Source organism: Paenibacillus oryzisoli (assembly GCF_050467285.1).
Taxonomy (GTDB): Bacteria; Bacillota; Bacilli; order Paenibacillales; family NBRC-103111; genus Paenibacillus_E; species Paenibacillus_E oryzisoli_A.
The window spans coordinates 1-57,671 of record NZ_JBCMUN010000017.1; the positions used below are offsets into that span (position 1 = coordinate 1).

General features: G+C 55.8%; 43 protein-coding genes and 1 pseudogene (1 of these 44 running past the window's edge). 13 read left to right on the forward strand and 31 right to left on the reverse strand.

From position 1 onward, the window contains the following. The first annotated feature begins 340 nt into the window (after positions 1-340). Positions 341-1,753 (forward strand): sigma-54 interaction domain-containing protein, encoded by a 1,413-nt coding sequence (locus ABE504_RS25615; protein WP_430094334.1) that lies wholly within the window; start codon positions 341-343, stop codon positions 1,751-1,753. Positions 1,754-1,828: 75 nt separating this feature from the next. After that, complete coding sequence (ablA, locus tag ABE504_RS25620; RefSeq protein ID WP_430094337.1) at positions 1,829-3,199, forward strand: lysine 2,3-aminomutase; 1,371 nt, start codon at positions 1,829-1,831, stop codon at positions 3,197-3,199. Positions 3,200-3,269: 70 nt separating this feature from the next. Here the strand turns inward: ablA and ABE504_RS25625 are convergent, their stop codons facing one another. From ABE504_RS25625 to ABE504_RS25665, 9 genes are all read right to left on the reverse strand, one after another. Further along, positions 3,270-4,808 (reverse strand): sulfatase family protein, encoded by a 1,539-nt coding sequence (locus tag ABE504_RS25625; protein WP_430094340.1) that lies wholly within the window; start codon positions 4,806-4,808, stop codon positions 3,270-3,272. Positions 4,809-5,006: 198 nt separating this feature from the next. After that, complete coding sequence (locus ABE504_RS25630; RefSeq protein ID WP_430094343.1) at positions 5,007-5,669, reverse strand: MgtC/SapB family protein; 663 nt, start codon at positions 5,667-5,669, stop codon at positions 5,007-5,009. 119 nt (positions 5,670-5,788) lie between these two features. After that, positions 5,789-7,207 carry an aldehyde dehydrogenase family protein gene (locus ABE504_RS25635; protein WP_430094346.1) on the reverse strand — a complete coding sequence of 473 codons (1,419 nt, stop codon included), beginning with the start codon at positions 7,205-7,207 and terminating at the stop codon, positions 5,789-5,791. Between the two features lie 341 nt (positions 7,208-7,548). Continuing rightward, complete coding sequence (gabT, locus tag ABE504_RS25640) at positions 7,549-8,889, reverse strand: 4-aminobutyrate--2-oxoglutarate transaminase (protein WP_430094349.1); 1,341 nt, start codon at positions 8,887-8,889, stop codon at positions 7,549-7,551. Then, on the reverse strand, positions 8,886-10,181 hold the full coding sequence (locus ABE504_RS25645; protein WP_430094351.1) for a peptidase: 1,296 nt from the start codon (positions 10,179-10,181) through the stop codon (positions 8,886-8,888). Before ABE504_RS25645 ends, gabT begins: the two co-directional genes overlap by 4 nt. Before the next feature lie 33 nt (positions 10,182-10,214). Further along, positions 10,215-10,877: a 3-oxoacid CoA-transferase subunit B gene (locus tag ABE504_RS25650; protein ID WP_430094353.1), complete on the reverse strand. Its 663-nt coding sequence runs from the start codon at positions 10,875-10,877 to the stop codon at positions 10,215-10,217. Further along, positions 10,844-11,554: a CoA transferase subunit A gene (locus ABE504_RS25655; RefSeq protein WP_430094356.1), complete on the reverse strand. Its 711-nt coding sequence runs from the start codon at positions 11,552-11,554 to the stop codon at positions 10,844-10,846. Before ABE504_RS25655 ends, ABE504_RS25650 begins: the two co-directional genes overlap by 34 nt. A 4-nt stretch (positions 11,555-11,558) precedes the next feature. Further along, positions 11,559-12,923, reverse strand: coding sequence for an aspartate aminotransferase family protein (locus ABE504_RS25660; RefSeq protein ID WP_430094358.1), 1,365 nt, complete (start codon positions 12,921-12,923; stop codon positions 11,559-11,561). Between the two features lie 46 nt (positions 12,924-12,969). Next, complete coding sequence (locus ABE504_RS25665) at positions 12,970-13,233, reverse strand: YokU family protein (protein ID WP_430094361.1); 264 nt, start codon at positions 13,231-13,233, stop codon at positions 12,970-12,972. 103 nt (positions 13,234-13,336) lie between these two features. Here ABE504_RS25665 and ablB point away from each other — a divergent pair, with 103 nt between their 5' ends. Next, positions 13,337-14,200 carry a putative beta-lysine N-acetyltransferase gene (ablB, locus tag ABE504_RS25670; RefSeq protein ID WP_430094363.1) on the forward strand — a complete coding sequence of 288 codons (864 nt, stop codon included), beginning with the start codon at positions 13,337-13,339 and terminating at the stop codon, positions 14,198-14,200. 40 nt (positions 14,201-14,240) lie between these two features. Here the strand turns inward: ablB and rpoN are convergent, their stop codons facing one another. Continuing rightward, positions 14,241-15,590, reverse strand: coding sequence for an RNA polymerase factor sigma-54 (rpoN, locus tag ABE504_RS25675; protein ID WP_430094366.1), 1,350 nt, complete (start codon positions 15,588-15,590; stop codon positions 14,241-14,243). Positions 15,591-15,750: 160 nt separating this feature from the next. Here rpoN and ABE504_RS25680 point away from each other — a divergent pair, with 160 nt between their 5' ends. After that, the gene (locus ABE504_RS25680) at positions 15,751-16,026 is read left to right on the forward strand and encodes a hypothetical protein (protein WP_430094369.1); all 276 of its coding nucleotides are present in this window, start codon (positions 15,751-15,753) and stop codon (positions 16,024-16,026) included. 127 nt (positions 16,027-16,153) lie between these two features. On the opposite strand, the gene ABE504_RS25685 is transcribed toward ABE504_RS25680, so the two are convergent. From ABE504_RS25685 to ABE504_RS25720, 8 genes and pseudogenes are all read right to left on the reverse strand, one after another. After that, positions 16,154-18,682 carry a family 16 glycoside hydrolase gene (locus ABE504_RS25685; protein WP_430094483.1) on the reverse strand — a complete coding sequence of 843 codons (2,529 nt, stop codon included), beginning with the start codon at positions 18,680-18,682 and terminating at the stop codon, positions 16,154-16,156. Positions 18,683-18,757: 75 nt separating this feature from the next. After that, positions 18,758-19,879: pseudogene (locus tag ABE504_RS25690) on the reverse strand (hypothetical protein); the annotation flags it as partial. 30 nt (positions 19,880-19,909) lie between these two features. Continuing rightward, entirely contained in the window at positions 19,910-22,177 is a 2,268-nt protein-coding gene (locus ABE504_RS25695) for a hypothetical protein (RefSeq protein WP_430094372.1), read from the reverse strand. Positions 22,178-22,237: 60 nt separating this feature from the next. Further along, positions 22,238-23,953: an extracellular solute-binding protein gene (locus ABE504_RS25700; protein ID WP_430094374.1), complete on the reverse strand. Its 1,716-nt coding sequence runs from the start codon at positions 23,951-23,953 to the stop codon at positions 22,238-22,240. A gap of 73 nt (positions 23,954-24,026) precedes the next feature. Then, a complete protein-coding gene (locus tag ABE504_RS25705) occupies positions 24,027-24,896 on the reverse strand; it encodes a carbohydrate ABC transporter permease (protein WP_430094377.1) in 870 nt (289 codons plus the stop codon). 14 nt (positions 24,897-24,910) lie between these two features. After that, positions 24,911-25,867 carry an ABC transporter permease gene (locus ABE504_RS25710; RefSeq protein WP_430094380.1) on the reverse strand — a complete coding sequence of 319 codons (957 nt, stop codon included), beginning with the start codon at positions 25,865-25,867 and terminating at the stop codon, positions 24,911-24,913. A 530-nt stretch (positions 25,868-26,397) separates the two neighbouring features. Then, the gene (locus ABE504_RS25715; protein ID WP_430094383.1) at positions 26,398-27,930 is read right to left on the reverse strand and encodes a response regulator transcription factor; all 1,533 of its coding nucleotides are present in this window, start codon (positions 27,928-27,930) and stop codon (positions 26,398-26,400) included. Further along, on the reverse strand, positions 27,927-29,717 hold the full coding sequence (locus tag ABE504_RS25720; RefSeq protein ID WP_430094386.1) for a sensor histidine kinase: 1,791 nt from the start codon (positions 29,715-29,717) through the stop codon (positions 27,927-27,929). Before ABE504_RS25720 ends, ABE504_RS25715 begins: the two co-directional genes overlap by 4 nt. Before the next feature lie 187 nt (positions 29,718-29,904). On the opposite strand from ABE504_RS25720, the gene ABE504_RS25725 reads away from it, so the two are divergent. Both ABE504_RS25725 and ABE504_RS25730 read left to right on the forward strand, forming a co-directional pair. Continuing rightward, a complete protein-coding gene (locus ABE504_RS25725) occupies positions 29,905-30,408 on the forward strand; it encodes a CBO0543 family protein (protein WP_430094389.1) in 504 nt (167 codons plus the stop codon). A 118-nt stretch (positions 30,409-30,526) separates the two neighbouring features. Beyond that, entirely contained in the window at positions 30,527-31,492 is a 966-nt protein-coding gene (locus ABE504_RS25730) for a right-handed parallel beta-helix repeat-containing protein (protein ID WP_430094390.1), read from the forward strand. A 54-nt stretch (positions 31,493-31,546) separates the two neighbouring features. Here the strand turns inward: ABE504_RS25730 and ABE504_RS25735 are convergent, their stop codons facing one another. The 5 genes from ABE504_RS25735 to ABE504_RS25755 all read right to left on the reverse strand — a co-directional run bounded on the left by ABE504_RS25735 (position 31,547) and on the right by ABE504_RS25755 (position 38,661). Next, the gene (locus ABE504_RS25735) at positions 31,547-33,103 is read right to left on the reverse strand and encodes an extracellular solute-binding protein (RefSeq protein WP_430094393.1); all 1,557 of its coding nucleotides are present in this window, start codon (positions 33,101-33,103) and stop codon (positions 31,547-31,549) included. A 77-nt stretch (positions 33,104-33,180) separates the two neighbouring features. After that, entirely contained in the window at positions 33,181-34,056 is an 876-nt protein-coding gene (locus tag ABE504_RS25740; RefSeq protein WP_430094395.1) for a carbohydrate ABC transporter permease, read from the reverse strand. An 11-nt stretch (positions 34,057-34,067) separates the two neighbouring features. Beyond that, on the reverse strand, positions 34,068-35,027 hold the full coding sequence (locus ABE504_RS25745; protein WP_430094396.1) for an ABC transporter permease: 960 nt from the start codon (positions 35,025-35,027) through the stop codon (positions 34,068-34,070). 127 nt (positions 35,028-35,154) lie between these two features. Next, on the reverse strand, positions 35,155-37,035 hold the full coding sequence (locus ABE504_RS25750; RefSeq protein ID WP_430094399.1) for a sensor histidine kinase: 1,881 nt from the start codon (positions 37,033-37,035) through the stop codon (positions 35,155-35,157). Between the two features lie 15 nt (positions 37,036-37,050). Then, complete coding sequence (locus tag ABE504_RS25755) at positions 37,051-38,661, reverse strand: response regulator (RefSeq protein ID WP_430094401.1); 1,611 nt, start codon at positions 38,659-38,661, stop codon at positions 37,051-37,053. A gap of 316 nt (positions 38,662-38,977) precedes the next feature. Here ABE504_RS25755 and ABE504_RS25760 point away from each other — a divergent pair, with 316 nt between their 5' ends. Further along, entirely contained in the window at positions 38,978-39,808 is an 831-nt protein-coding gene (locus ABE504_RS25760; RefSeq protein ID WP_430094403.1) for a helix-turn-helix domain-containing protein, read from the forward strand. A 5-nt stretch (positions 39,809-39,813) separates the two neighbouring features. On the opposite strand, the gene ABE504_RS25765 is transcribed toward ABE504_RS25760, so the two are convergent. After that, positions 39,814-41,322 (reverse strand): FAD-dependent oxidoreductase, encoded by a 1,509-nt coding sequence (locus tag ABE504_RS25765; RefSeq protein ID WP_430094405.1) that lies wholly within the window; start codon positions 41,320-41,322, stop codon positions 39,814-39,816. A 125-nt stretch (positions 41,323-41,447) separates the two neighbouring features. After that, positions 41,448-42,500 (reverse strand): LacI family DNA-binding transcriptional regulator, encoded by a 1,053-nt coding sequence (locus tag ABE504_RS25770; protein WP_430094409.1) that lies wholly within the window; start codon positions 42,498-42,500, stop codon positions 41,448-41,450. A 155-nt stretch (positions 42,501-42,655) separates the two neighbouring features. On the opposite strand from ABE504_RS25770, the gene ABE504_RS25775 reads away from it, so the two are divergent. Both ABE504_RS25775 and ABE504_RS25780 read left to right on the forward strand, forming a co-directional pair. Beyond that, positions 42,656-44,053 (forward strand): FAD-dependent oxidoreductase, encoded by a 1,398-nt coding sequence (locus ABE504_RS25775; protein WP_430094486.1) that lies wholly within the window; start codon positions 42,656-42,658, stop codon positions 44,051-44,053. Positions 44,054-44,125: 72 nt separating this feature from the next. Continuing rightward, on the forward strand, positions 44,126-44,737 hold the full coding sequence (locus tag ABE504_RS25780) for an SGNH/GDSL hydrolase family protein (protein WP_430094412.1): 612 nt from the start codon (positions 44,126-44,128) through the stop codon (positions 44,735-44,737). Between the two features lie 106 nt (positions 44,738-44,843). On the opposite strand, the gene ABE504_RS25785 is transcribed toward ABE504_RS25780, so the two are convergent. Then, a complete protein-coding gene (locus ABE504_RS25785) occupies positions 44,844-45,731 on the reverse strand; it encodes a fructose bisphosphate aldolase (protein ID WP_430094415.1) in 888 nt (295 codons plus the stop codon). Positions 45,732-45,920: 189 nt separating this feature from the next. Here ABE504_RS25785 and ABE504_RS25790 point away from each other — a divergent pair, with 189 nt between their 5' ends. Both ABE504_RS25790 and ABE504_RS25795 read left to right on the forward strand, forming a co-directional pair. Further along, the gene (locus tag ABE504_RS25790) at positions 45,921-46,793 is read left to right on the forward strand and encodes a LysR family transcriptional regulator (protein ID WP_430094418.1); all 873 of its coding nucleotides are present in this window, start codon (positions 45,921-45,923) and stop codon (positions 46,791-46,793) included. A 124-nt stretch (positions 46,794-46,917) separates the two neighbouring features. Then, a complete protein-coding gene (locus ABE504_RS25795) occupies positions 46,918-47,355 on the forward strand; it encodes a rhodanese-like domain-containing protein (RefSeq protein ID WP_430094421.1) in 438 nt (145 codons plus the stop codon). 438 nt (positions 47,356-47,793) lie between these two features. On the opposite strand, the gene ABE504_RS25800 is transcribed toward ABE504_RS25795, so the two are convergent. Beyond that, positions 47,794-48,561 carry a phytanoyl-CoA dioxygenase family protein gene (locus ABE504_RS25800; RefSeq protein ID WP_430094424.1) on the reverse strand — a complete coding sequence of 256 codons (768 nt, stop codon included), beginning with the start codon at positions 48,559-48,561 and terminating at the stop codon, positions 47,794-47,796. A 136-nt stretch (positions 48,562-48,697) separates the two neighbouring features. On the opposite strand from ABE504_RS25800, the gene ABE504_RS25805 reads away from it, so the two are divergent. Then, positions 48,698-49,477, forward strand: coding sequence for a helix-turn-helix domain-containing protein (locus ABE504_RS25805; protein ID WP_430094427.1), 780 nt, complete (start codon positions 48,698-48,700; stop codon positions 49,475-49,477). Here ABE504_RS25805 and ABE504_RS25810 read toward each other — a convergent pair. From ABE504_RS25810 to ABE504_RS25825, 4 genes are read right to left on the reverse strand one after another with little or no spacing between them, the layout of a single operon-like run. Then, positions 49,474-51,498 (reverse strand): heparinase II/III domain-containing protein, encoded by a 2,025-nt coding sequence (locus ABE504_RS25810; protein ID WP_430094430.1) that lies wholly within the window; start codon positions 51,496-51,498, stop codon positions 49,474-49,476. The genes ABE504_RS25805 and ABE504_RS25810 overlap by 4 nt on opposite strands. 23 nt (positions 51,499-51,521) lie before the next feature. Then, positions 51,522-52,292 (reverse strand): SDR family NAD(P)-dependent oxidoreductase, encoded by a 771-nt coding sequence (locus ABE504_RS25815; protein ID WP_430094432.1) that lies wholly within the window; start codon positions 52,290-52,292, stop codon positions 51,522-51,524. Then, a complete protein-coding gene (locus ABE504_RS25820; RefSeq protein WP_430094434.1) occupies positions 52,289-53,356 on the reverse strand; it encodes an SGNH/GDSL hydrolase family protein in 1,068 nt (355 codons plus the stop codon). The genes ABE504_RS25815 and ABE504_RS25820 overlap by 4 nt, the downstream gene beginning before the upstream one ends. A gap of 19 nt (positions 53,357-53,375) precedes the next feature. Next, positions 53,376-56,729, reverse strand: coding sequence for a chondroitinase-B domain-containing protein (locus ABE504_RS25825; protein ID WP_430094435.1), 3,354 nt, complete (start codon positions 56,727-56,729; stop codon positions 53,376-53,378). A gap of 467 nt (positions 56,730-57,196) precedes the next feature. Between ABE504_RS25825 and ABE504_RS25830 the strand changes: the two genes are divergently transcribed. Further along, a protein-coding gene (locus ABE504_RS25830; RefSeq protein WP_430094438.1) for a MerR family transcriptional regulator crosses the window boundary here: on the forward strand, positions 57,197-57,671 show its 5' portion. It continues 38 nt past the right edge of the window; 475 of the gene's 513 nt are visible here — the first part of the coding sequence; its start codon is at positions 57,197-57,199; its stop codon lies off the right edge, out of view.

A 57,671-nucleotide genomic window follows, 5' to 3' on the forward strand; every position in this document is an offset into this window, starting at 1 on the left:
GAGATTTTTCAATCTCATTATGGTTGATTGCTCAACCGATTTGCTTACTCACTCGTTGTTCAGTTTTCAAAGATCAATGTCTTTCGTGCACTGCCGCGCTTCCGAAGCAGCGAAATGTAATATATCATATTGCATCGCATCATTGCAAGCACTTTTTTAAAATTCTTTTTCGCGCTTGTCGGCCCGTCTTGCGGCCGAGGTGATAATATAGCACGCGCCCCACGACCGTGGCAATGTTTTATTTTTCCATTTTAAAAATCTGCATGAAACTTGTCTTCTGTTCCGTCCCACGCCGGCATACTAATGAAGCGAAACCTTCCTGGAAGCTGGGGTGAGTATCGTGTCAGGACAGCGTGATCAAGGATCGGCTTTTTTTGAAAAAGTGCTCAATTTGCTCGATGTCGGTGTGCATCTCATTAATGATGAGGGAATAACCGTTTTCTATAACGACAAAATGGCGGAGACAGACGGGCTGCAGCGCGAGCAGGTGCTGGGAAAGAATGTGTTTGAGCTTTTCCCTTCCCTGACGCAAGAAACGAGCACATTAACGAAGGTCCTCAACACGGGTACGGAGATCAGCGAAAAGATTCAAACCTACGTCAGCATGACCGGCAAACGCATCACGACCATTAACAGCACCTATCCACTCACGGAAAACGGCCGCATGATCGGCGCTTTGGAAGTGGCCAAGGACATCACCAGCATCATGCATCTCCATGACCAGATTCTCGATCTCCGGCATCAAATCTATGAGGCTCCGGGCAGGAAAAAGCCAGCCGGCTCCGCTCGCTACCATTTCAGCGATCTGATCGGGAGCGATCCTGCTTTTCTGCGGACGATCGCGTTTGCCAAAAAAGCGTCACGTACAAGCTCCCCCGTCCTCATCTGCGGGCCGACAGGGACGGGCAAGGAACTCGTCGCCCAGAGCATCCATAATGCGGGCAGCCGCAGGAGCCGACCTTTTATCGCGCAGAACTGCGCAGCGATGCCCGGTGAGCTTATGGAGGGCATCATGTTCGGGACGGCGCGAGGTGCTTTTACGGGCGCGATCGATCGAGCCGGCTTGTTTGAGCAGGCGAATGGCGGCACGCTTTTTCTGGATGAGCTCAACAGCCTTGATCTTGTCCTGCAGGCGAAGCTGCTGCGGGTGCTCCAGGACGGCCTCGTTCGCCGCGTCGGCGGGACGAAGGAACAGCAGGTCGATATTCGCATCATCACCGCGATGAATATCGAACCGACCGAGGCGCTGGCGAGGAACGTGCTGCGCAGCGATCTTTTTTATCGGCTGAATGTGGTCAATCTGACGCTCCCCCCGCTCGCCCAGCGCAAAGACGATATTCCGCTGCTGACGCAGCATTTTATAGAAACGTTTAACGCGCTGTTCGATATGAAAGTGACGGGCGTTGCGCCGGACGCGATGGAGCGGATGCTTCAGTATGCTTGGCCCGGGAATGTACGTGAGCTCAGCCACGCCATTGAATCGACGTATAATATGATGGAGCCGGAGTGCGATATTATTGAAGAAAGCCATTTGCCCGCTTCCCTCGTTCCGCCTATGCCCCCGGTTAAGATGCTGGACGCTGCTCCTCCGCGAACCGGTCTCCCCGAAAAGGTGAAACAGCTGGAAAAGGAAGCGATCGAACGGGCGCTGGCCGAGCACAACTACAATGTCACGCTTACCGCGCAGGCACTCGGAATGAAACGGCAGGCGCTGCAGTATAAGCTGAAAAGTTACGGCATCGTGAGAAAATAACCTCAATCCGGGAACGGTTGGCACGCTTCTTGCATCCACTACTAGTGAGCCAACATCACTACTGGAGGTGCAGCGATGGAACGACGTGACTGGAAGCAGATCGAGCTCTGGAAAGACGTGACGGATGAGCAATGGAATGACTGGCTGTGGCAGTTGACGCATACGATTCGTTCCTTGGACGATTTGAAAAAGGTTGTGAACCTGACCCCCGAGGAAGAAGAGGGCGTTCGCATCTCGACGCAGACGATTCCTTTGAATATTACGCCTTACTATGCTTCATTAATGAATCCGGATGACCAGCGGTGCCCGATTCGGATGCAATCCGTGCCGATTTCGGCGGAGCTGCTGAAAACGAAATACGACCTCGAAGACCCGCTTCACGAGGATGAGGATTCGCCGACGCCCGGGCTGACGCACCGTTATCCCGACCGGGTGCTGTTCCTGGTGACGAACCAGTGCTCGATGTACTGCCGGTACTGCACACGGCGGCGCTTCTCCGGCCAGGTCGGCATGGGCGTGCCGAAAAAGCAGCTGGACGACGCGATCGCCTACATCCGGAATACGCCGGAGGTGCGGGACGTTTTGCTCTCGGGCGGGGATGGGCTGCTGATTAACGATAATATTTTGGAGTATATTCTGAAAAATTTGCGGGCGATCCCCCATGTGGAAATTATTCGGATCGGGACGCGGGCGCCGGTCGTTTTTCCGCAGCGGATTACGGAGAACCTCTGTTCCATTATCCGGAAGTATCATCCGGTGTGGCTGAACACGCATTTCAACACGCCGCTCGAAATTACGGAGGAGGCGAAGAAAGCGTGTGCGATGCTGGCCGATGCCGGGGTGCCCCTTGGTAACCAAGCCGTCATTCTGGCGGGCATCAACGACTCCACCTATATTATGAAAAAGCTCATGCATGAGCTGGTCAAAATCCGCGTCCGCCCTTATTACATCTACCAGTGCGACCTCTCGGAGGGCATCGGGCACTTCCGGGCGCCGGTCTCAAAAGGACTGGAGATTATCGAGTCCTTACGGGGGCATACGAGCGGGTATGCGGTGCCAACCTTCGTCGTTGATGCGCCTGGCGGCGGCGGCAAAATCGCGCTGCAGCCGAATTACCTCCTATCGCAAAGCCAGGATAAGGTGATCCTGCGCAACTACGAAGGCGTCATCGTCGGCTATCCGGAGCCGAAGAACTATGTGCCGGACCGCGCCGATGCGTACTTCAATGAAGTGTACGGCGTGATTGCGCAGCCGGAGAGCACGGGAATCATCGCCCTGATGAAAGATGAAAAATTCAACTTGGTGCCAGAAAATTTGCGGCGCATCGGTCGCCGGAAGGCGTACCTGTCATCGCCGGATCATGCTTCGCTGAAGGACCGGCGCGGCAAGCGGGACGAGATGAAGGATAAGCTGATGAAGGCGCAGCAGAAGGAGAGCGGCGTGTAGGTGCAAGCCACAGCGAAAAAAGGAGCCACCCCACCGCGGTTCATGCGGTCGGTGACTCCTTTTTCACTTCCTAAGCGCCCCAAATACGCGGCATTGGAAGCGGCTCTTTGCCAAGCTCGGCCCATGCGTACTTGAGCAGCAGCTCTGTCTTGAGGCTTGCAGAAGCCGGGTCATCCCACAGATTGTTAATCTCGCCAGGGTCTTCCTGCAAGTCGAAAATTTCGCCGTACGTCTGGTTGTAGTAGACGGTGATTTTGTAGCGCTCGTTGACGTACGTTTTCTGATGAATGGTCGTCGGCTGATGATGGAACTCGCAAATGGCGTGATCGCGCGCCTGCTCCTTGTTCCCCAGCCAAACCTGGCTCTGATCCACGCCGGTCATCGTCCGCGGAATCGGAAGATCGCAGAACGACAGGAATGTTGGCGCCAGGTCGACCAGCGATTGAATCGCTGCGCTCTGCTCGCCTTGCGGAATTTGCCCCGGATAGCGGGCGATAAACGGAATTTTGATCAGGTCTTCGTAATGGAAGCCGCCCTTCGCTTGCAGGCCGTGCTGTCCGAAGAAATGACCGTGGTCCGTCGTGAAGACGACGATGGTGTTATCGGCTAAGCCGAGTTCGTCGAGCTTATCAAGGATTTTGCCGATGTATTTGTCCATCATGGAAATCATGCCGTAGTAGACGGCCATTTGCTTCGCTTTGTGCTCGTCCGTAATGCGGTGCTTGTCGCCATAGTGGTAATAGTGATGCGAATGATAACCGTGCACTTCAAAGCTTTGGTCTTCTTTTAAATAAGAGAAGTCTGGGTTCTCTTCCTGCGTCAAGCCGAAATGCGGCGGGTTCTTGTCATGTTCGCCCGGCGTGATGGACGGAACGGTCAGCTTGGACGGGTCGTACATCGTATCCCACGGCTCCGGCACCAAATATTCCGGATGCGGATCGAAGAAAGAGCTCCACAGGAAGAAGCTTTCGTCGCTCTCCTTGTACTGCTCCAGCATGGCATTGGAACGCTCCGCGATCCAGGTATTATAATGATATTCCTCCGGAATCGGCCACTTGTACGTCAGATTAGGGTCCATCGTGCCGGTTGGCGCCAGGAAGTAGTCTCTCCAGTTTTTGCAGCCTTTCTCTTCCATCCAAATCGCATAATGCTGACCCACGTGTGCTTCATTCGTATGGTTACGGGCCAACTCGACATGGTCGAAGCCGTAGAATTTGTCTTTGTAATTTTTCCAGAACGCCAGGTCTTGAAGGACAGGATACGACTCCAGTGAAGGATATTCCTCCGACGAACGGAGCGGTTGAAAATGTGCTTTGCCGATCAGCGCGGACTGATAGCCGCCCTTGCTGAAATCCTCCGTGACGACATGGCGGTCCTCCAGCAGCTTGGTGCCCAGGGTCCATGCCCCATGCTGACTCGGATACATGCCGGTAATGATGGACGCTCTTGTCGGCGTACATGTCGGATTTGGGCAATAAGCGCGATTGAACGTCGTTCCCTCACGAACCAATCGGTCGAGATTCGGAGTGGAGATTTCTTTATTAAAAGCGCCGATCGTATCCCAATGCTGCTGATCGCTCGTAATCAACAAAATGTTAGGTTTTTTCATTGTACTATCGCCTCCTGATTATCCTAATCATAGAGACATTTTGTGAAAATTCCAATGTCACTATGTTGTGATCATTTATCATTATGTTGTATTTTCGAAATATCATGCAAAAGATAGCCTGAATGCCGAATAACCCTGCAGACAAGTCTGGAGGGTTATCTCGCCTTCTTAGGTACAGGTTGCATGCGTCACATCCTTTTATTGCATTTCAACGACATGAACAAAGGGCGCGTCCTGGATCAGCGGCAGCAATTTATTCATTTCATAATTCGCAGGCAGTTTGATGGTAATGTCGAGCACAAGCTCGGCGGATTCCAGCAATTTTTCGCTATGAAAATGTAAAATAATGAGGTCTCTTTCCTTGAGAAATTGCTGAATGAATTGGGCGGCTCCCGGTTCATCGCGCAGGCGAATGGACAACTGTTCGGTCTTGGGTGAAGCCAGCCATGGGATCCTGCTATGTAATAATTTCTGTGCAATTAAAATGAGCACGGTCGTCCCGATACCGACAATGTACAGGTCGGCGCCGATCGCCATGCCGATGCCAGCGGTCAGCCAAATCCCCGCCGCCGTTGTCAGCCCTCTGACGGTTTGCCTCTGCATAAAAATCATGCCGGCTCCCAGAAATCCGACGCCGCTGACGACTTGCGCCGCAACACGCGACGGGTCGAGCGCAACGCCTTCTTTACCGATCATATCTTCAAATCCGTATTTGGAAATGAGCATCATCAGTGCCGCCCCTGCGGCAACGACGAAATGGGTGCGAATGCCTGCTTCTTTCATCCTGCTCTTGCGCTCGTAGCCGATAATCGCGCCGCAAACGCCGGCCAGGATAACACGCAACAAAAATCCAACCTCCATGCCAATTCTCCTTTCCAGTGAACGATAGTCGCTTGGCCTCATTTTCCGGCCGAACGTCGAAGGACGCTCCCCTCGCTTGCGCTTGAGTGCGTCCTCCCGTTCTATCGTACTATCGTACACTATTTTCGAAAACTTACCAACTTCAATTCCGTTAACTCCTCGATTGCATACTTCACTCCCTCGCGCCCCGTGCCGCTTTCCTTGACCCCGCCGTACGGCATGTGATCCACCCGGAACGTCGGAATGTCATTGATCATCACACCGCCGACTTCCAGCGCTTCCGCAGCGGCAAAGGCGGTGCGAAGATCGTTCGTGTAGACCCCTGCCTGCAAACCGTAGCGGGAGTCGTTCACCAACGCGATACCCTCCTCGATGGAGGCGATCCGATTGATGAGGACGATTGGCGCGAACGCCTCCTGGCAGGCGACGCGCGTCGACGCCGGCGCGTGCAGCAGCACTGTCGGCGCCACGACGTTGCCGTCGCGCCAGTTGCCAGCCGCGACAACGGCGCCATGCTGCTCGGCCTCGGCGATCCACGCCATCGCGCGCTCCGCGTCGCGGGCGCTGATCAAGGCCGAGACGTCCGTCGCCGGATCGAACGGATCGCCGAGGCGCAGTTTTGCCGTTTGGGCGACGAATTTCTGCACAAACGCATCGAACAGCGCTTCATGCACATAAATGCGCTGAATGGAAATGCACACCTGGCCCGCGAAGGAGAAGGCCCCGGTGACGGCTCTTGCGATCATGGCGTCCACGTCGACGCCTTGATCCACCAGCAGCGCCGAGTTCGAGCCTAGCTCGAGCGTGACTCGGCGGAGACCGGCTTTGCCGCGAATGGCGATGCCGACCTCGGGCGAGCCCGTGAAGGTGACCGCCTTCACGCGCACGTCCGTCACGAGGAGGTCGCCGATCAGGCTGCCGCTACCGGTCACGACGTTCAGCGCGCCGGCCGGCAGCCCAGCCTGCTCCAGCAGCTCCGCGAGCAGGAGCGCGGTCAGCGGCGTCTGCCCAGCCGGCTTGAGCACGATCGTATTGCCTGCCGCGATCGCCGGCCCGACTTTATGCGCCACGAGGTTCATCGGGAAGTTGAACGGCGTGATCGCCGCTACAACGCCGAGCGGCTGGCGCATCGTGTAGGCGATCCGCCCCTCGCCGCCCGGGGCGGCGTCGAGCGGAATCGTCTCGCCGTGAATCCGCTTCGCCTCTTCGGCGGCGAACTTGTACGTGGCGATCGTGCGCGCCACTTCCTGCTTCGCCGTCGTGATCGGCTTCGCCGCTTCTAGCGCGATCAGCTCCGCGCAGCGCTCGGCGTTCGCGCTGATGAGCGCCGCCAGCCGCTCCAGAATCGCGGCCCGCTCATGCGCCGGCATACGCGCCATCAGTGGGCGCGCCGCCTCGGCAGCCGCGATCGCCTGCTCCACCTCGGCCGCGTCCGCATAAGCGACGTCCGCCAGGTGCGCTCCGCTGTATGGCGCGTTGAGGGGGCGGTGCTCACGCGCCTCCAGCCACTGGCCGCCAATCCATAATTGCTTTTTCATGCTGTAGACCTCTTTTCTTATCCGACTAATCTAAGGGGGATACATGGGGCCGACGTAACTCCTGCAAAAATGCAGGAATTTTTCGAAAAAACGGCGTTTTTTACGCAATTCCTGCGAAAGTGCAGGTTTTAAGATGAGTTTGCTCAAAAAGAAGCCGTCTGGCCCAAAATACCTGCACAATCGCAGGTATTTCTCAGAATTGGGTGGGGGAGGATGAAATTTCCTGCTTTTTTGCAGGCTTTGATCTTCATGAGCGGGTGCTCCATGTAATCCACACCGACGAACATGATTGTCGCGATGTTCCACCATACCAGCATTTTTGGTTATGAAACAGTCATCACTCAAGGCTGCAGCTCCGCAAACACCTGCTCAATGACATCCAGTCCCTCCGCGAGCTGATCATCCGTGATAACAAGCGGGCAGAGCATCCTTATCACATTGCTATAGATACCTGCGCTCATCAAAATCACCCCGCGCTGATGACACGCCTGGAGCACGTGCGCCGTCAGCTCTTTATCCGGCAGCTTCGTACCCCGGTCCTGTACAAGCTCCATCGCGCTCATCGCACCGAGCGAGCGGACATCGCCGATGCAGGCATGCTTATGCTGGAGCCGGAGGAAGCGCTCTTGTACGGCTGCGCCGATCGCCGATGCCCGCCCAACGAGGCCCTCCTTCTCCAGCATCGCGATCACCTGCAAGGCTGCGACACACCCGAGCGGGCTGCCGCCATACGTGCCGCCGATCTCGCCGACGCCCGGGGCGTCCATGATGTCGGCCCGGCCAGTCACAGCGCTGAGCGGGAGTCCGGCGGCAATCGATTTGGACATCGTCATGAGATCGGGCACGACGCCGTGATGCTCCATCGCAAACATGCGGCCCGTACGCCCGAAGCCCGTCTGCACTTCATCGGCAATCAGCAGGATGCCATACTTGTCGCAAATGCGTCGTACGCCCTGGATAAATCGCGTTGATGCGATGACGAAGCCGCCTTCGCCCTGCACAGGCTCAAGAATCACCGCCGCCACATCCTCCCCCGGCACCTCGGACAAAAAGAAATCCTCGAACCGTCGGAGCAGACCATCGTCCACCTCGTCCGGCGTCATGCCGTCCGGCGCCCGGTAGTAGTACGGATAAGGCATTCGGTACGTATCCGGAGCAAAAGGGCCAAAGCCATTCTTATACGGCTTCACCTTGCTCGTCAAGGACATCGCCATGTACGTCCGGCCGTGGAATCCGCGCTCGAACGAAATAACACCTCGGCGTCCGGTAAATTTGCGCGCGATTTTGACCGCATTTTCCACCGCTTCCGCTCCACTGTTCAGGAAAAACGTCTTCTTCGGATGATCGCCGAGCGTAATCGTATTCAGCTTCTCCGCCAGCGCGATGTACGGCTCATACATCACCACGTGGAAGCTCGGGTGCAAATACTGATCGAGCTGTGCCTTCAACGCTTCGACCACGCGGGGCGGCGAATGGCCCACATTCAAGCACCCGATCGCACCTGCAAAATCGATGAACGTGTTGCCGTCCACATCCGTCAGGAGCGCTCCCTCTCCTTTAGCCGCAAAAGTCGGCACCGTATTGAAAGGCCCCCGAGGCACGCTTGCAGCACGCCGCTCCAGCAGCTTGCTCGCCTCCGGCCCCGGCAGGGCGGTCTTCATTTGAATAAAACCCATCGTCATGCCTCCATTCTGTCCCATCCGCACCAATGAAGCAAGGTCAGCGCGATGATCTCCGCAGCCTGAAACACATCGTCGAGCACGATGTACTCGTTTGGATAGTGCGCGACCTGTGTAACGCCTGGGCCAAAAACGACGCAAGGCGTATCCGCCAACACGGTGAGAAGACCCCCATCCGTCCCCCAAGGCGCGGCCTCGATGACCGGCTCCTTGCTGCGAACCTCCCGGAACTGCTCGATCAGGACCTGCATCAACGCGTGCCCCGGATCGACACTTCCTGGCACCCATCTGGCGCCAAACCAAACAAGCTCCGGAGGGTGTGCGGCAAACCACGGATCTTTTACGGGCAAAAGAGCAAGCCACTCCTGCATCTCCCGCTTCGCATCGTCGAGTTTCTCCTCCGGCGCGACACCCATGCGCCCTTCCATCTTGACGACGTCCGGCACGGACGACGGCCAGCTGCCGCCCTCGATGACCCCGATGTTAATCGGAATCGGGATCGGATTGTCCGCGTAGAGCGGGTCGGTAACCCGCGCGTTTCGCTGCGCCTCAAGCTCTTGCAGATGAGACAGGACGATCATGCTTTTCTCGATGGCGCTGACGCCTTCATACCGGGTCCCGCCGTGAGCGGAGCGTCCTTTTACCTCAATCCGAAACCACATGGAGCCCTGCTGCTTCGGAAAAATCCGCAAATTCGTCGGCTCCGGAATGAGCGCCGCATCGGCTTTATAACCCTGCAGGATCGCCGCCAAAGTACCCGCGCCGCCGCTCTCTTCTTCGATGACGCTTTGAAAAATCACATCGCCCCGCAGACGAAGGCCGTTCCCCTGCACAGCCCGAAGCGCCAGCAGCAGCGACACATTCCCGCCCTTCATATCCGTGGCGCCGCGCCCGTACAGCTTGCCGTCCACCACGGCGCCGCTGAACGGGTCGTGATCCCACTGCGCGAGGCTGCCAGCCGGCACGACGTCCACATGCCCGTTGAGTAGCAGGGATCGACCTCCGCCTGTGCCTTGGAGCACCCCGACGACGTTTGGGGAGCCGGCAAACTGGGCGCGCGGAGAGTAGAAGTAGGGGTGCGCGCCAAGCGCTTCCCCTTCCGGCTCCCACACCTCCACGTCCATGCCCAGCTCCCGTAGCTGATCCGCAACCAGAAGCTGCACGGCCTGCTCATTCCCCTGCGTGCTTGGCAGCCGCACCATCTGTTGGAGCAGCTCGATTCCTTCTTCTCGGTACTGCTCCAACCAGCGATGGAGCTGCCCTTTCAGCTCGACGTTCTCCTTCGCCTCTGCCAAAGGGATCGCCTCCTTTTGCCTGAAGTGTAAGCATTACGGAATATACAGGATGGGATCTGCCAGCCGCAGCTCAGCTTCGGTATGTTGAATAACCTCTTCCACCGTGTACGGCAGCATCACCTCTCGCAGCAGCAGTCCCTCCTCCGTCACCTCGATCACCGCCATTTCGGTAATGATGAGATCGGCGCACCGAGGCGCGGTCAGCGGCAGTTCGCAAGCTTTGCGGATTTTGGATTCCCCCAGCTTGTTGACATGATTCATCAGCACAATGACCCTCCGAGCTTTCTGCGCCAGCTCCATCGCCCCGCCGATGCCCGCTACCCGCTTCCCCGGTACAATCCAGTTCGCAAGATCCCCCTGTTCACTCACTTCCAGAGCGCCGAGAATCGTAAGATCGACGCGTCCCCGGCGAATCATGGCAAAAGCGATGGCGCTGTCACAATAGGACGCCCCCTCCACAACCGTCACCGGATAGCCGCCGGCGTTGCACAGAAACGCATCCTCGCTCCCCGGCTCCGGCGCGCCGCCCGCCCCCAGAATGCCGTTCTCCGCATGAAAAACGACCTGTAGCCCCGCTGGCACATAATCCGCCACCTGCGTCGGGATGCCGATGCCGAGGTTCACCACCATGCCGCTGCGCAGCTCCTGGGCGGCCCGCTTCGCTATTCGGTCACGGCTTTCTTTTCCCATACCCATGACCAATTCACTCCTTTGCTTGGAATGACCATATCGACAAAAATACCTGGCGTCACGATGCTCTCCGGATCCAGCTCGGCAAGCGGCACAATCTCGTCGGCTTCCGCAATCGTGAAGCGCCCAGCCATCGCGACCAGGGGATTCATGTTTCGGCCGCTTTTGTCGTAGACGAGATTGCCGTATGGATCGGCCTTGCTGGCGTGGACGATGGCAACGTCCGCTGTCAACGCCGGCTCGACGATATACGTCTTCCCGTCCAGTACGACGGTTTGTCGCCCCTCCACCATCATCGTACCTACGCCGACATCGAGTACGATGCCGCCAAGTCCGACGCCGCCGGCACGGATTTTTTCCGCCAGCGTACCTTGCGGGAAGAACTCGACCTCCATGGAGCCGTCTTCCATTTTTTGTCCTGCAAAAGGATTCGAGCCGATATGCGAAGCAATCACTTTCTTCACCCGGCCAGCGGTGACGAGCCGGCCGATGCCAATATGCGGAAACCCGGTGTCGTTGCCGATGATGGTAAGGTCCTTGACGCCTTTGGCCATCAGGCCGTCAATCAATGTCGGCGGGTTGCCGATGCCGCCAAAACCGCCGTACATCAAGGTGCAGCCGTCGTTAATCATGGAGAGCGCTTCTTCCAGCGTGCTCACTTTGTTTGGCAAACTCGCGTTCATAGGCTTACGTCACCTCCGTATCGGCATCGGGCGCGGGAGGCGCCAACTCATCCATCACCTCGCGAATTGCCGCTTCCAGCAGCTTCGCGAGCAAATCCAGCTCCGCCTCGGTAATCACCATCGGCGGCGCGACCAGGATCGCATCCCCAACGCCGTCGATGGCGCCGGATGCCGGATACACGAGCAGCCCCTTCTGCATAGCCTTCTCGATTACACGAGAAGTCAGCCCTGCGGCTGCGGGAAACGGCTCTTTCGTGGCGTGATCCTGCACGAATTCGATGCCGAGCAGCAGCCCTCTGCCCCGAACATCCCCGATGATCGGGATGCCGTCCGCCAGCTGCTGCAGCTTCGCGAGCAGATAGCGGCCCCGGTCGGCCGCCTGCTGCACAAGCCCATGCTGCTCGATATAGTGCAGCACGGCCAGGGACACCGCCGCCGACTGCGGGTTGGCGCTGTACGTATGGCCGGCCATGACGCTGCGCGAGCCTTGCAGAATCGGCGCCATGACGTGGTCTTTGACCATCGTCGCCGCCATCGGCGTGTAGCCGGCGCTCATGCCTTTGCCGAGCGCGATGAGATCGGGCTCGACGCCGTCATGCTCCATCGCGAACATGGCCCCGGTGCGGCCAATGCCGGTCATCACCTCGTCGGCGATGAACAGCAGTTCATGGCGCTCGCAAATCGCCTTGATGCGAGCGTAGTAGCCGGGCGGCGGCGTGAGCGCCCCCCCGGCGGCGCCGACGATCGGCTCAGCGATGAACGCAGCGATATGCTCGGTGCCGATGCGCCGAATCGCCGTCTCAAGATCGTCCGCGCACGCCATACCGCAGGACGGATGCACGCTGTGCAGCGGGCAGCGGTAGCAGTACGGCGGAGCGACGACCGGGAAGTCCTCCAGCAGCGGCACAAAACGGCGTCGGCGCAGCGTGTGCCCGGACATCGACAGCGCCCCCATCGTGATGCCGTGGTAGCTCATGCGGCGGGAGATCACTTTGTTTTTGCCATGACGTCCTTGCTCCTGCCAGTGCTGAATGGCGATTTTCATCGCCGTTTCCGTCGCTTCGGAGCCACTGTTTACAAAAAACGACCAGTAGTCTTGCCCGGGGGCCAGATCGCTTAATTTTGCAGCCAACGCCTCGGCCGGTTCGCTCGTAAATTGAGAACGGTACACGAAGGACACCTTGCCCGCTTGCTCCTGCATCGCGTCAATGATGTCCTGCACGCCGTGCCCGATTCCTGCTGTGACAGCGCCGGAGGAAGCATCGAGATACACCTTGCCGTCCTCATCATAGAGAAACACGCCTTGGCCGTAAGCGATTGTCGGGTATTTGTGTCCCAAAATCGGTTTGATTAAATGCTCGCGCAGCATCTCATAGTCACCTCCGAGTTGATCTCCATCCGGGCGCATGCTTGCGTTATTTGAGAAACCAGTTCTGTACCCGTGGCGCTTTCATAAGCGCCGAGTAGCTGAACACGCTGCCCAGCGCAGCGACGTCATGCCAGTAAAGTTTTTCCTCAATAAGCTGGGAGGTCGCTTCCAGCACGTAGGTGCCGCAGGCCGGGCACGCAATCGCGGGAACGTCTGTGATTTGGATTGCTTTTTTCCCGTCGGGCAGGATCCAGTAGCAGTCTTTCACACTATCCTGTGTAGCTTCGGCATCACACCAGACACAAGGCATCGCAGGGCCTCCTTTCAACTTTTTTTGGGCGGGAGAACGCTTCTTTCGATTCCATATGATGCATATAACCATGATAGGAAGATGGAGGGAGTGTGTGTGCCCAATGTCCATGGAACGGCGCGGGTATGTGAACAAGGTGGAGCACGGCAGGGATTATACGGTCAGCTTTTGCCTGGACTATACGAATAAACGGCTGAGGGTGGACGATTATTATGGAAATGTGGATCGGATGTACGCGCGTGTGGCGGAAAAGGCGCAAGCCCTGAAGCTTACGAAGGTGTTCATCAAGTCGCGCGAGGACGATTGGCGGAAGTTGCTGTCCAAAGGGTGCATGCTCGAAGGGATTTATAAGGGCTATTTTCTCGGCAGCGATGCTTACTGTATGGCGGTGTACTATGACCGGGAGCGGCGCACCAGCGATTATTGGATGGAAGAAGATGCGATTCTCGGCAAGGTGCTCGAGCTTCCCCGCAAAACGCAGCGCCCGCCGGTACCCGAGCGGTTTCAGCTCCGACTCGCCGACGAGTCCGATACGGAGCGGCTTTCGGAGCTGTATCGCACTGTTTTTCAAACGTATCCGACGCCAATGAATGATCCCCACTATGTTGCGAAAACGATGGAGGGCGGCACCATTTATTATCTGGTGGAATGCCAGAAACAATTGATTAGCGCCGCCTCCGCTGAGGTGAACACGATCTACGCCAACGCGGAGATGACAGATTGCGCAACGCTCCCCGCCTACCGTAGTCAAGGGTTGATGCGCCTTCTGCTGCATGCTTTGGAGGATGAGCTGATTGCCCAAGGCGTCTCCTGTTCGTATTCACTTGCAAGAGCGCTTTCTTTTGGCATGAATGCCGTTTTTCATCACATGCAGTATACGTATACGGGGCGGCTCACCAAAAATTGCGACATTTACGACAAGTTCGAGGATATGAATCTTTGGTGCAAAACACTGAGCACCCCGTGACAAACATTTAGCACCCCTGACGGTTTCGGATTGCAGGCGCCTATAGGCGCCTTCTTTGCGTGGAAGGCGGGATGCCGAGCTCCTCTCGGTATTTGGCTACCGTTCGCCGGGAAATGCGGATGCCTTCTTGCTGCAGCAGCTCTGCCAGCCGCTGGTCGGAGTAAGGATAAGCGTGGTTCTCTTCGAGAATACGCGATTGTAGTTGAGCTTTGACAGAAGCGGAAGAAGCCATGTCGCCCAAATCCGTCTGCAAACCGGAAGCGAAAAAGGCTTTGAGCTCCCTGACGCCCCACGGCGTCTGCGCATACTTGCCCGACACCGCTCGACTGACGGTCGATTCATGCAGGCCGAGCTGATCGGCGATCTCCCTCAGCGTGAGCGGCTTTAGCCCAGCAGGGCCTTGGCGCAAATAGTCGGCCTGCTCTTCGGCAATCGCCCAGGCCACCCGCAGAATCGTGTCCCTGCGCTGCTCCAGGCTGCGGAGGAACAGGCGTGCCGTGTTCCACTTGCCCTGCACGAATGCGCCCGCTTCGTCATGGGCGGGGGCGTGCAGCAGCCGCTCATAATCGCGGCTTAACGAAAGCCTGAGCCATGCTGACGGGCAGGCGAAGACCGCGATGCCATCATCGTGCGGCTCGAGGATCACCTCGGGCACGATGTAAGGTGTTGGGCCGGCGTGGTGAAACGGCGCGCCCGGCCTTGGGTTGAGGCGCTTGAGTTCGTCAAGCGCCTCTTGCAGTTGTTGCGGCGAGGTGCGCAGCCTCGCCGCTAACATCGGCAGCGGACGCTTGCCGATGTCCGCCAGGTGGCAGCGGATAAGCTCCGCTGCCACCTGGCGGCTGCGCTCCTGCACCTGATGCAGCTGAAGGAGCAGGCACTCTTGCAAGCTGCGCGCGCCGACGCCGGGCGGATCCAGCTTGTGCAGGACGGCGAGCGCTGCCTCGACCGCCTCTGGCGCTGTCCGCAGGAGGCTTACCGCCTCCTGCACCGACAGCGTGAGGTAGCCGCTCGCGTCCAGGCTGCCGATCAGGAAGCGCAGGATGCGGAGCCGCTGGGGCGGCAGCTCGGCCTGCGGGAGCATGTTGAGCTGCTCGCTCAAGTGGCGCTCGAGCGAGAGGTCGTTCGCTGCGACATGGCGCAGCGGGTCGGCGGCATTTGCGGCGGCTGCGGTGTCGCGCCCCGACCGCCTTAAAGCCCGGCTGCCGCCTGGCGGCCAGCCGAAATCACTCTCTCCGGCGTAGTCCAGCGCCGGATTGTCAGTCACTTCCTGCTGGATCGCCTCCAGCAGCTCAGGGGTCGAGAGCTTGAGCAGTGTGATCGTCTGACGCATATGCGGCGACAGGCGCAGCCTCGCCGAGGGCTGCTGGAACATGCCGTACCCGGAGCGCATGCGCATCAGTCCTTTTTCGTTGATGCTACTATGTATATTCAGGTGGAGGTGTAAAAATAGCTGACCGGATGCTGGGAAGCAAGAGAATGACACCGTTTGTCCAGGGGCAGAGAACGTGTCCGCCAGACGAGATCCGCAAGTTAAGAGGCTTTGCGTGTCCATGAACCGGAAAAGCTCCAGCTTATTTTGCCTGGAAACGGCGCCCGTGTCAGCTGAACTGGAAAACCTCCAGTTCATTTCAGTCATTTTCGGAGGAAGACTGCCAAACGGCCAAATATACTGGAAGAAATCCAGTTCAGTGCCGGATTCGGGCCAAAATGCGAAAATGTACGGGAGAAATTCCAGTTCATTAGATCAGTGGTCGCAAGCGCATAGGCAGGGCACGGTGATGGCTGAGCGGTGGAAGATCGGCGGCGAGTACGGCCGTTGCGCCTAATCTGACGGGTTTAACCGACCGCCATGTGCCGACCGCCCAGGATCCGCGCGCGTTGCAACATTGCTGCCCCCTCCAAAAAAATCACCCTCCCCCGCCCGAAGGCAGAGAAGGGTGCCTGCATCAAAACCTACTGCAACGTCACCTTCACATCGTTCAGCCACAGATTGAAGCCTGTCGTGCTGTCAGCCGTTTTGAACAAGACGCGGTCGAGCCCTGTAAAGCTGCTGTTTGTAAACGTCTGATTCATCAGCTTCGGCACACCGTCCAGGAAGGCGTCGAACGTTCGGGCGTCGACGTCGATGACGAGCTTGACGCTGTACCACGTATTTGGTGCGATCGCGCCCAGCAGGACTTCGCTGCCTGCGCTGTCCTTGAAAGCGAGTCCGCCTGCGGTGGACGAATCGTAGATTTCAATGGCGCTGTCAAGACCGTTCGAGACGAAGAACCGCGTCCATTTGCCGACGGCATCCTGTTTGAATTTGTACTCCACGGTCACGGTACCGTCCAGCTTACGGTCAAAGTCGCGCGTCGCCTCCACATGATCGGTGGTCAGCGTATCCGTGCATTTGAAGGAGCTGTTGCCGCCGCCGGGCATGGAGGTATCGACTTTGCACGTCTGCGCGCTGTCAGCGCCTGTGACGGTCCAGTCGAGCACCTGAATGTTTCGCGTGCCCATGGTGGTCAGCGGGTCGCCGGCCAATGTACCGTTCGGATAACCGTCGAACGTGTCTTTGATGACGGCCTGACTCGTGCCGCCTGGGGCGGTAAGGCTGACGTTGTCCAAGTAAGCGGTCGTCGTCGCTGTATTGGAGGTTGCCGTCATCACGCGCATCCGGTCAAATTGAGGCACCGCATTCGTGAAGGTCGGCGGGGTCGCAGGTGATTTTTTCACGCCGTCGATCCACACCTCGAAGGTCTGTGTTGCCGTATTGGCTACGACCTTAATGTCGTAGTTCGTGCCTGGCGTCAGCGTCGCCAACGTGACTTTGCTGCCGTCCGGCTTGGCGTAAGCGAAGCCAAACACATCGGTGTCGTACAGCTCAATGCCGTTTGTACCATTGTTGCTGAGCAGGAACCGATTCCAACTGCCGACCGATGTCGTGCGATTGTACTCGAACTCCCAGGTGACGGTGCCGCTCGCCGGTGCGATTTTACGCTCGAGCGTCGCATTGTTCGCCTGCACGGTGTCGTTCAGGCGCAGCTTCTGCGCCGTGCCGTCCAGCTCCACAGTTGCGGTCACGCCGGAATCGGCTGCAATCGCCCAGTTCGGTGGCAACTGCCCGGGGCTTACCGTACCGAATGTATCATGGATATACTCGTAATCCATCTTGCTGATGGTATTGGCGCCGCCGATCACCTCTACGGCATCCATCCGTACGAAGTTGTCGATGGAACCGGTCGTGTGTGTGCCTTTCGGCACGATTTTGATTGTATGATCGCCGACACTTAGACCAGATACCGTATAGAACGCCCGGCGGTCCTCTTTCTGCGGGGCATAGGTATCGATGGTCGCGTCCGGCGTTGTGCTGCCGTCGAGGTAGACGTCCGCTTGGCCGCCGTCCACATCGCGCGTTCCCAGTACCATAGCCATCGTGCCGTTGAATGCGAATTGCATTTTATCCCCCGCTGTGCGGGAACCGACCTGCGAACGGTAGTAGTTCTCGTAATCCGCAGCCACGTACTCCCAAGCGCCGACATACGTGATCGCCGGGTCTGCGTTATCGTAACGCCCAACTTCGACTTGCGTCGCGCTGTCAATCTTGCGAATGACAAGATTATCAAAACGCGCGGAGTTGTACCCGCCGCCAAGCTGCACCTGGCCGCTCGGGAAGTCCGTATCTGTTATACTGGCGAGCTGCGTCACACTGCTTGGGTTCGATACCGGGTTGATGTAAGCCTTGATGTTCGTTCCATTAAACCGCAGCTTCATCGTGTACCACGTATTCGGCACAAAGCTGCTGTACGTGCCGGAGGCCAGCTCACGGGTTCCCGCTCTGAGTTGCCACGCGCCATTCTCATGCATCTGGATCTGGTACCCGTCACCCGGCACATCCGAGCCTTCGTCCGCAATCGTCTTTCGGTTGTGATTGACACGCCCGCCGATCATCACATAACCGGTGGAGCTGGTCAGCTTCACATCGGACTGCACTTCGTAGTTACGCCATTCCGGGCTGCCCATGATGGAGTAAGGTTCCGGCGTCGAACGATATTTCCAATCGACCGGTTTGTTCGCTGCTGTAATTTTCTGCTCGAGCACCTTGCCGCTGCCTTCTGTCGCCACTTCAAAAGCGCCGCCTTGATCGGAGAAATAAACCGGCTCTTTGCCAACGCTGTAGCTGTCGTAATTATCCGTATAATCCGTCGCCAACGGAAACGCTGCGGAGGATGGATTCGAGTAGGTTGCTGTCCCCTTCTGCTGACCGGTCGTTGTCGTAAACGTATAGATCGAATACGGATCAATCGTCACGGTGAATGAGCCACCGGAAGGCGTGATGCTGCTTTGCTGGATGAATTGTGCGCTTTCGGTCGTTTTCCAAGGACGAATCGTCCCCGTCGACAGTCCGCCAGACAGATTGAAGGTGTACTCCCTCGGCGTCGCGCCCGTGTTCAGGACGATCAGGCTCCAGTTGCTCGAGGTTGGATCTTTGAGCATCATGTAACCGCCACGGTCATCCGAATAATTGCCGCTGTTGATATACTTCCAACCGATCCCGGAGAACTGGGTAAAATGCGCAACCGTCCACAGCCCTTTGGTGATCTCGTAGTGTCCCGTCCATGGCGTGTTGGCGACGATCATGCTTTTGTACGTAAAAGGGGTATTGGTATACGCGCTTTCAATGCCCGGATGCATCTCGTACTTCGTCATCTTCCCGACGGCATACATGCGAATGATTCGGCTCGCCATGTCGAGCGAGCCTTTCACAAAATCTTTGCGCGAAGGCGCCAAATCCTCGCCATCCCACAACTTCAACCCTGTCGCCTGGGCGTTCGCAGTGCTCGTCTGGTTGTAATGGATATTCATCGCGACCAGCGAGTTCTTGAGCGCAGAGTCCGCCACCGCTTTATCAGCGATAAACCAGCCGACGTTGCTGTCTGCCGCCACGAGACCGACGCTGCCATAGCCGTCCGCCGTCAAGTTCGGCCGCAGCGTATTCACGACGAAGTTGCGGCTTGCGCCGGTCGTGCTCCAATCGGAAGCTTTTGTATTTTCGTTTTTATCCACAGAGAGATAGTTGAAATCCAGGCCATAGGTTGCTTTCGCGCCATCGAGGAATTTCTTGTAGTACGTATAGAGGTCGCTGTCGTTCGAAATCCAGGACGGTGTCCCCCATCGCAGCGCTTCGAGCTCGATAAGCGGATTAAGCGTCTTCGCCTGCTACGCCGCCCACAAATTCGTTCCCCGGGTAATGTCAAAATCGGTCGCCGACCGCATATGGCTCGGTTCCGTGCCCGACGACGAGTTGACGTCGCTGCCGATCTCGACCTTCACATGCTGAAGGGAAGCGCCGAACTTCGGCTTGAACAAAAACTTCAGCAAATCGTCCCGCTGATTGGCAGGGTAATCCATCAGCAGCTTCGTCATGCCGTTGCTGAATACCGCCCCGACGCCTTCGTACGTGCTGCCGACGTCGGCGCCGTTGATGTTGACGACAGTCGGCGCAGCCGCTGCCGATACAGGGAACAGGAGCGCTCCGCCAAGGCTGGACGCCACAAGCGATGCCGCCAGTACCGTGCTTGACGCGCGAGTAACTGCTTGCTTTTTAAACATGAATTCATCTCCTTTGGATATGGTAATGAAGCTATATAGGCAAAGCAAAAAACGCGGCACTCGCACGAACCTCTTACAGCCCATCTGCTCTTGCCGCGTTCCCTGCACAAACCTCTAGTCCAGCAATTTTCCTCCTACGACCTCCACGGCGTCAATGTAGACAAATGCTCCCTCCGACTCCGGATGCCGGATGCCTTTCACGACAAGCCGAACTTCCGTCTCGACAGACGGATCAAGTCCGTGTATGCTCCAAAGCGCCTTGCGGAAGCCGGGCTGTGTACGGTACGTATCCACCGTTCCTTGATACTCGCCGCCGACGTAAATGTCGAACATGCCGCCGCCCGCAGCCTTCTTGCCGATGATGGCGGCGCCTTCGCCCCGGAAGCGGAACGTCAGCTCCGCCCCGGCTTCATCGGACGCTGACAATGTGCGCGCGTAGACGTTCCAGTCGCCGTCCGCCCGGCGCCAGCCGCCAGCGTAGGTCAGCTCCTCGCTGACATCGTCGTAACGGACGCACGCCACTGCCGCTCCTTCGCGCAGTTGCTCGATGCGCAGCTCGCGGAACGCATGGCGATGGTAGCTGCTCAGCAGGGCGATCTGCCCGCTCGCGATCTCGCTGTCCGTGAAGGCAAACAGCTCCTCGCCGTTCCAGGCGGCGGAGATCGTCTTGCCTTCAAAGCTTAGCTCGGCGGCGTACCACTCGCCGGGAACGAGCGCTTCGATGTCGCCCTGCAAGAGCGGCACCTTGCCCTTCATGAGCTGCCAGCGTCCCGTATGCTGCATGCGCAGCCAATACCCTTCCGGCGGCTCGTTGCTCTTGGACGTGTAGCTGACGCGTCCGCACAGGCCGATATAGCCTGCGCTCGCCTCCAGCTGCACCTCCACGCCGACGCGATAGTTCGCCCACTCGAGGCTGCCAAGCAAGGTGTACGGCTCCGGCGTCCGGCGGTACGTCCAGTCGATCGGAATCTGCGCCTCCGTCACCTGCTGGCGCAGCACGAGCCCGCCCTCCGGCAGCGGCTCCCATTCAAAAGCGCCGCCCTGATCCGACGTGTACGCCGGATTGCCGCCGGGGTGCCCTGCCGTGAAGCTATCGCGATACGGCAGCGGGAACACGGTCGAGGAGGCGATGCGCAGCTCCTCGTCGCCCTTGCGCTGACCCGATGTCGTCGTCAGCGTGTAGATCGCATACGGCTCCGCCGTCAAGCGCAGCGAGCCGTCCGCTTCCAGCTGCGCATCCCCCTGCCGGAAGTGCGCGTGCTCGGTCGTAACCCACAGCGCCAGCCGCCCGTCATGCGCTGCCGCCAGCTCGGCGGCGCCGGCGATGACGTAGCTCTGTTCGGCGCTGCTGTTGTTGAGAACGACAATCGAGATGTCGTTCGTCTCCGGATTCAGCAGCGTCACATAGCCGCCGCTCTCCGTCTGCCCGCAAGCATCGTCGAGGTACACCCAGCCCGGCTGCATGAACTGGGTGAAGTGGGCGATCACCCAGAAACCCGGGTCGAGCCGATAATGTCCCGACCACGGCCATGACGCAACCAGAATGCCTTTATAGTTAAAAGGCGTATTCTCGTACTCCGCTTCGAGCAGCGGATGCAGCTCGTACTTGACCATGCGGCCCACGACGTACATGTCGATGATCCGCTGCGCGATATTCAGCGCACCTTTGCTAAAGCTGTGACGGAACGGCGCCAGATCCTCGCTCAGCCACAGCGGCTTGCCGCTCGCCTGCGCGGTGTCCGTGCTGTCCTGGCGGTAATGCACGCCGTACGCGTGCACCGCTTCGAACAGCGCCGGGTCCGCCGCCGCATGATCGGCGATATCCCAGCCGTGGTCGCTGTCGTCGGCGACCAGCTTGATATGGCCGAAGCCTTCGCGCTTCAGGCCGGGCGCCAGCGTGTTCACGGTCCAGTCCCGGCTGAACGCCCCCTCGTTGATGTCCGGACCGAGATAGTCGAACTCGAGTCCAAATGTCTCTCTGGCCCCGCGTAGGAAATTCAAATAATACGCCAGCTTATCCTCGTCGTTCTGAATCCACAGCGGGGTGCCCCAACGCAGCGCATCCAGGATTAGCACGGGGTTGATCTTTTTGGCCATCGCCGCAATCGGTAGTCCATAGCCTCGCGTGATGTCAAAGTCGTCCCGGTTGCGCATGTGCGAAGGCTCCGTCCCTGCCGACGTATTCACGTCGGAGCCCAGCTCCACTTTCAAATGCTGCAAGCTTGCGCCGTACTTCGGCTTGAACAGGAGATTCATAATCTCCTGCTGCTGCGCCTCCGGATAATCCATGAGCAGCTTGGACATCCCGTTGCTCGTAATGCCGCCGATGCCTTCAAATACGCGTCCTTGTCTGCTGTCGGCATATCGAATTGTTGTCTCCATCGTCCTGTTCCTTTTCACAGATGAGGGAGCCTATGCTAAGCTCCCCCTCTGACCTGCTCTTTATTTTTTAATCTCGCTCATAATTTGCTTATATTTCTGATCCTGCTGCTTCGCAATCTCGTACATATCCTTGGCAAGGAACGCTTTATCCTTGTTCTCGTCGTACCATTTGGCCATCCAGTCCTCCACCTGCTTGCCGCCGGCTTTTTCCCAGATTGCCATGGCTTCTTTCATTGCATCGTCCGTCGTGTATTTGTCGCCTTCCACAATCGCCTTCGCCCAGACCGTCCCGTTGCCGGCCCCAACCATGGAGTTCACTTGCTTGTCGGTGTTGGTCACAATCGCCGCCAAATCTTTCGGCAGCTGCGGCATATGCTCGGAGTGCGTCAGCTCAGCGTAAGGCAGATCAAACGTCAGGTACGTGTCGCGCAGCAGTTGGTAATAATCCTGTACGCGCGGATCGCTCTTATACTGAACCGCCGGTGTGGAACATTTGTTAAAGCGCAGGCCGGTGTTGGTCAGCATTTTCATGTACACGGTGATGTCGCTGACTTCTTTCTTGAATTTATCCGCATCAATAATTTGCGGGCAGCCCTCAACGGTTTTGGTATGTGTGCCTTCGATGCCGTTATCCAGCACGTCGGCTGTTGAATCCTTCGACATAAAGTCGATGTATTTCATGACGGCTTCCGGATTTTTCGAGGAGGCGGCGATGGCGCCTGTCATTTGCACCGGATTCTCAAGCGACGGCGTGAAGCGGCCGAATGGGCTTGTCGGGAACGGCATGAGCGTCATCGTGGCGGTCGGCACGTTCTTTTGCAGCGGATCGAGGAACTGGGTCACAATATCCTGCGGCGTATTGAAGTTCGGCGAGATGATGCCGACTTTACCGGCGATGAAATCCTGCTTCGCTTTCGCCATGTTTTTATCGTTGAAAAAGTCTTTATCGACAATCCCTTCGCTGTATAGCTTTTTCTTAAAATCGGTGGCGACTTTAATATTCTCCCACGAATATGTCAGCTTGCCGTCTTTCACGACCCAAGGTTTGATCGCGTAGAACATCTGGTTGATCGTATATTCCATCGAGCCCGCTAAAGCGATACCATACGTATCTTTTTTCCCGTTGCCGTCCGGGTCCTGTTCCGCAAACGCTTTCGCAACCTTGTACAAATCGTCGGTAGTCTTCGGCATCTCCAGCCCGAGCTTCTTGAGCCAGTCTGTCCGGATGATCACCCCGCGCAGCGGATTCACCCATTGAATGTGGCCGACCTCGTACAGCTTGCCGTCCGGCTTCGTTCCGGCTTTGCGGAGCAGCGGATTTTGTTCCAGCAGCTTTTTATACTCTACGGAGTTTTTGGCAATGAGATCGTCGAGCGGCATCAACTGCTTTTGCTCATAGAGTGGGTTGCGGATCGTCGGATCGAACACCATGAGCAGGTCAGGCGCGGAGCCGGAGGCGAACATGACATTCGTTTTTTCCTTAATCTGGGCAAAAGAAATCGCCGTAAACTTCACGTTCTCCGGACCGTTTTCGTTAATCCATTTGGTCCAGCGATTCTGCTCGTTCGTACCCTCGTCTTGGGAGACACGGCCCGTGTCGTAAGCCGTTACGGTGATGTCCTTGCGCGGTTCGGGCGCTTTCGTCGCTCCAGAAGTAGCCACCGAAGATACCCCTGGTGAGGATTTGGCGCCGTCGTCCGATTTGGAGCAGCCAATGACGGTAAGTGCCAGTACGGCGGTTGAAGCGAGGGCAAGCTTAACTTTCATATTTCTCATGAATACATACCCCTTTCGTATATAAACAGCTATGGAAGCATGGTGAATCCAACGTGGTGAGCGTGCAGCACGGTCACCCTTTGACAGCGCCGAGCATGACGCCTTTGACGAAATATTTTTGCAGAAACGGATACAGCACGATCATCGGCACCATCATCACCATCACGCTGGCCGCCTTGAGCGATTCCGGCACGACTTCAACCTGCGCCCCTGTCAGGACGATTTCCTGCAGCAGCTGCTGGTTTTGGATCATCTGCTGGACGAGCACAGCCAGATTGTATTTGACAGATTCATTGATGTACAGCATCACATTGAAAAATAAGTTCCAATAGCTCACCGAATAAAACAGCGTGATCGTCGCCAGCACCGGCTTCGAAAGCGGAAGCATGATTTGCAGCAGCTGGCGCCATTGTCCGCAGCCGTCCATTTTGGCCGCTTCTTCCAGCTCTTCCGGAATATTCTCGAAGTACGTCTTCACCACCAGCATGTTGTAGGTGTTCACCAGCGAAGGAATCCACAGCGCCCAGTAGCTGTTCACGAGACCGAACAATTTCACGATGAGATACGTGGGAATCATACCCCCTGTAAACATCATGGTAAAAATCATCGCCAGTGTAAACCACCTTCTTCCTGGGAGTATTTTCCTGGACAAGGGATAGGCGGTCAGCACTGTCGCCAGCATACTCAGCGCAACCCCGACGACTGTGATGATCACGCTGTTTTTGAACGCCGGGAGGATGCGGGTGCCCTCAAACATCGAGGTGTAGGCATCGGTGTTCCAGCCTTTCGGCCATAAGGTGACTCGGCCAGAGAGAATTTCCTGCGTGTGGCTGAGCGACAGCGATGCAATATGAAGCAAAGGCAATAGGCAGGTGAGCGCGATCAGCCCCAGCAAGGTATAGTTCAGCCCGTAGAATAGGCGGTCTCCGTTGGTTGATTTCATTTTTGTCGTCCCCCCTAGAATAAGCCATGACCGAAGCGCCGAGCCAAACTATTTGCGCTCACGACAAGGATGAAACCGACGATCGATTCGAAAAAGCCCATCGCCGTCGTCAGACTAAACTGCCCGCCTTGCAGCCCTACGCGGTACATGTACGTCGAGATGACTTCGGAGACGCTCGCATTGAGCGAGTTTTGCAGCACGAAAACATGATCAAAACCGATCTCCATCACCTTACCGAGCTGAAGAATGAGCAGCAGCACGATGGTCGTTGAGATGCCGGGTAGGGTCACATGGCGGATCTGCTGCCATTTGTTCGCGCCGTCGATGTTCGCCGACTCGTACAGGTGCGGATCGATCGATGTAAGCGCCGCCAGGTAGATGATGGCGTTGAAGCCCATCTCTTTCCACACGCCGGAGGCGATGAAGACGCCGATCCAGCTTTTGATGTTGTAAAGGAAGGGGAATGGCTCGCCGCCGGCCAGCTTGATCCAGTTGTTGATTGTGCCCGATTCGATGGACAGAATGGATATGATGAGGCCGCCGACGATGACCCATGAGAAAAAATGCGGCATGTACAGAATCGTTTGCACGATGCGCCGGAACCAAAGCCTGCGAGCTTCGTTCATCATAATGGCGAGCGCAATCGGCACCGGGAAGCCGCAAATGATCGTCAGTCCGCTGAGCACGAACGTGTTGCGGATGATCTCCAGCGTCTGCGCCTGCTTGAACAGCGTCTCGAAGTTCGTCATACCGACCCACGGGCTTTTCAGGATACCATCTGTGAAATTGTAATCTTTGAAAGCGATGATCAGCCCGCCCATTGGCATGTACTTGAACATAATGTAAAAGGCAATGCCCGGCAGCAGCATGAGGAACAGCGGCAGGCTTTGTTTGGCGCGCAGCAGGCTTTGGCGCCCCCGGGGCTGGGTCTTCGGAATCGCCAGGCTGGGTGCCTCCGAGTTAGGTTGCATCGTATCTCTCTCCTCTCTGATTTCAATTATACGGATCGCGGGAGAGGAGCGCCTTGAATCTGTATAGGTAAATCTGGAGGATTCTACTGGGGTGGGGGTGATGATGTCGTGTTATTTCGCTAGCGGTACTTGGTAAATCATTGAGGAAGCTAGTTGGGAGAATGAGGGACGGATGGCGGGAGTGAGGTATATGGCGGCGGTGTGAGGAAGTTTGGGAGCAGCATTCATTGGTGCATAGGCAGTACGGGGACGTGAGCTGCTATATTCCTGCGATTAAGCAGGCATTTTCCTCCAGATGAGTGCGTTTGGAGGTGATTCCTGCGATTAAGCAGGTTTTCCGAGCGATTGTCTGGATTTCGAGAAATTTTTCGGCAGATTCCTGCTGTTTCGCAGGCATTTGATGAAAACGAGCAATTTGGAGGGAAATCCCTGCTTTTTTGCAGCTTTGGGGGATGGTGGCGGCCCCATACATCACAAGAGAGCCAGCCGTGCTCCCTCCACCCAGGAAGCACGGCTGGCTCTTCCATTAGCTACCCCATCCTCCGGAACTCGCTCGGCGAGCAGCGCACCCAGTTGCGGAACACAGTGGTAAAGTAGTTCGGGTCGTCGTAGCCGACGGCTTCGGCGATTTCGGAGATTTTCATGTTGGTGTTGCTGAGAAGGATTTTGGCCTTCTCGAGCCGGAATTGGGTGAGGTAGTTCGTGTAGCTCTCACCGGTTTCTTTCTTGAACAGGTTGCTGAAATAGCTCACGCTGAGGTGCACATGCTGCGCGACGTCGTGGATGGAGCAATCGCCTTTATAATGCTGCTCGATATAGCGCACGGCTTTATCGAGCAGGTTGTCGTTTTTGCCGGCCAGCCACGAGTTGAGCTGGTACATGAACGCCTGCGCCTGCGCGCGCAGCCAGAGCGCCACTTCCTGCGCCTCCCGCAGGGGCTGAAGCGCCTCGATCCAGACGCCGAGCCCCGGGTCCTGGGCGCTCCCGGCCTGCGAGCCGTCCGCGGACGGCTCGAGCACGCGCTTGCGCGCCGCCTCCATCGCCAGGGCGATGGCGAGTCCCTCGAGCTTCGCATCGCTCGGGGTCATGGCGGCGGCGGCCGCGATCAGCCCCTCCCAGTACGACCGGAGGGGCTCGATTTGGCCCTGGACGATGTAGGCGACAGCCTCGGCCTGGATCGTTTTGCTCCGCTCGGCGTGGTCCGGCACGAGCGGGTCGTGTTTGCCGTGGGCCGCGTCCTGCGGACTGCCGGCCAGGCAGCCGTACAGCGCCGCGAAGCCGCTGTTCATCCACTCGCTGCGCAGCGTCAGCCCGAGCAGCGCATCTGTCATGCCGATGACTTGACCGGCATAGGCGTCCAGCCCGGCGGCTGCGCCCGCCGCCGCGACGGCAAACACATCGTGCTTCACGCTAACGAGGGTGCCCACGCCTCCCGCCTGCGCGAACAGTTCCTGCATCACGTTCAGCACGGCGAATTGCAGCAGGCGCGCATCCTCGCGCCTATAATCCTTCCCCGCCGGCGTGTACGACGCCACCGTGAACACGAGCAGCGCCCTGCCCTCGCACGTGCGCTGCAGGCGCCCCACCGCCGCTTCATCCATCGGCAGGCCGAGCAGCCAAGCCCGCAGATTGTGCTCGAGCAGACGGTTCTGTTCAGCTAGCGAACTGACAAGCTCCTCCTGCCGCGCGGTGAACAGCTTGAACGCTTTCGCCAGCGGCTTCGTCAGTTCTTCCGCCGAGAGCGGCTTGAGCAAAAAATCAACCGCGCCATAACGCAGCGCCGCCTGCGCGAATTCAAAATCTTTGTACGCCGTCAACACCATAACGTCAATCGGTCGCTCCAATTCTGAAATGTGGCGGCAGAGCTCGACGCCATCCATCTCCGGCATGCGAATGTCCGTGATGACGAGATCCGGCCGGAGCTCCTCGATCAGCGCCATCGCTTCCACGCCGTTATCCGCTTCCCCGGCGACAGACCAACCGGTCTGCGAAGCTTCGATCATTTTCATCAGCCCTCTGCGAATCAGAGGTTCGTCGTCTACGATCAGCACTTTTCCTTTCATGCGGATGAACCTCCCTCTTCCCTTGTGTGTGCCGGCAGAACCAGCTTCATCGTTGTCCCCAAATCGGGCTCGCTAAAAATCGTTAACCCGTAAGGCGGGCCGTACAGCAAATTGACACGCCGTATGACGGTCTTCAGTCCGATCCCGCCTCGCTTTGGCGCATCCTGCACCTCATCCAAGCTGCGTTCCTGCAATTGCAACACAGCCACAACCTGATCCCCCGTCATGCCCTTGCCGTTGTCGCTGATCTCGATGCACAGCATATCCGGTTCCTGCAGGTACGCTTTAATCCTTAGAATGCAAATCCGCGACATCTGCGAAAAGGCATGCACAAACGCGTTTTCCACGAGCGGCTGCAGAATCAGCCGAATAACCGGCAGTCCCTCCACCCCATCGTCGACATGGATAAACGTCTCCAGCCTGCCGCCGATGCGCGCGCTCTGAATGTTGATGTATTTCTGGATATGCTCGATTTCATCCTGTACGGTGGTATGCGTGTTTGGGCTTTGCAGCGCATAGCGCAGCAGGCCGGACAGCGACAGGACAAGCTGCGCCGCTTGTTCGTCATTTTCACCTAGATACAACTTCATATAAATCGTATCCAGCGTGTTGTACAGAAAATGCGGATTCAGCTGCGCCTGCAGCGCCGTCAGCTCCGCTTCGCGCTCATGCAGCTTGCGCTCGTACACTTCCTTGACGAGCGACTCGATGTTCGACGCCATTTCATTGAAACTGTGGCCAAGAAACGCCAACTCATCCTGCGTCGAGATGCGGATTCGCGTATCGAAGCGGCCGCCGCGCAGCTTTTTCATTCCGGCAACGAGTGTGCGAAGCGGCCCTAGCAGCCTGCGGCCCGTGAAAAAAATAAGCAGCGACGCCAGCCCGATGCTGACGAGACCGGAATACAGAGCAATTTGGAAAATCCCCCGGCTCTTCTGGTTAAACGATTGCAGCGACAGCGCGGAGATCAGCGTCATATGCGAGCCCTGCGTCGTGCTGCGGCTTACGTAAATCGGCTGGCCGCCGATAGTCACGGTCTGCGAATCGGCAGCTTGCAGCAGCGCGTCCAGATCGTAGCCGTCTTTTTTATGATTCGTATAAATGACACGGTTGCGGTCATCGAGCAGCACCACCTGCGCGTTCTCGCCTTTGGTCAGATCGTCCAACATCGCACCGAAAAGCGACTCATCCCAAAACAAAATCAGGATGCCGTACAGTTCCTGCTGCTTGTTCTTCATATAGCGGGCGGCAGAGATGACGTTCTTGTAGCCCGAGCTCTCAATGCTGGATATGCGCATCGCTTTCCATACAATTTCACCGTTCGAGCCCTCGAGCGACTGCTTGATCGTCGTATAGTCGGCGTCGCTGAGCGGGATGACGGTGCCCGAATTATTTTCGAAAAAGTAGCCCGAGCCCTTCGTATTGTACACGTACATGCTCGACAGCTTGGGCTCATCGATGGAAATTTGATTTAGCAGACGCGCCAGCTCGTCCTGATCAAGCAGCCGGTTGTAGAACGTATCCTCCGCCCGCTCCGCGGAGCGCCGCAAAATATCTTCAATATATGGATGAAAAACAATGTAGTTCGTCGATTTGTACATATTTTGAATCTGGAACTCGACCCGGGCTGCGGCCTGCTCATTCGCCTTGGCAAATTGCTTGGAGATCTCACCCGTAAACATCTTGAGATATACCGTATAGGTCACATAGCCGGATATCAGAAACACGACCATAATCAAGGTCGAGAGGGAGGCGATCAGCTTAAAGGATAGATTTTTTTTGAACATGTCGTCAGCGCACCTCCGTACCTCCATTATAAAGGAGATGGGCGGCAGATTCCTCGAAAATGTTGCGATTTGTCTCGAAAATTGTGGGATACAGGAACATAAAGCGAATGAATCATTAAAAATAGATAAAGTCAGTTTAATACAACACATTTAGTAAATAATGGTAACTTAAAGTTAATTAGAGGGCGTGGTTCACATTCATATCGCAATCGCATTATGGGCTATTTTTGCCGCAATTCGATGGGGTGATTGGAAAAATTTCCAAAGCTATTACCCTACTTTGCTTTTCGTCATTGCCTGTCACTTGCTGTACAAAGTGTTCGCTTTCGACCAGCATCATATCTGGCGGCTGCAAGGGGAGGTTTTCCTAAACCACCTTGGGGCTTATCTGCTGCATGTGTTCGTCATTCTTCCCATGGCGATTTTTATTTACCTCTCCACTTATCCCGTGACGCTGCTTAAGCAATTCCTCCATATTATCAAGTGGATCTTGATCTTTGTCGTTGTTGAACTCATCGGATGGAAATATGGAAAAATTGCTTATCATCACGGATGGACGATCTGGTGGTCCGCCTTGTTTAATCTGAATATGTTTCTCGTCATGCGGGTCCACTACAAACGCTATCTCTGGGCTATCCCTTTAGGTGCTTGCTGTACCCTCTTTTTCTTGATTGTTTTTGATTATTTGTAAAAATGGCGATCGGAAAGCATGAATTGTGCTTCTTCAGGTAGACTTCTGTTCCTTTCCATCCCCCCTCTTGTGGAATCTACTATAACTAGCTAAATAGATTCTAGTGAGGTGATTCCCCATGGCCATTCTTCCTGTGCATCCAGGTCGTCCGACCGCGATCCAAGATGCGGTGAATGCAGCGATTCCAGGCGACGTGATTCTCGTTCATAAGGGCGTGTACCATGAAACCGTTCTGGTGCCCAGCGGCAAAGACAATCTTCGCATCGTTTCCAAAGAACCGCATGATGCGATTCTTGATGGCAAGTTCAGCTTGGCGGAAGCTTTCGGGCTTGAATTTACGGCGGGGGTTGAAATTAACGGCTTTCAGATCAGAAATTACGTTTCCAACGGCATTCGCTTGTATAATGGCAAATCTCACCGCATAATGAACAATACCATTCGGCACATTGCCGGCGCCGGGCTTCCACTCGGCCTCTTTGTGCTGCTTTCGACCGGCACGCTGATTGTCAAAAATACGATTGAACGCATCGGCCGCGGCAGCGCAGGCACCGGCCTTCAGTTGAACAGCGGGTCATCGAATTGGATCATCGACAATAAGCTGCAAGCTAACCGAGCCTATGGTATTCAAGTTTTGGACAGCAATCACAATACCATTGCAGAGAATCACATCTCCCGGAACCGGGATGACGGCATCCTGCTCAGCGGTTCGGACAACAACCTGCTTCTGCATAACACGGTGGAGCACAATCGGGGGAACGGCGTCATGTCGCGAAGCACAAATTCACTGGTTGTTGGCGGAGGTATGAAAGATAATCTGGGCAATGGCTTGCTGTTCATGAACAATTACAGCTTTGCCGGGTTTACTGAGCTGAAGAACAACCGCCAGAGCGGGATCAATGCGTCTTCGGATTTTAACGACATGCAGGAAAATCAGATCGATAAGAACGGAAATTACGGAGTGCTGATTGAAGCGCCGCATACGGCCAACTTTGTGTTCGAGAATCTCTTCAAGAAGAATGAGCCGCGCAATACGAAGGATCGGGGCGTAGATAATACGATTTTGCAGAATCGGTTTCGGTCGTAGGCAGCTATCGCAAGCAAACAGCCCCGGACGGATTGCCGTCCAGGGCCGTTTGTTTTATTTTTTCACTTTCGCATACCAATCGTTGACTTCTTTATAGCTGGCGTCGCCGCCGGAGGATTTGAATTTCGCGATAAAGGTATCCAGATTGCTCATCTGTTCCGCCCCGAAAATGACCTTCGTCGTAAATTCGTTGGACATCGTGTTGAGCGATTGGAAGTTTTTCGAAAATTCCTGCATGTAAGGCGCATAGCCGAGTTGATCAAGCGCTTTGGATTCGGCAGGAGCCTTCCCATTCATGAAATCCCAGGCTTCAAACAAACGCATATCTTTACGTACACGAGCCTGCCAGTAAATCGGATAGTTTTTGTCGTCGGTACCTGTCAAGAAGTTGTTCGCTTGGTTGCGTTCATCGGTAAAGATCGGTTGAATCGGCGTATATTGACCGTCTTTTAACGTATAATGCTTGTTCTCTTCCCCGATCGCCATTGTTCTGAACGTATCTTTTTCCAGCTTCGCATTCATCCACTTCACAGCGTCTTCCGGATGTTTAGAGGATTTGGGAACGTACGTAATCCGATCAAAGCCTTTTGTCGCAGACAAGCCCATCTTGCCATCCTTGCCTTTCAGGGCTGTGATGAAGCCGGCTTTCGCCGTTGGTACGTTCTTGATGAGCGCATCGTTAATCGCCGGTACATCCGACCAGTTCATCATGATTACGCCGGCCTTGCCGCTTGTAAATTTCTCTTTGGCCGTTGCGTCTTTATTCGCTGCAAACTCCTTGTCGATCAAGCCTTGTTTGAACAAATCACTGACAAAAGCAACATAATCTTTGTACGCAGGATCCAGTACACGCGGTGTCAACTTGCCGTTCACATCGTTCCAGAAGTTCGGCAGGCCGAACGCGCCGGCAATATTGGCGATAAAGGCCGAGTCTCCATTAATGGTCAGCGGGATGTTCTTATCGCCGTTGCCACCTGGATCCTTCTCCTTAAATGCTTTCAAAACAGCGACGAATTCATCCAGCGTCGTCGGGGACTTCATACCCACCTTATCCAGCCAGTCCTGGCGGATGTACAAGCTCGTAGAAACGGAAAGCAGGCTCTTCGTTGGAATCGCGTACAGCTTGCCATCGATTTTAGCTGCTTCCAGCGCCTCAGGGTCGATAGCCGCTTTAATATTCGGACCGTATTTATCAATCAGCGGCCCTAGATCGACAAGTGCGCCTTTTCTCGCATAGTCGGAGTATAGTGCTTTAAAATCAGTACCGCCGCCTGTTGTCACGACATCGTAGGGCTCGCCGGAGGCAATCAAAATATTGAGCTTATCCTGCGCTTTGTCCTGCGGCAGCATATCGTACTGCACTTTATAACCTGTCGCCTGCTCCAGATACTTGGCTACCGGGTATGTGTTGTAGTCATCTTTTTGCCAAATTTGCAGGGCTTTCAGCTCTGGCTTGGGACCAGCCGGCGTAGCGGCTGCAGTTGCCGCTGCCCCTGTAGCAGCAGGTGCGGAGCTGCTCGTGCTGCTGCCGGAGGAACAAGCGACAAGTGAGGAAGCGGAGAGAACCGCTGTGAGTGTGACCAGCATCAGCTTTTTGTTTTTCTTTAACATGCAAAACCCTCCCTAGATATTGTGTGTAATCTTATCATTAAGGCCAAAGCGTTTCCACCCCGGCCGTTAACGCAGTGCTACCCTTTGACGGAACCGATCAACACGCCTTTGACGAAATGCTTCTGCAGGAACGGATACACGAGCAGCATCGGAATGATGGAGGCAATAACCGTTGCCGATCGGATGCCTTCCGGCGAAACATTCATGAGATCGTCCACACTTTTGTTCATGGCCGTCGAACTATCGGCATCCATGACGATATCGCGCAGATACAGTTGAAGTGGTTTCAAACTGGCGTTCGAAATGTACAGCATCGGATGGAAGTAGTCGTTCCAGAAGTAAACTGCATAGAACAGCGCGATGGTCGCGATGACGGGCGTGCTCAGCGGTAAAATAATGCGGAACAGGATCGTGAAGTTGCGTGCCCCGTCCATTTTCGCCGATTCTTCCAAAGCCTCCGGCAGTGATTCGTAATAGCTTTTGATAACCAGCAGGTTGAACACGGAGATGAGTGCCGGCAATATTAATGACCACAAACTATTGATGAGATGAAGCTCTTTCATCAGCAGGTAGTTCGGGATAATACCTCCATTGAACAGCATGGTGAAGATGAATAGGAGCAGAACGAACGGAATGCCAGGCAGATGCCTTTTGGATAATGGATAAGCCGTCAACGCCGTCAGCCCAATCGCAAGCACCGAACCTACGACCATGACGAACAAAGACACCGAAATCGAATGTAAAAATTGACCGGACGAGACCACAAATTTCATCGTGTCGAGTTGAAAACCGACTGGGAAAATGCCTACTTTCCCCGAAATCACGGCGGATTCGTCGCTTAACGCCTTGGACAGCACGTTGGCCATCGGAAGCAGCGTTACGAGTCCGGACAGAATGAGCGCACCGTAGACGCAGACATCCAGGGTCCAATCGCCGAATGTTTTTTTTCTCATAGATGCACCTCCTACCAAATGCTGCGTTTGACTAATTTTTTGCTGAGCTCATTCCCTGCAATGATCAGGATAAAGCCAATCACGGAGTTGAAGAGACCTACAGCTGTGCTAAAGCTGTAATCTTGCTGACCTAGACCTATGCGGTATACGTAAGTACCAATCACATCGCCGCTTTCATAGACAACCGAATTGTACATCGTAAGAATTTGCTCCGTACCTGCATCGAGCAGGTAGCCTAAGCGCAAAATCAGGATCAGGATAATTGTAGGAACGATGCCTGGAAGCGTAATGTACAGCATTTGCCGAAGCCGTCCCGCTCCGTCGATCGATGCCGCTTCGTACTGTTCTTGCTCGATGCCGGCGATGGCGGCGATAAAGATAATGGCATTCCAGCCGGATTCCTTCCAACCGGCGGTAAACACGACTACGCTGCGGAAGAAGTTGTTGTCGAGGAAGAAGGAAATCGGCTTCCCACCGAAAAATACGATGAGATTGTTCACAAGACCGCCGCTCGGGGACAGAATCGTGATGAACAGTCCAGAGATGATGACCCAGGACAGAAAGTGCGGCAGGAAAATCACCGTCTGGATCGTCCGCTTGAACCAGGCTCTTCGCACCTCGTTGAGCAGAAGCGCAACCAGGATAGGAACCGGGAACAACAGCACAAGCTTGTACAAGGAAATGAGCAGCGTGTTGATAAATACCTGCATGAACTCATCGGAATGAATCAGCTTGCTGAACTGTGCCAGTCCAACCCAATCGCTCCCCGCAATTCCGTCAAAAATATTGTAGTCCATGAACGCAATGATAATCCCGTACATCGGGGTGTATTTGAATAAGAGCAAGAATAATAGGCCCGGAACTAGCAGCAAGTACATATCGAAATTGGTCCGAAACAGCTTCCATCTGTTCTTTTTTACTTTCGTCGCTGCGACCTGCCGCAGGTTGTCTGCCGGTGCTGTAACTTCCATCTCACGTTCACCTCCAAGTTGTTATAGCCTTATTATAGAGAGGATCTGAGCCTATCTGTAGATGGTGATCTTTGTGTTTCTGGTACTATTTTATGGTCTTGCGAAAAAGAAAAAGAGCATCTCTCGTTTAAGAGAGATGCTCGGTCAGTGTGATCGGCCGCCGGGTAAACCGCGCCGTTATGGTCGTGCCTTCGCCAAGCTGCGACTCGATGAACAGCCCCTGCGCCTCGCCGGTGAACAGCTTGATGCGCTCGTTGACGTTGTACAGCCCATACGAGCTGCCGGAACCGTCAGACCGCATCGTCGGCCGCGGCTCGGTCAGCAAGCTTTGGGCAAAAGCAGGCTCCATGCCGATGCCGTCGTCGCGCACGGTAAGCGTCAGCTCGTCGCGGTCGATGGCCGCGGTGATCGTAATTTTGCCGGTTTTGCCCTTCGACTTGCGAATGCCGTGCAGGAGCGCATTCTCGACGATCGGCTGAAGCGTCAGCTTCGGAATGGAGAAGACCGATAGCTCCGCTGCTGCATCGGCTCCATCCTCTGACGATCCCGGCGCTTGGATGATGATCGCGAACTCGAAGCTTTTGGGGAAGCGCGTCTGCTGGATTTCCAGATACACTTTCGCCAGCTCCAGCTCATCCGTCACCGTCACAACATCCTTGCCTTTGTTCAGGCTGAGCCTGAAATATTTGGCCAAGCTGTCGATCATATGGGAGATGTCCTGGGCGCCGCGGCCGATGGCAATCCAATTAATCGTATCGAGCGTATTGTACAGGAAGTGCGGATTAATTTGTGCTTGCAGCGCGCGCAGTTGCGCTTCCCGTTCCTGTACCTTGGTGATGTACGTCTCTTCCATCAAATCACGGACGCGGTGAATGAGATGATCCACGCTTTTTTCCAACACCTTGAAATCCCCGATTGCCGTCGTGCCGCTGCGGTCCTCCAGTCCTTCCAAACCTTCCCGTTTGATCGCTCTAATGACCGTCTGCACCCTGCGATTCATCCCCTGCACGATAAACGCCATCAGGATAAAGACGAGAATCAAGAACAGGACCGTAACCCCGGTCAACGTCGCCACACTGGAAAATTGGTTGAGTGACACCGCACGCGAATTGATGCCCTTCTTCGGCACCTCAGCGACCAGCTTCCAGCCCGTCGCCTCGATTGTTGTATACACAACGTAAAGCTGCTGGTTTTCTTCTTCAATCGGGGAAACGCCTTCCGCGTTCGCTTGGACGGCATGCAGGACTGCGGCAGAGCTTAGCTTCGTACCTAGGAGCTTTTTGTCGCTATGCAGCACAATTTTGCCGTCCGGCGCCAGCATATAGACGGTCTGATCCTTGTTTAACTGGATGGTCGACAGAATGCTGTCCACCTGCCGAACGTCCATATCAACGGACAGGACGCCGGGCAAAATATCGTAGTGATCGGGATCTCGCAGCATGCGAAGATTAGAAAAAATATACGTTTCCCCAACGTCGATATAATTTTCCAAATACGCACCTGTCCAGGTCATCATTCCGCCCGCCTCGGCGATCTCTCCGTACCATGGCTTGGACTGGATGCTATCGAGCGGAAAGAAGTTGATTTTTTCATGGGAGAACAACTTATCTTCATCCACATAGATGCGCACCCGATATACATTGAGGTTGGTTTTCGCATTATCGGTAATGTATCTAAGCTCCTTTAAAGCATCCAGCTGATCAGCCGGTGTAGCCGCAACCCTCAAATATTTCAGCAAGTTCGGATTGGTGAACAGCGAATTGGACGTGTCGCGAATCGAGTTGAACTGATGATCCAGGTTGATCTCCGCCTGCTTGAGCGTCTGCAGCATCGTGCGCGTCACTTCTTCTTCGAGAATGTGCGAATACCGCTGCGAATACAAATACAGAAAGATCGAAGCCGGTATGATGATCAGCACAGCATAGGCAACGAGCCACAGCCTGGCCGCCATCGCTCCCCTAAAAATCAACGAGAGGTAGTTCCAGTTAATTGTCTTGAATGGTCTCATGCGGATCGACCGCCTTTACATAACTTGTTCGCGAAACGTGCTGGGGCTGTAGCCGGTATATTTTTTGAAGATTTTACTGAAATAACTCGGGTCCGAATAGCCGACCGCATAGCACACCTCATAGAACTTGGTGCCGGGGTCCTTCAGCATCTCCTTCGCTTTCTCAATGCGCACCTTCGTCATATATTCGTTGATCGTTTCGCCGGTTTCCTGCTTGAAGAGCAGACATAAGTACGTCGTGGATAAAAAGACTTCCCCCGCCAAGTCGCCGACCTGCAGGTTCTCGGCATAGCGCTGCTCGATCAAGCTCTTCGTACGTTCGATAACATTATTCGCCTTGCCGCTGCGCTTCTCGCCGATTCGGTGGCACACGTCATTCAGATAGGCGGCAACGAGCATCCGCAGCTCTTCGAGCGTCTCCTGTTCAAATACGTTGGACATGTGCCCGGTTTCCCGGCTTTCATTATTTCGAATACCGACCTCAAGGAGAATTCGATTGGCCAGCAGGAGCAGCTGCAAGCTCACGTTGCGCCCGTAAGCAATGCCATCCGAGCGATTGTGCAGCAACGACTGATAGATCGCTTGAAGCTCCTCGTCCACCTTTGCGGTGTCCGCCGCTTTCAGGGCGGAGCTCATCCGTTCGTTTTGCGATGGATCGTAGCGGTAGGCGCCGTCTTCGTCGTGCTCCAGGTTGTCCATGGAGATGATCTGATTTTTACCGAGGAACCACCGCTGGTCCGCGGCTTCCCGTGCTTGGGTATAGGAGTTGGGAAGCGCACTGAGCAGCTTCGTGCGCTCGCCGACGCCGATTGTGACACTGATTTTGAGATAGCGATGGAGGCTGTCCCGTACCTCTTCCGCCAGCTTGAACAGCTGGTTCTCCTGGTCTTCTTCCTCCGTCATGCGCAAAATACCGACGAACTCGCCAAGCTGATGCTCGAAGACGTAGCCGCCGATTTCGCGGTCGATAAGCTCTTGCACGATATTGACGACCGAGTAAGCCAGGAGCTGTTGATCCCGCTCTGAGCGCGTCTGCGCGATCTCGCTGGCGTTATCGATCCGAATGGCGATGACCATGTAGGCGCCTTCCAACGGCAGGTTCAGACCAAGGAAATCGATCCGGTCCTGCATGCGCGCAGGGCTGAGCAAATTCTCGCGAATGAGCCCCATGAGGAACTTCTCCCGCAGCAGCGGCATGCTCTGCGTCAGCTTGTACTGCATCTCGCTGATCAGCCTGCGCTCTTCCCGCTCCGCATCCAGCTGGCTGACGATCTTCTCAATCACATGACCGAGTTCAGCCAGATTGACCGGTTTGAACATATAATCCACGGCTTTCACCTTCAGTGCCGATTTCAAATATTCTGCGTCGTCGTGCCCGCTGATGAAGACGATTTTCATATGGGGAAACCGCTCGCTGAGCTGATTCGACATTTGAATGCCATCCATCGCGGGCATGCGCACATCGGTCAGCACAATGTCCGGCATTTCGCGCTCCACAACCTCTAGACCGGTATCTCCATCGTCCGCCTCGCCGACGACTTCAATGCCATAAGCAGCCCAATCGACGTAATGGCACAATCCGTAGCGAACTGTCGGCTCATCGTCGACAATGACTAGTTTGTACACGCTGCAACCACTCCTTTATGCGCAGTTCGTTTCCTCTATTATAGCTGTGTTGCCCAGCGGCACCATAGGAGCATCTTATGATTTCTGGTGGATTCTTTAAGTTGGTGGTTCCGCCCCTATGAAAAACTGCAAATAAGTCCTTCGACATGTCGAAGGACTTATGCTGATCTACCCGCACAACGCCATTCGGCGGGTCTATGTATAGAAAAAAGCTCCGCTTATTCGCGAACCGCATCTCTTTCCCCTGTTTCTTGCTTTGAAGAAACGATATAATCGGAGCAGAATAGCTTGCAATTGTGAGGAGGAAGTCCCCCCCATGACAAAGTCAGTTCTTCACCAGTCCTGCGTCATTTATGCTAATTATTTCACACACACAAAGCCCCATGCTGTTAAGTATAAAGATGGATTGAATTTCTACCTGTTTCGGCTTCAGGCAGAAGGCACTTGTCGCGCGCTGGTGAAAGGAAAATACGAAACCATCATCCCCGGCGATCTGCTTATCTACTCTCCCGAAGAGCCGTACGAACTGGACGTTCATCCACGACGCGCTCCAGATGCGGACACGGTTCAGCCCGTCGGAGACTTTTTCCTGATTGGCAAAGGAGAATGGCTGGATTCGTGGTGGAGAAACAAGGACCTGCCAACCAGAACGAATATCGGTTTTGACGATACGGTCATTACCCTTTGGAAGCATATTATCCGCGAAAAGCAAAAAGTTATGCAGAACCAGGAAGAGATCATGGACTATCTTTTAAGAACGCTTTGTTTGACGTTGGAACAAGTCATTCAAATTAAGCAGAGAACCAAGGGGGCAGATACGGCATATAAACTTAAGCTATTCATTGAAAATCATGCCAGCGAACCTATCAATTTGGAACAAATATCGGCTTCCGTCGGATTAAGCGTATCTCGCTGTTCGTTTCTATTCAAAGCCGCCTTCGGCCAGTCGCTGTTCGCTTACTGTATTGACGTCAGGCTGAAGCTTTCACAGCAGCAAGTGCTCTATAGCAATCTTGCACTGGAGCAAATTGCCGAAAATACAGGCTTCCAGAACTATCCCCACTTCTGCCGAGCGTTTCGTGACCGATTTGGACATCCCCCCGGGGAATATCGACGTAAATTCGGATTCCGGTTCAATCATGATTAATGTTGTCAGTCGGCTTTTGTAGCTAATACCTGCTTCTCTTGAACGAGTACAGCATGTAGCTGTTCATAGCTTACATTCTGAACGATGCCGTCCCCATCCAGCGCAAGTGCGGCTGCTGTCGCCGCGGATTGCCCCAGAATCATAAATACGGGCTCCATCCGGATCGAGCCATAGGCTGCATGAGTAGCGGAAACACAGACTGGGACAATGAGATTGGTGCACTCTGTCCGTTTTGGTACAAGCGCCCGATAACTGATCGGATAAGGCGCTTGTAATTTCACATAGAATCCGCCTTCCGTACTGACATGTCCTTCATCGTTTACATAGTATTGGGTGTGGTGGGAATCCATAGCGTAAGAGCCCATTCCAACGGAGTCCGGCACCGGGCGATCCAACTTAACCACATGCTCTGTCACCACATAATCGCTAATCATTCTACGGGATTCTCTGACATACAGTTGGGGAGTCCAATGGCCGGTTTCGATAAACTCATCCAACGGCAGACCCCACGGCTTGTATACCGCCCGAATGTCCTCAGGCACCCTCGGATGATTCTGGATAGTCCACACGTAACCTTGCTGATAGATGCGGTGGGCATTCCAAATCTCTTCTCGGGTGCGGTAATCCGCTTCCGCAAATCTATGATTCATTCCGTTGTAATCTGTAGAAATACCGCTGTTGTTATTGGAATCTGTCTTATCTGGTGTTACCCGGTTCAATTTAAAAAATTTAGAGCATTGCCCTTGCTCAATAGCGCGGAACAAAATTTCATAATCGCCTTCGTCATACCCCTCAGGCTTTTCAATCTCCAGACGATTGTCCGGATTGTTCGTTAAACACATGCGGAAATTATAGGCTTGAAGCTTGTTGTCCCCATCGCCAAAATTTCCCCCCCGGTCCGGATTAACACGCAAAAGCAAACCGCTCGAAGGCACTCCTTTGATTACATACGGGTCGATACCGCTGGGAAGTTCATTAAGTTCATCTCCGGGATGAATGCCGTTTAATGTCTCCCCGTATTGTGAATTGGACTCCCGGCCGATAAAATAGGATACGCCCGATTTGCCCATCAAATCTCCTTCGTAAGTAGCGTCGATAAATATCCGGCCACTATACACATTTCCGGATTCCATAAGGATGGAGACGATATTTGATCCTTGCTTGATCACCCCGTCCTTTAGTTCGAGCCTTTCCCCGTAAATCACTTCGATGTTGTTTTCCGCTATAAGCTCTTGCAAAACTTCTAGCGCTACCTTGGGTTCAAACAGCCAGCGAACCCCGTCTTCCGAATATTTCCGGGCTACCCGCCGGTAAAACTCCAGGGCCAATCCTCCGATGGCCTCCTTCATCCCTACATCCGTATCTCCGAGACCTCCGGTAGTCAATCCCCCGATCCGCTGACTTGGCTCGATCACCACTACGCTTTTACCCATTTTTTTAGCTTGTATAGCGGCAATAATACCTGCCGCCGTCCCACCGTAAATTACAATATCATACTGTTCATCCTGTTTCATATTCATCCTCCTCCATCATGTTCTCGCTTACAACCACAATTATAAAACGATGACCAATCTGACGAGAATGATGAATCTTCCTTTCCACTTGATAAATCTTACTGTTTTTCAAAATAGTTGTATTCTCAGGTTACGGGCGATATGCCTGGTGCGGCGGTCGTCTCCCCTGTGAAAAAATCACCCTGTATGCGAATATGCTCATACGGCAGCGTTGGGTTGGCGATCCGCCACAGCATGCGGTCCGCCGCCCTGTACCCCGTCTCGCTGATCGGCAGCAGCGGGCGGGTAAACAGCGGGAGCGTGTCCGGCTGCTCGTTCAGCAGGCCGACGAGCGAAATATCTTCGGGCACACGGAGGCCCAGCTCCCGGCATGCCGCATAGACGTCGGCGACCTCGCCGTCGACGCCGCACAGGATGGCGCTCGGACGATGCGCCTGGATTCGTTCGCGGAGCTCGCTGCGCAGCCGCTCCGATCCTTGCCGCTCGCCCGTGGAGTGCAGCGCGGGATCTGTTGCGATGCCGGAGAGCCGCATCGCATAGTCAAAAGCTTGCCAGCGCAGCACGAACCCGCGCTGCACATACGTGGTGCCCACGTACATGATGCGTTCGTGGCCAAGGCTTCTTAGGTGTGCGACGGCTTGGCATGTCGCCTCATAGACGTCCCAGATCACGCTGTCGATCTTGACGCCGGACGGCGGGAAGCTGAGCAGGATGCGCGGCACCGGCAGTTCGAACAATGGCCGCTCCCAGGTCTGCGGCAAAATGCTCGGTGCGATAAACACGCCGTCCGCATAATGCACGTCGTTCTCTTCGAGCCAGCCGGCCATCGCCTCCTCGCGGATCGCTTTGGGCAGCTGCAGCAGCTCGATTCGGTGGCCGAACGAGAAGAAGCGGTCCTGCAGCCCCTGCAGCAATCGGACGTTGTAAGGAACGGACTCCGCGGTTTGGATGAGCAGAAAACGCATGCGTTCACTCGGATATGGCGCGATGTGGTCGAGCCGCAGGCTGCGGATCTGATCCATCGTATAGTAGCCGAGCTTCTCGGCGGTCAGTACGATGAGCTGGCGGGTCGCCTCGGACATGCCGGGCTTGCCTTTGAGCGCTTTGGAGACGGTCTGGACCGTTATGCCCAGCTCTCGGGCAATCGTGCGCAGCGTGACGGACTTGCGGACAGGCATAGCGGGATACCTCCTTCTTCGATGCGTGTTCTTTTTCTCATCATAGCATGCGCAATTTTTACGTTAAACAAAAATTAAACTAGTTCCTTAGGTTGCGGCTTCTATAATGAGAAGCAAGACAGCTATTTCAAGGAGGACGAAATGTTATGACAAATATGAAAACTACCGTTACGATTCCCGCTCAGCAGCTTGCGGTCAGTTATACCCCCGATGTCGTCGTCATCGGCGGCGGCGCCACGGGCGTTGCCGCTGCGATTGCGGCAGCGCGGGAGGGCGCAGACACGTTGCTGATCGAGCAGCGGGGTTATCTCGGCGGCATGGGAACCGCAGCATTGGTGCCGGCTTTTTGCCCTTATACGGATGGAGAGAAACCGGTCATCCGGGGCATTGGCCTCGACCTGCTCGAGAAGATGAAACAGGCGGCAGGGCCGAATTTTCTGGAGCGGTACAAAGAGCTGCTCGATTGGGTGCCGATCGACGTTGAGACGCTGAAGCGCGTCTACGATGCCGAAGTGCTCGCGAGCGGCGCAAAGGTGCTGTTCCACACGGTCGCGGATCAAGTGCTCCTGGACGGCGACCGCATCAGCGGCATCGTGATTTCCAACAAGACGGGTCGCTCGGTCGTCCAAGCGAAGCTGTACATCGACGCTTCCGGCGATGCGGATTTGGCGGCACTGGCCGGCGTGCCGTTCCAAGTCGGCGGCGAGCAAGGTGAGCTGCAGCCGGGCACGATGTGCTATGTCGTGACAGGCGCAGATAAGGCGCGGTACGACCAGTACTTGAAGGAAAGCGGCCACCATCCGCAACAGGAAGAGCTCGTATCGGAAGCGCAGCGGAACGGCGATCTGCCCGAAGGCCGCAAGCGCATCTCCGGCAAAGCGTGGATTACGGATAGCGTTGTCGGTTTTAATTTCGGGCATATTTTTGGCATCGACGGGACCAAAGCGGAAGATTTGACGCGCGCAGCGATTGAGGGGCGGCAGTTGATTGAGACGCAGATCCGCTTTTTGAAAAAATATGTGCCTGGCTTTGAGAACATCGTGCTCGTCCACTCCGGCGATCAGATCGGCATTCGCGAAACCCGCCGGATTCAAGGAGATTACACGCTCGTTGTCGAAGATTTCTTATCGATGCGCACGTTTGAAGACGACATCGCCCGCAACTCGTACTTCATCGACATCCACCTCGCCAATGCAGGGGCGGCTATGACGATCAAGCACTTGCCCAAAGGCAAGTCGCACGGCGTCCCTTACCGCTGCATGCTGCCGCAGGGCAGGTCGAACCTGATCGTGGCGGGACGCTCCGTGTCGTCCGACCGGCCTGTGCAAGGCTCGCTGCGCGTCATGCCGAACTGCTTCGCCATGGGCGAAGCCGCAGGCATCGCCGCGGCGATGGCGGGCGCGGACGACACAGGCTTCCGCGACATCTCGGTGCCGGAGCTGCAGCGCAGACTCGTCGCGCACGGCGCGTGGCTGGGCGAGCGCCCGGGGCAGGCGGACGTAGAACAGGAAGTCGCCGCGAGCGATGTGACGTTTGAGGCGGAGTGCAAGTAGGCTTGACTTGGCTTGGCTTGGCTTGGCGAGCGATCGAGGCGCAGGACAGGAATTAAAGGAGATGCATTCGGCATGAGCAGCAAATGGACAGGAAAATCCTGGGGCACCCTCGGGGACAGTATTACCGAAGCCGGCGGCTACCAGCCGCTGGTGCAAGCGGAGCTGGGCTTCGCGCGCGTCATGAACTACGGTCGCAGCGGCTGTCCGATGACCGCTGGCGGTGACCGTGATTATGGCGCAACGACTCACGTGGGTAAAGAAATCGACACGACGCTGGATTGCGTCACGATTTTTGCCGGCGTCAACGATTTCCGCCTGGATAAACCGATCGGTGAACTGGGAACGGACGATATTTATACATTTTATGGGGCGTATGCTTCAGTCATTGAGGATATTTTGACGAAAAATCCGGCCTGCCGGCTGAGTCTCTGGACACCGCTGCAGCGGGATAAAGACCAGTATGACATTTTCTATGTCAATGCGGCAGGACACCGGCTGTCCGACTACGCGGACGCGGTTGTCGCGATCGGGCGCCGCTATGCGCTGCCCGTGCTCAATTTGTATGCAGAGAGCGGGTTCACGAAGCTGACGATGGCGCATTTTACGTCGGATGGGCTGCATCCGAATGAGACAGGGCACAGGCGAATCGCAGATATGGTCGTACCGTTTCTGAATCGGTTATAGGAGGTGCCGTTCCCTTTCATCGTTAGGCCACTTGGCTGCATTGGGGGCTGCCCGAGAACGCACAAAGCCCGCGCTAGGGATAGCGCGGGCTTTGCTATTGTCTCGTTTAGGAGATCGATGCCTCGTAGATGGATTGAATGGTGCCAGCCAGCACCTCGTTGAATTGCTCATCCGACTGTTGATCGGACAGGCCTTCCGCCAAGGCGCGCGAGAAGCTGGCAATCAGGCCGTGATTGCGAGCCAGCCGCTCATTGGCTTCTTCCCGCTCATATCCGCCGGACAGTGCGACTACGCGAGCAACATGCGGCTCGTCCATCAGTTCGCGATAGAGATTGTCTTCGCTTGGGATCGACAGTTTCAGCATCACCGTCACGTCAGGTGCAAGAGCGGATAACTGTCCCAGAATTTCCTCCTTCAAGATGCGTTCCGATTCACTTTTATCCGCGCTGTGAATATCGACTTCGGGCTCGATGATCGGCACAAGTCCTGCAGCCCAAATTTGCTTGCCGATTTCAAACTGCTGCTCCACGACTTTCCGAATGCTATCCGGATTCGCCTCATAAATGACGGAACGCATTTTTGTTCCGAAGACGCCGCGCTCCACTGCCCGCCGAAGCAGATCGTCCAGATCCGGCATCGGTTTTAGCAGCTGCACGCCGCCGTCTTTGTCCGCCAGTCCCTTGTCGACTTTCAGGAAAGGCACGATGCCTTTTTTCTCCCACAAATACTCTGCCGTAAACAGTCCGTCGATCTTCCGATCCATCGTGTTCTCGAACAGAATAGCCCCTAGGATGTATTCGGAGTTAAACGCAGGGCTCTTGATAATGCGCGTCCTCATTGCGTGCACCATGGCAAACATCTCTTCATCGCCAGAATACCGACTCGGTTCGATGCCGTATTGCTGCAAAGCTTTCGGCGTACTCCCGCCACTTTGATCCAGTGCTGCGATAAAGCCTTGACCCTTGCGAATGCGTTCCAACTGCTTTTCGTTCATGTCGGAGCTCCTCTCTGAACTGCTTTTTCTTCATTGTACCTCTGCCGGGCAAGCATCGCAAATGTGCAGGATAGCCCGGTGGATTCACGGCAGTTCATACATCTTTAGCACCCTGACGCGACCATCTTGCGGGAAACGGGAGATCGTGGTAAAGTGTTTGGAACTTGAGGATGGAGCGGGGGAAAGCCGGTGGAATTAACGTATTTAAAAACCTTTCGCGAGGTTGCAAAATGGAGAAGCCTCACCAAAGCCGCGGAGACGCTGGGTTACGCTCAGTCCAGTGTGACAACGCAAATTCAGAAGCTGGAAGAATCTTACGGCGCGGTCTTGATCGAACGATTCGGGAGAACCATGAAGCTGACGATGGCCGGCGAGGCGCTGCTGCAATACGCGAACGACATCAATCGCCTGCACGAAGAATCCAAAGAAGTCGTAGCCAGGCAGTCCAAGGGAACCCTTTCAATCGGCACGATCGAAACGCTGGCTTCGTTTTTTCTGCCGCCGTTTCTGCAGGCGTACCGCGGCACTTACCCCGATGTTCATGTCATGATTCAGCCTGGGAACGAGCCCTACATCATCGAGTCGGTCAAAAATGGGACGCTGGATGTCGGCATTATTCTGGATCCTCCGTTTCGCGATCCGGAGCTTGAATGCGTCATGCTGAGGGAGGAGCCGCTGGTTATCGTTGCGAGTCCCGATCATCGATTCGCCGGACAGAGCGAAGTTCGCGCCGAAGATTTGGCGCATGAATCCTTGATTTTGACGGAAGACGGATGTACGTACCGCGCTATGCTACTTAAAGTTTTGAAGGAGCAGCAAGTCAGTTGCAAGCTTTCTTACGAATTCGGCAACCTGGAAACGATCAAGCAATGCGTCAATTATGGGCTCGGCGTTGCGCTGCTGCCCCGGATTACGGTGGCCGAGGAAATTCGCAAAGGGCAGGTCGCGGCGATTCCTTTTCAGCATCCCGACTGCCAGTTCTACACCCAACTCATTTACGCAAAGAAAAAATGGAAACCGAAAGCTTTTCTCGGATTCATCGAGCTGGTTAGCGGTACTTAGGGGAGCTGTAGTATCAAAATTATTGAAGTTTGCTATTGAAAACTACCGATAACTCCAGTTTCGCGGACTGTGCTACAGTGAACTCAAGCCATTCACGACAGTCCAATTAACTGGAGGTAATTCTATGACTATAACAACGCGCCAATCGCTCGTCCTTGAGACCCCGTTCGCCTCGCCTGAACACACGCATCGCCATTATATGAACAAGCTTTCCGTTGAGACCGACGTCGCCGATGTCCGTTTTGACATGCAGCATGGTCTGGACGACTTCTTGCTGATCGATGTGCGCAGCGCCAAAGCGTATGAGGAATGTCATATTCCGGGAGCAATTAACCTGCCGTCCAACCTGATCAGCGCGGAAACAACCGCGGCTTTCTCGACAAGCAAGGCCATCGTCGTCTACTGCTGGGGACCCGCTTGCAATGGCGGCACCAAAGGCGCAGCCCGCCTTTCCGGCCTTGGCTTCATGGTCAAGGAGATGCTCGGCGGCATCGAATACTGGCGGAGGGAAGGGCACCCCGTTGAGGGAACGCTGGGGGAGTCGGCTCCTTTGGTGGGGTAGTAGCATGGGCATGCGTGCCATGCCAGATAAAGATCTGATTATGCCGCCCTTTTGAAGCTGGCTGTGTTCGCAGATAGGCATGGAGCTGCTTCGTGGAGGTGCGCCAAGCTGCGAGTCGTGCGTAACGGTTGCCAGTGAGCTTATTTCTCCAAAATGGCGGCAATCCGGCTCATAACGGTTGCAGCAGCGGCTATTTGCCTTGGAAAAGCAGATATTGCTTGGATTTTATGCAGATAAGCCCTATGGCAACCGCTACAGCTTGAAATGGCGCATTTTGAGGCAAATAAGCGCTAGGGCAACCATTAGCCAAGACTGGGCGCTGTTCCACTGGCCAGCAGGCTCAAACCTTATAGCGCACGCCCCCCATTCCTCCAACGTACGAACGTCCCGTCTCCATGCTGCCATGGACCGGGACGTTCTCGTCATCTGACACGGATTTTACAGAAAATAATACTCACTTGCATCCTTGCCTGCGAGCGCATACCGCTTGTAGTGCTGATAGTGCGCCTTGTACAGTTCCCCGTCCTTCGCCGGCGAATAGGTCAGGAACAGCTGCTTGCGGCTGCGGTCGGACGTGTTCGCTCCACTTTGGTGCGGCGCGAAGGAGTGAAAAATAATGATGTCGCCCGGATTGGTCTCGACGATTTCCCCCGTAGACGGGTCGATTTCGGCAATCTCCTCTGCATTCATATTGCGCAGCTCGCCCGGTGTGGAACGGAGACGATCATGATAGCCAGGGAACAACTCCAACCCGCCGTTAACCACCGTTGCACCGTCAATCGCCACCATCACGGAAATCAGCCCCTCGATCGGGAAGCCCTGCCACCATGAAGCGTCCTGGTGCATGCTGTAGCCTTTTGCTCCGGGCAGCTTGAAGATCAGCTTATCTTTGAACAGCTTCGGCTCATCCAGGTAAATGTCCCGCAGCGGGGACAAAATGCGCTCATCCTTAACCAAATCCGCAAATACAGCGGAAATGTCATGTACGGGATCGAGGCGCTCAATGGCGATCGAGCCGTCGGTATAGCCTTTGTGTCCGGCGCGAACATTGCGCGGTGTCGTGTACGCCTCCAAGGTGAGCAGCTTGTCGCACTCCGCTTGCAGCACGCGCGCCTCCTGCTCGCTGAATACATTCCGCAGCACCAGATAGCCCTTCTGTTTGTAGCTCTCCAATTGCTCGTAAGACAGGATATTGATTTTTTGCATATTCATCTTCTCCTTCACTTTTTTGATTATCGCGCCTTTCATGATTATCATATTACGCGGACTTCTTTACTTTTCACATGCACCGTCTTATGATAATTCATATACTTTTTTGCGAAATCAAAAAGGAGGATTCCACATGCCGAATGTCGCGATCTGCCGAAGTTATTTTAGCGGAGTTCGAACGTCATTTAACCTCGAAGAGGACCTATACAAGAACTGGGTGCTGCTCGCTGCGCAGTCCGGAAGCTTCAGCTTTCAGCTGGGGGCCGGTGAGGCAGCGGACACCAAACTGATCAAAGCCGGAGAGCTCGTCCTCTGCCCGCCGGGCACGCCGCTCAAGCGCTGGGTCGTTGACCCGTTGACGTTTATTTTTATCGAATTCACCTCCGATAGTCCCTATCCCACCGGCAAAATCACGGTCAAAGACGTGCAGCGCCTCACCTCGACCTTCACTTATATGCGACAGGTGTCACTGAACAATCAAGCGGATCCCTCGCACGCGGATTACATGAATCACCTGCTGCAAGATCTGCTCCGCATGATCGATTGGGAACGCAAGCTGGCAGGCCAAACGATTCCGCGCGACCAGCTTGATCCCATCAGCCAGCGAGCCCTGGCCTATCTCGATCTCCACGCGTTCGATGAGTCGCTCAACTTGCAGCACCTTGCCCAGGAGCTCGGACTCAGCGCTTCTCAGCTCACACGGCGTTTCCAGGATGCCTACAAGCTGTCGCCCATCGCGTACGTCACGACGATTCGCCTGCGCAAAGCGTGCGCGCTGCTCGTGGAAACCGACGACACGCTGGAAGCGATTGCGGAGCAGTGCGGGTACCAGAACGCATTTTATTTTAGCCGCATGTTCAAAAAGAAACAGCAAATAAGCCCCTCGACGTATCGAAGGACTTATCGGATTTAACCGGAAACGACGTGGAGTCCGCTCGTTTCCGACCATTGTATAGAAGTCGATCTGCCTGGCATGCTCACTTCAAGAAGATCCTCTTCCAGTGCGAGCCTCGCTGGCGCAGCCTCTGCCCGGTACACGTGCACGAACCGGGCACGCCGCCCCCGCTCACGGTGCACAATCGCCGTCAGCGGCACACTCGGATCCACCGAGTGCCCCGGCGTCTGCACCGTCACGAGCTCCTGCCCCGGCATCACCCATGCCGTGTGCCACACCGCCTCGCCGCCCGGGAGCGAGTAGCGGGCGGCCACCTGCCCTGCCTCGGGCGCGAAGCTCCCGGTGACCGGCAAGGTCAGTTCACTTTCGCCGAGGGGTACCGAGATTGAGACTTGCCCCTCCTCCCGCAGCTGCCCCGAAATCGGCGGCACAAGCGGATGCAGCCACCATTCGACCTGAGCCTCGTCCTCCAGCGTAACTTCAAACCAATCCAGCAGCCAATCCGCCGTCAAAAGCAGATGACGATCCAATCGGCAGCCGGCCAAAGCCGGATAGGCTCCCTCCGATTGCAGCCATACATACGTGCTCTCCTCGCCGCACGTAAACTGAACGCAGCGCCCCGTATGCTCCGCCTGCGACTGTCCATTCAGCGAGATGGTGTTGTGACACGCCGTTTCTCCATACCAGGGCCGCAGCGAGGAACCGTACGGCGTCACGCCCTGATCCGGCGCCAGCATGCCGGCGGCATGCAGCAGCGACACATGCAGCTTGTCGCGATGCCCGTGCGCGCCGCCATGCTCGCCGAAATCCGCGAGAAACGCGAGCGGATTCGCCTCATGCCGGCCTAGCACAAAGCCGGATTCGGCCAGCAGCTTGGAGCTGCGCACGCTGCCAACTGGCGACAGCGACGCCAGTTCGGCGCCATCCCCACACAGCAGCGCCTCCAAGCCCGTTCGCGAGCCTGCCCCCGCGCCCAGCTGCCGGTACGCCTCCCGCAGCACCGGCGCCAGCTCGCGCATGCCGTAACGCGCCAGCCCCTGCTCGGCGACCTCGGCGATCTCGCGCGCATACGGCCGGCGCTCCATCGGCCCGTCATGCAGCGCCGGCAGCACGCCCTGGTCGTCGGCCAGCTCCACCAGCAGCGACAGCATGCCCCGCAGCGACTGGCCCTGCGCGCCGACAGCTTCGTATAGCGAGACGCCGCAGCGCTCCGCCATCTCGGCGAAGATCAAGTACGCCCGCAGCACGAATACATGGTAGTAGGTCGTGCCTTCGAATTCAAATTGATCCGGCTTCACCCCGATCGACAAGTGGTGAACAAAACCACCTTCGTCATCGATCAAACCACTCAACTTCTCCCGCTCCCCCTGCGCCGCATACACACAGGCGAGAGCGGCGTTCAGCCATGCCGTGTAATTGTTCTCCGGGTTCCTTCGCTCATGGATGAGAATATGCCGATAAGCCGACATGCTTCCCGCCATAAGCTCGAAAAACACCGCCAGCTTCTCCCTCTCCTCTTCCGCGAACGCAACGCCCTCATCGCTAAGCAGCAAATAAGCTCTGATCAAAGTCGTCGCCCAAATCGCTTCCGTCAGCGCCTGATGGAACGCCCGCCCTTTCAGCATCCAAGGCTGGGCATCCGGATGAACCGGATACAGCGGGTACTGTGCCGCATAGTCGACGATGAGCTTTTTACTGAGCTCGGCGTAACTCGAAACCTCAACCGTCCCGCCAAAGGCCGCATACACCGCTGCCGCCTGAAGCGCCACCCGCGCAAGCTGCTGATGCTTAAAAACAAGCCACGCCCCCCGGTAAGCCGCTCCCTCGACAATGCAGCCGTGAGGACAGCGATACGTCTCGGCATCTGCTTCCATCTCATCGAACAAGAGTTCCGTATGATGCGTCTCACACACGTATTGATGCCACCAGCCGCCGGGCTCGAGCGGGATGCGCAAGCTGCCCGCAGCGGCCAGCCTGTCGACTTCCGCTTGCAGCTCCGCCGCGATCCCGTGCGCCCAGGGCAGCTGATCCACTTTCATACGGACTCTTCTCCCCGCGTCCTTCATCGCATCATCATCCCGCCGTTGACCTCAATCGTTTCGCCGGTGAGATACGAAGCCAGATCGGAAGCCAGATACAGCACTGCCCCCGCCACATCCTCCGGCGTTCCTTCACGCTGAAGCGGGATGCCCTGCACCGTCGCCTGACGCGCGCTATCCGTCGTAAACGTCGCGTGGAACATCGTCTGGCCGATAAAGCCCGGCGAGACGAGATTCACCGTAATGCCGCCCGCTGCAACCTCTTTGGCCAGCCCTTTCGAATACGCCGTAACCGCCGCTTTGCTCGCCGCGTACACGCTGGAACCCGGACCGCCGCCGTTATGCGCCGCAACGGACGACATGTTAATAATGCGGCCATAGCCTTTGGCGCGCATGCCGGAAAGTACGCTTTTGCACATAAAAACCGTGCTCTTCAGATTCACATCCATGATGCGCGCGTACAGCTCCTCCGTCATCTCCGCGTTCGCTGCGCGCTGCACCAAATGCCCCGCATTGTTGACGAGAATATCGACGGTGCCGCCAAACGCCCGCTCCACTTCCTGTACCAGACGCACGATCTGAGCCGTATCCGTCACATCGGCCTGCACGAGAATCGCTTCCCCGCCTGCCGCGCGAATTTCCGCAACTGTCTCTTCTCCCTGCGCGACATTGCGCAAGCAGTTCACGCCAACCTTGGCCCCATGCGCCGCAAGCAGCAGCGCGATCGCTTTGCCGATTCCGGCGTTCGAACCTGTGACTATCGCAATTTTTCCATCCAGATTGATACTTGTCATTTGTTTTCGTCCTCCTCTATCTTAGCCATTCGTAATCGCTCTACTTCAGGCTGCAGAAGACAAGCCAGCTGCTCGCCCATCCGCGTATGCCCATATTCCGAGGGATGAATGAGGTCCGTTGTCAGCGAAGTAAAATCCGTCATAATCTCCCGCCCATCCAGCAAGATCAGCTTCTCATGCCGCTTCGTCTCCCAGTACCTCTTCAGCACATCGTTGAAAGCCAGCTCCGCCACCGCGTAGGGATGTGAAGTATCGAAGAAATGCGTCGCCCGATTCGGATAAATCGTCGTCACAAAAATCGGTTTGGCCGGATGCCGCTGGGTCATCCCATCCAGCATGAGGTTCACACGCCGCTCGAATTCCTCCACTGGCACGACAGCCCGCATATTAACGCCAAGCTCCAGATAAGCAAAATCCCAATCATCCCGCGCTGCAAAATGGCGAGCAACCTCAGGCTCGCAGAAGCAGGAGCCGCTGAGCCCCATGTTCAGCACATCAACGCCGAGTTGGCGTCCCGTCTGCTGCGCATAGCAGTTATAATGGCTGAGAGCGCCCACCCCGTGCGTAATCGAAGAGCCGTACGCCAACATCGTGAGCGAAGGCATTTCCTCCTTGCGCGGCGGCCTAATCCCATAGCCGAACGTATCAATATCCGCGACAACCGCGCTATACCGGTCAAAATACACCCGCCACACCTGCGGGGAAAATGCCGCATTCGTCAGCAGCGCTGCCGGCACCTCCGCAAACCGGTCCGGCTGCTCCAGCTCCAGCGTTGTGTAGACGCCGGCTCTCAGCGTGTAGGCTGCGTGGAACAAATCGCCTTTGAAAACGAGCACTTGGCCGTCTTTCTCCTGCGCTGCCAGCGTCAAGCGAAACACGTTCGCGTCCGTCACGAAGCGCAGCTCACAGCCACTGGACTCGGCGGCTTTGGTCCGTCCTTTGTCCGTCAACGCCTCGCGCACTTCCCGCGGAAACCGCTGGAGCCTGCGCCCCGGCAGCAAGGCCCGTTCCTCGATCTCCGCCACATTATGAAAATAAACCTGATCCAGTATCGTTCTCTCCATCCCTTTCTATCAGCTCCCTTTACGGATTAATCGTTGTAAAAATGAGCGTCGGCACTTTGGCGCTATCCCCGTTCTCCAGCGTCGCCACAGTCGCCGGATTGTCGTTCGACAGCATGGCGAGACGGAAACTTAGCGTGCCGTCCGCTTGCGATTGCACATATTTCGTCACATCGAGGGTCACGTAGCTGTTCGCTTTGACCGGCATATCCGCCGCATCGATGTCGCTGAAAGCCCGCGCCGGTTGATTTGCCGCCGTAATCCCTGTTGGGCTCCAGCTGTCTGAGGCGAGCCCCGACGCTAATAGATCTGCTCCTGCTTGCGCCGTGACCACATACAGCTTGAGCTGCACCGTATCCAGAACGCCCGGGAGCGAAGCCGGCATCGAGGCCTTGATGTAACCGACCTGCTTGCCGCCGTCCGTCTGAATCAGCATCGTAGTCGTGGTGCTGTAATTCGTCGATGTATTCGTCGAATAGACGCTGTCGACATACGTATCCGCGTCGACGACCTTTGTCGTCTGCGTCGGGGTGAGCACCTGAACGACGCTCGCCGGCGAAGTGAAGCCGCCGTAGGAAGCCGTCAACGAGGCGCTGCCCAGCGCAGTGGCCGTCACGGCTCCGGCGGCAGTCACCGCAAGCGTGCCGGGTGCGCTGCTCGCGAAGGTAGCTGCTGCCGTCACATCCTCCGTCGAGCTGTCCGTGAATTGCGCCGTCACCTTGAGCTGCTTCACGCCGCCGCCAAGGGCGACATGTGCTGAAACGCCTGAGATCGCGACGCCGTTCAAAGCCGGCAGCGTCACATTAACGGTGTTGCTGGCCTTTTTGCGGTTGGCCTGGTCGATCGCTTCGATTTTGAACGTGTACGACGTTCCTGGAGAAAGTCCAGCCGTCGTATAGGACGTCTCGCTGCCAAACGTCGTGTCGTACAGAACGCCGTCTTTATAAATGTTGTAGCCGACCACGCCTGTGTCGTCGCTTGCCGCAAGCCAGCTGATTTTCACGCTGCGTGGAGTAACAGAAGCCACAGCCAAAGGCGAGCCTGAGCTCCAGCTCGGCGCAGTGAGATCGTTCACGGTGCCGGAAGTGTACTCGTCAGCACCCACATCCGGTACGCCGGCGCGGGATTCACGATCCAGATCCTCCGTGATGTAGCCGAACGCTCCGCCGCTGCCGTAATTGCCAACCGAGCTGTTGATCGCCGGGCTGTTAGCGGCCAGCTTTTTATACGAAATCGTAAGCAGACGTTCGTATTCGCTCGAAGTCCACAGCCATGCGTAGTCTTGCTGGTTCAGCTGCAGCACGGCATCTTTCAACATCGGATATGACACATTCACCTCGGCGGACGTTAGCGGCGCGGTATTGCCCGTAATGAGCGGCACGCCATGCTGTGGAAACATGAGGTTGCCCGACCAGGACAAGCCGGGGATCGGCGTCATGATTTTGATGAGCTCTTGTTCGCCGCCGACCACGAGGTTATTGGCGAACGTCAGGTTTTGCGGGGCCATGCCGTAGCGAATCAAGCCCAGCTCAATATTGCTTTTGTTGTCGACGAGTGTATTGTTGGCAACGGTTACATTTTTGGCGATATAGTGGTTGTTGCTTGGAATTGGCTGTGTAAGATTGTCATTGTCACCGGTCGTAAAAACGATCGCTGCATCCCACTCCGTACCCGTCAGCCCCTGAAAATAGTTGTTGTACACACGATGATTTTCCCCGTACACCCGCACGCCGCCAGTACCCAAGGTTCGGTCGTCCGGTGTCGCCGGCGCCACTTCGCGGCCATTGCCGATGAACATATTCCCGTAGACGCTCGAGCCGTTGCCTGAACGAAGCGCCACCGTGCCCAGCGACTCAATGAAATAATTGTAGCGGATCGTATTGCCGCCGCTTTTCACCGAAATGTACTCCGGATCGCTGTCCACATGGTCGAAAATATTGTACTGAATCGTCGCATTCGCATTCAAATGCACGAGATCCGTCACGCCAAGCCGGATGCCTTCGGATTCGTTAACCTGGCGGGGCAGCGTATTGCGGAAAATATTGTATTCAACTAGATCATACTGCGTAATTTCGTAAAGTCCTGCGGTCGTATCCCGATTTCCGTCAAAAAGGATGAATTTGCCGCGATCTTTTTTGTTTTCCATCAGATTATGGTCGACTTGGTTGTGGTGGCTGCCCCAGCCATCGATGTACACCCAGTTCGACTTCGTCGCATCGGTTGCACCGCTTGGCGAATAGAAATGATTGTTCGTGATGCGCATGTAGCTGCAGCCTGTGAGACGAATCCAGTTGGCGGCTGTCGCATCCATCACGAACGTGAGATCCTGCAGCGTGATGTAGGCGCTGTTCGTAAATTTGATCGGTCCGGCGTTGAAGACGGCTAAGCCTTTGTTTTTCGCCTTGATGACGATGGGGTTCGCCGCCGTCCCCATCTTGCCCGTGATGCTGAATGCGGCGTAATTGCCGTCGTTCAGCTCAATGACGTCGCCGGGGCTGGCCGCGTTGATCGCTTGCGCAAGCTGCGTCGAGTTGCTCACCGTCACGGTCGCCCCAGGCGGTGTCGAGCCGCTGCTTGTGGCGGCCGTGACGTCATCAAACGCCGCAGCCCCGGCGTAGCTGTAAAGGCCCACCTGTCCGGACGTGTACGGCGTCGTGTCTGTGCCGGACAGCACCATCGTGCTGCCATAGTAGCCTTCCAGCTTGAGGCTGCCGTCGCTGTTTTGCGTCAGCAGCAGCTTCATCGGCAGGTAGCCGAGGTTGTCGAACGCAGGGCTCAGCGCTGTGTTCGTGACGGACACGCCGCTCGCATTCGGCGTTCCCGCTGTTTGCGGCACGCTGATTTTCGAGTTGCCGGTCACTTTTTCCAGGTAAAATTGATAGCTCGCAGAATTCTTCTTCATCGTGAAACGGTAGTAGGTCGCGGTTGTCCCGCTGACCGAATATCTGGCGACCAGCCCCGCATACGTGCTGTTCGCACCTGTGACCTTCAACTTCCCGCTGAGCGTTATGTCGCTTTTCGTGACGGCAGGCTCGGCTGCGCCCCACTGATTCTGCGTGAGTACGTACGTGACACCTGTCGTCGCGTCTGTCTGCTGCAAGAAGTGATTCGGCTGCGGAGACGCCAACTCTTCGCCCATCGCCCAGGAGCTGGCACCGCCGACGACGGTTTTCCACGGCTGCGATGCCGTGGACGTGCTGCTCACCGGCAATGTGTAGCCGCTTGCGGATGTGCCATAGCTCTCAAAGTCCTCCGTCAGCGAAGTCGAAGTTGCGCTTGCTGTCGCCGGCGGAAGCAGACTGAGGCATAGCGCAGCCAGCATCAGCAGCGTTAGCATGCGTTTTTTGTTTACGCGGTTCCATCTTAATCTCATCATCACTTACCCTCCTCTATTATGGGATTAAGCTCATTATAAGGAGGTGCGGGCGGGAAACCCATGCGCGCGTTTAAGCAGGATTGTGTTTTTTTAAGGAGATCCTAGGGGAAAAAGCTATAAAGGATGCCACAGCGCTTATTGTCCAGAAAATCTGGCGATATTAATTCTAACGGTTACGATAGCGCTTATTGCGATAAAATCTAGTGAAAGTGGTCCGATTTCGTGCAAATAGGCTCGGTGGTAACCGTTAGAGTTTAAAACGAACGATTTTGGAACAAATAGCCGCTGTGGCAACCGTTAGCGCCAGCAACATCCCGTCGTCGTCCCCGTGAAACCACCGTTTCGTGCACCGCAAGCATTTCACGAAACCACACGGGTATAAAAAAATTTTCTCTTGCACCTTACGTAACGTCATCTTTTATAGTTACAATACCGGTATAACGTTAGCGCTAACGAAGGAGTTGCCGATGGAGCAATATTGGAAAGTAGGAGATCTATCCAGATTGACAGGACTCACTGTCCGGACGCTGCGGTTCTACGATCAGATCGGCTTGTTCTCTCCGTCCGCGCAGACGGATTCGGGTCACAGGTTGTACAATGAGTCCGATCTCTCGCGTCTGACGCAGATTGTGTCACTCAAAGAGTTGGGAATATCCCTTGAGGAGATCAAGTCCATCATTGGCGGCAAGCAGATCAGCCCACTGGACATCGTCAATCTGCAAATGACCCGAATCAAAGAACAGATCCAGGTACAGCAGAAGCTTCTTGAGCAGTTGCAGCATGTATCCAAGTTAATGCAAGGAAGGTCGCCGCTGGAAGTTGATGATTTCACACAACTGCTGCAAGCGATGAAAACGATCCACGAGAAACCGGTCATCACACGACAGACAAGCTGGGAGTATCGTCTGGATGTACTAGGAGACGTACTTGGAGATGCTTTCG

Bases quoted from the DNA above. Each gene is read 5' to 3' on its own strand.
- ablA (WP_430094337.1), top strand. From the start codon at position 1,829: ATGGAACGACGTGACTGGAAGCAGATCGAGCTCTGGAAAGACGTGACG.
- ABE504_RS25625 (WP_430094340.1), bottom strand. From the start codon at position 4,808: ATGAAAAAACCTAACATTTTGTTGATTACGAGCGATCAGCAGCATTGG.
- ABE504_RS25630 (WP_430094343.1), bottom strand. From the start codon at position 5,669: ATGGAGGTTGGATTTTTGTTGCGTGTTATCCTGGCCGGCGTTTGCGGC.
- ABE504_RS25635 (WP_430094346.1), bottom strand. From the start codon at position 7,207: ATGAAAAAGCAATTATGGATTGGCGGCCAGTGGCTGGAGGCGCGTGAG.
- gabT (WP_430094349.1), bottom strand. From the start codon at position 8,889: ATGACGATGGGTTTTATTCAAATGAAGACCGCCCTGCCGGGGCCGGAG.
- ABE504_RS25650 (WP_430094353.1), bottom strand. From the start codon at position 10,877: ATGGGTATGGGAAAAGAAAGCCGTGACCGAATAGCGAAGCGGGCCGCC.
- ABE504_RS25655 (WP_430094356.1), bottom strand. From the start codon at position 11,554: ATGAACGCGAGTTTGCCAAACAAAGTGAGCACGCTGGAAGAAGCGCTC.
- ABE504_RS25660 (WP_430094358.1), bottom strand. From the start codon at position 12,923: ATGCTGCGCGAGCATTTAATCAAACCGATTTTGGGACACAAATACCCG.
- ABE504_RS25665 (WP_430094361.1), bottom strand. From the start codon at position 13,233: ATGCCTTGTGTCTGGTGTGATGCCGAAGCTACACAGGATAGTGTGAAA.
- ablB (WP_430094363.1), top strand. From the start codon at position 13,337: ATGTCCATGGAACGGCGCGGGTATGTGAACAAGGTGGAGCACGGCAGG.
- rpoN (WP_430094366.1), bottom strand. From the start codon at position 15,590: ATGCGCTCCGGGTACGGCATGTTCCAGCAGCCCTCGGCGAGGCTGCGC.
- ABE504_RS25680 (WP_430094369.1), top strand. From the start codon at position 15,751: ATGAACCGGAAAAGCTCCAGCTTATTTTGCCTGGAAACGGCGCCCGTG.
- ABE504_RS25685 (WP_430094483.1), bottom strand. From the start codon at position 18,682: ATGATGCTCAAAGATCCAACCTCGAGCAACTGGAGCCTGATCGTCCTG.
- ABE504_RS25695 (WP_430094372.1), bottom strand. From the start codon at position 22,177: ATGGAGACAACAATTCGATATGCCGACAGCAGACAAGGACGCGTATTT.
- ABE504_RS25700 (WP_430094374.1), bottom strand. From the start codon at position 23,953: ATGAGAAATATGAAAGTTAAGCTTGCCCTCGCTTCAACCGCCGTACTG.
- ABE504_RS25705 (WP_430094377.1), bottom strand. From the start codon at position 24,896: ATGAAATCAACCAACGGAGACCGCCTATTCTACGGGCTGAACTATACC.
- ABE504_RS25710 (WP_430094380.1), bottom strand. From the start codon at position 25,867: ATGCAACCTAACTCGGAGGCACCCAGCCTGGCGATTCCGAAGACCCAG.
- ABE504_RS25715 (WP_430094383.1), bottom strand. From the start codon at position 27,930: ATGAAAGGAAAAGTGCTGATCGTAGACGACGAACCTCTGATTCGCAGA.
- ABE504_RS25720 (WP_430094386.1), bottom strand. From the start codon at position 29,717: ATGTTCAAAAAAAATCTATCCTTTAAGCTGATCGCCTCCCTCTCGACC.
- ABE504_RS25730 (WP_430094390.1), top strand. From the start codon at position 30,527: ATGGCCATTCTTCCTGTGCATCCAGGTCGTCCGACCGCGATCCAAGAT.
- ABE504_RS25735 (WP_430094393.1), bottom strand. From the start codon at position 33,103: ATGTTAAAGAAAAACAAAAAGCTGATGCTGGTCACACTCACAGCGGTT.
- ABE504_RS25740 (WP_430094395.1), bottom strand. From the start codon at position 34,056: ATGAGAAAAAAAACATTCGGCGATTGGACCCTGGATGTCTGCGTCTAC.
- ABE504_RS25745 (WP_430094396.1), bottom strand. From the start codon at position 35,027: ATGGAAGTTACAGCACCGGCAGACAACCTGCGGCAGGTCGCAGCGACG.
- ABE504_RS25750 (WP_430094399.1), bottom strand. From the start codon at position 37,035: ATGAGACCATTCAAGACAATTAACTGGAACTACCTCTCGTTGATTTTT.
- ABE504_RS25760 (WP_430094403.1), top strand. From the start codon at position 38,978: ATGACAAAGTCAGTTCTTCACCAGTCCTGCGTCATTTATGCTAATTAT.
- ABE504_RS25765 (WP_430094405.1), bottom strand. From the start codon at position 41,322: ATGAAACAGGATGAACAGTATGATATTGTAATTTACGGTGGGACGGCG.
- ABE504_RS25770 (WP_430094409.1), bottom strand. From the start codon at position 42,500: ATGCCTGTCCGCAAGTCCGTCACGCTGCGCACGATTGCCCGAGAGCTG.
- ABE504_RS25775 (WP_430094486.1), top strand. From the start codon at position 42,656: ATGAAAACTACCGTTACGATTCCCGCTCAGCAGCTTGCGGTCAGTTAT.
- ABE504_RS25780 (WP_430094412.1), top strand. From the start codon at position 44,126: ATGAGCAGCAAATGGACAGGAAAATCCTGGGGCACCCTCGGGGACAGT.
- ABE504_RS25785 (WP_430094415.1), bottom strand. From the start codon at position 45,731: ATGAACGAAAAGCAGTTGGAACGCATTCGCAAGGGTCAAGGCTTTATC.
- ABE504_RS25795 (WP_430094421.1), top strand. From the start codon at position 46,918: ATGACTATAACAACGCGCCAATCGCTCGTCCTTGAGACCCCGTTCGCC.
- ABE504_RS25800 (WP_430094424.1), bottom strand. From the start codon at position 48,561: ATGCAAAAAATCAATATCCTGTCTTACGAGCAATTGGAGAGCTACAAA.
- ABE504_RS25805 (WP_430094427.1), top strand. From the start codon at position 48,698: ATGCCGAATGTCGCGATCTGCCGAAGTTATTTTAGCGGAGTTCGAACG.
- ABE504_RS25810 (WP_430094430.1), bottom strand. From the start codon at position 51,498: ATGAAAGTGGATCAGCTGCCCTGGGCGCACGGGATCGCGGCGGAGCTG.
- ABE504_RS25815 (WP_430094432.1), bottom strand. From the start codon at position 52,292: ATGACAAGTATCAATCTGGATGGAAAAATTGCGATAGTCACAGGTTCG.
- ABE504_RS25820 (WP_430094434.1), bottom strand. From the start codon at position 53,356: ATGGAGAGAACGATACTGGATCAGGTTTATTTTCATAATGTGGCGGAG.
- ABE504_RS25825 (WP_430094435.1), bottom strand. From the start codon at position 56,729: ATGATGAGATTAAGATGGAACCGCGTAAACAAAAAACGCATGCTAACG.